The sequence below is a fragment of the Terribacillus saccharophilus genome (assembly GCF_002272745.1).
GTDB classification, from domain to species: Bacteria; Bacillota; Bacilli; order Bacillales; family Amphibacillaceae; genus Terribacillus; species Terribacillus saccharophilus_B.
This window is the reverse complement of the sequence record NZ_NPBD01000002.1, coordinates 57,672-115,342: the sequence shown is the minus strand read 5'-3', so window position 1 is coordinate 115,342 and position 57,671 is coordinate 57,672. Positions and strand designations below refer to the sequence as shown.

The 57,671-nt window shown below is 44.4% G+C and carries 57 protein-coding genes, 1 pseudogene, 1 riboswitch and 1 other annotated feature (2 of these 60 cut by a window edge); of the genes and pseudogenes, 4 read left to right on the top strand and 54 right to left on the bottom strand.

Going from position 1 to position 57,671, the window contains the following annotated elements:
* Window positions 1-242: pseudogene (locus CHH58_RS18865) on the bottom strand (phage infection protein); its annotated part reaches 292 nt to the left of the window's first position; the annotation flags it as partial.
* A gap of 24 nt (window positions 243-266) precedes the next feature.
* On the opposite strand from CHH58_RS18865, the gene CHH58_RS02415 reads away from it, so the two are divergent.
* The gene (locus CHH58_RS02415; RefSeq protein WP_249275012.1) at window positions 267-629 is read left to right on the top strand and encodes a TetR/AcrR family transcriptional regulator; all 363 of its coding nucleotides are present in this window, start codon (window positions 267-269) and stop codon (window positions 627-629) included.
* Window positions 630-1,071: 442 nt separating this feature from the next.
* Here CHH58_RS02415 and pyrE read toward each other — a convergent pair whose 3' ends face one another.
* The 44 genes from pyrE to CHH58_RS02195 all read right to left on the bottom strand — a co-directional run bounded on the left by pyrE (window position 1,072) and on the right by CHH58_RS02195 (window position 49,312).
* A complete protein-coding gene (pyrE, locus tag CHH58_RS02410; RefSeq protein WP_283162795.1) occupies window positions 1,072-1,683 on the bottom strand; it encodes an orotate phosphoribosyltransferase in 612 nt (203 codons plus the stop codon).
* Window positions 1,667-2,383 carry an orotidine-5'-phosphate decarboxylase gene (gene pyrF, locus CHH58_RS02405; RefSeq protein ID WP_095261972.1) on the bottom strand — a complete coding sequence of 239 codons (717 nt, stop codon included), beginning with the start codon at window positions 2,381-2,383 and terminating at the stop codon, window positions 1,667-1,669. The genes pyrE and pyrF overlap by 17 nt, the downstream gene beginning before the upstream one ends.
* Entirely contained in the window at window positions 2,355-3,290 is a 936-nt protein-coding gene (locus CHH58_RS02400; RefSeq protein WP_095261971.1) for a dihydroorotate dehydrogenase, read from the bottom strand. Before CHH58_RS02400 ends, pyrF begins: the two co-directional genes overlap by 29 nt.
* Entirely contained in the window at window positions 3,287-4,057 is a 771-nt protein-coding gene (locus tag CHH58_RS02395; RefSeq protein ID WP_283162794.1) for a dihydroorotate dehydrogenase electron transfer subunit, read from the bottom strand. The genes CHH58_RS02400 and CHH58_RS02395 overlap by 4 nt, the downstream gene beginning before the upstream one ends.
* Window positions 4,054-7,251 (bottom strand): carbamoyl-phosphate synthase large subunit, encoded by a 3,198-nt coding sequence (gene carB / locus CHH58_RS02390; RefSeq protein ID WP_095261969.1) that lies wholly within the window; start codon window positions 7,249-7,251, stop codon window positions 4,054-4,056. Before carB ends, CHH58_RS02395 begins: the two co-directional genes overlap by 4 nt.
* Window positions 7,244-8,344 carry a carbamoyl phosphate synthase small subunit gene (locus CHH58_RS02385; protein ID WP_095230951.1) on the bottom strand — a complete coding sequence of 367 codons (1,101 nt, stop codon included), beginning with the start codon at window positions 8,342-8,344 and terminating at the stop codon, window positions 7,244-7,246. Before CHH58_RS02385 ends, carB begins: the two co-directional genes overlap by 8 nt.
* The gene (locus CHH58_RS02380) at window positions 8,341-9,621 is read right to left on the bottom strand and encodes a dihydroorotase (protein ID WP_095261968.1); all 1,281 of its coding nucleotides are present in this window, start codon (window positions 9,619-9,621) and stop codon (window positions 8,341-8,343) included. The genes CHH58_RS02385 and CHH58_RS02380 overlap by 4 nt, the downstream gene beginning before the upstream one ends.
* A complete protein-coding gene (locus CHH58_RS02375; protein WP_095230953.1) occupies window positions 9,581-10,504 on the bottom strand; it encodes an aspartate carbamoyltransferase catalytic subunit in 924 nt (307 codons plus the stop codon). Before CHH58_RS02375 ends, CHH58_RS02380 begins: the two co-directional genes overlap by 41 nt.
* A 13-nt stretch (window positions 10,505-10,517) precedes the next feature.
* Window positions 10,518-11,888: a solute carrier family 23 protein gene (locus CHH58_RS02370; RefSeq protein ID WP_095261967.1), complete on the bottom strand. Its 1,371-nt coding sequence runs from the start codon at window positions 11,886-11,888 to the stop codon at window positions 10,518-10,520.
* 136 nt (window positions 11,889-12,024) lie between these two features.
* Window positions 12,025-12,570, bottom strand: a complete 546-nt coding sequence (gene pyrR / locus CHH58_RS02365; protein WP_095230955.1) for a bifunctional pyr operon transcriptional regulator/uracil phosphoribosyltransferase PyrR — start codon at window positions 12,568-12,570, stop codon at window positions 12,025-12,027.
* Window positions 12,571-12,741: 171 nt separating this feature from the next.
* Window positions 12,742-13,653, bottom strand: a complete 912-nt coding sequence (locus CHH58_RS02360; RefSeq protein ID WP_095232560.1) for an RluA family pseudouridine synthase — start codon at window positions 13,651-13,653, stop codon at window positions 12,742-12,744.
* On the bottom strand, window positions 13,650-14,114 hold the full coding sequence (gene lspA / locus CHH58_RS02355; RefSeq protein ID WP_095230957.1) for a signal peptidase II: 465 nt from the start codon (window positions 14,112-14,114) through the stop codon (window positions 13,650-13,652). Before lspA ends, CHH58_RS02360 begins: the two co-directional genes overlap by 4 nt.
* 112 nt (window positions 14,115-14,226) lie before the next feature.
* The gene (ileS, locus tag CHH58_RS02350) at window positions 14,227-16,980 is read right to left on the bottom strand and encodes an isoleucine--tRNA ligase (protein WP_095234576.1); all 2,754 of its coding nucleotides are present in this window, start codon (window positions 16,978-16,980) and stop codon (window positions 14,227-14,229) included.
* A gap of 62 nt (window positions 16,981-17,042) precedes the next feature.
* Window positions 17,043-17,263, bottom strand: a binding site (T-box leader).
* Window positions 17,264-17,332: 69 nt separating this feature from the next.
* Window positions 17,333-17,833, bottom strand: coding sequence for a DivIVA domain-containing protein (locus CHH58_RS02345; protein WP_095230959.1), 501 nt, complete (start codon window positions 17,831-17,833; stop codon window positions 17,333-17,335).
* 72 nt (window positions 17,834-17,905) lie between these two features.
* Window positions 17,906-18,679 carry an RNA-binding protein gene (locus CHH58_RS02340; protein ID WP_095261966.1) on the bottom strand — a complete coding sequence of 258 codons (774 nt, stop codon included), beginning with the start codon at window positions 18,677-18,679 and terminating at the stop codon, window positions 17,906-17,908.
* 18 nt (window positions 18,680-18,697) lie between these two features.
* On the bottom strand, window positions 18,698-18,958 hold the full coding sequence (locus CHH58_RS02335) for a YggT family protein (RefSeq protein WP_095261965.1): 261 nt from the start codon (window positions 18,956-18,958) through the stop codon (window positions 18,698-18,700).
* A gap of 6 nt (window positions 18,959-18,964) precedes the next feature.
* Window positions 18,965-19,411 (bottom strand): cell division protein SepF, encoded by a 447-nt coding sequence (locus tag CHH58_RS02330; RefSeq protein WP_095232557.1) that lies wholly within the window; start codon window positions 19,409-19,411, stop codon window positions 18,965-18,967.
* Window positions 19,412-19,425: 14 nt separating this feature from the next.
* Window positions 19,426-20,106 carry a YggS family pyridoxal phosphate-dependent enzyme gene (locus tag CHH58_RS02325; protein WP_095232556.1) on the bottom strand — a complete coding sequence of 227 codons (681 nt, stop codon included), beginning with the start codon at window positions 20,104-20,106 and terminating at the stop codon, window positions 19,426-19,428.
* A complete protein-coding gene (pgeF, locus tag CHH58_RS02320; protein WP_249275011.1) occupies window positions 20,103-20,915 on the bottom strand; it encodes a peptidoglycan editing factor PgeF in 813 nt (270 codons plus the stop codon). Before pgeF ends, CHH58_RS02325 begins: the two co-directional genes overlap by 4 nt.
* 61 nt (window positions 20,916-20,976) lie before the next feature.
* The gene (locus CHH58_RS02315; RefSeq protein ID WP_095230964.1) at window positions 20,977-21,240 is read right to left on the bottom strand and encodes a YlmC/YmxH family sporulation protein; all 264 of its coding nucleotides are present in this window, start codon (window positions 21,238-21,240) and stop codon (window positions 20,977-20,979) included.
* 216 nt (window positions 21,241-21,456) lie between these two features.
* Window positions 21,457-22,239: an RNA polymerase sporulation sigma factor SigG gene (sigG, locus tag CHH58_RS02310; protein WP_095223034.1), complete on the bottom strand. Its 783-nt coding sequence runs from the start codon at window positions 22,237-22,239 to the stop codon at window positions 21,457-21,459.
* A gap of 125 nt (window positions 22,240-22,364) precedes the next feature.
* A complete protein-coding gene (sigE, locus tag CHH58_RS02305; RefSeq protein ID WP_373554109.1) occupies window positions 22,365-23,084 on the bottom strand; it encodes an RNA polymerase sporulation sigma factor SigE in 720 nt (239 codons plus the stop codon).
* Between the two features lie 17 nt (window positions 23,085-23,101).
* A complete protein-coding gene (gene spoIIGA / locus CHH58_RS02300) occupies window positions 23,102-24,022 on the bottom strand; it encodes a sigma-E processing peptidase SpoIIGA (protein WP_095261964.1) in 921 nt (306 codons plus the stop codon).
* Between the two features lie 426 nt (window positions 24,023-24,448).
* Window positions 24,449-24,889: a cell wall-binding protein gene (locus tag CHH58_RS02295; protein WP_095261963.1), complete on the bottom strand. Its 441-nt coding sequence runs from the start codon at window positions 24,887-24,889 to the stop codon at window positions 24,449-24,451.
* A gap of 172 nt (window positions 24,890-25,061) precedes the next feature.
* Window positions 25,062-26,231, bottom strand: coding sequence for a cell division protein FtsZ (ftsZ, locus tag CHH58_RS02290; RefSeq protein WP_095230966.1), 1,170 nt, complete (start codon window positions 26,229-26,231; stop codon window positions 25,062-25,064).
* 58 nt (window positions 26,232-26,289) lie between these two features.
* Window positions 26,290-27,573 carry a cell division protein FtsA gene (gene ftsA, locus CHH58_RS02285; RefSeq protein ID WP_095230967.1) on the bottom strand — a complete coding sequence of 428 codons (1,284 nt, stop codon included), beginning with the start codon at window positions 27,571-27,573 and terminating at the stop codon, window positions 26,290-26,292.
* A gap of 232 nt (window positions 27,574-27,805) precedes the next feature.
* Window positions 27,806-28,588 carry a cell division protein FtsQ/DivIB gene (locus tag CHH58_RS02280; RefSeq protein WP_095234572.1) on the bottom strand — a complete coding sequence of 261 codons (783 nt, stop codon included), beginning with the start codon at window positions 28,586-28,588 and terminating at the stop codon, window positions 27,806-27,808.
* A gap of 357 nt (window positions 28,589-28,945) precedes the next feature.
* Window positions 28,946-30,133 carry an acyl-CoA dehydrogenase family protein gene (locus CHH58_RS02275; protein WP_170937498.1) on the bottom strand — a complete coding sequence of 396 codons (1,188 nt, stop codon included), beginning with the start codon at window positions 30,131-30,133 and terminating at the stop codon, window positions 28,946-28,948.
* A 4-nt stretch (window positions 30,134-30,137) separates the two neighbouring features.
* Window positions 30,138-31,529, bottom strand: coding sequence for an LLM class flavin-dependent oxidoreductase (locus tag CHH58_RS02270; RefSeq protein ID WP_095261961.1), 1,392 nt, complete (start codon window positions 31,527-31,529; stop codon window positions 30,138-30,140).
* 18 nt (window positions 31,530-31,547) lie between these two features.
* The gene (locus CHH58_RS02265; protein WP_095230971.1) at window positions 31,548-32,813 is read right to left on the bottom strand and encodes an MFS transporter; all 1,266 of its coding nucleotides are present in this window, start codon (window positions 32,811-32,813) and stop codon (window positions 31,548-31,550) included.
* A 12-nt stretch (window positions 32,814-32,825) separates the two neighbouring features.
* Complete coding sequence (gene ssuE, locus CHH58_RS02260) at window positions 32,826-33,377, bottom strand: NADPH-dependent FMN reductase (RefSeq protein ID WP_170937497.1); 552 nt, start codon at window positions 33,375-33,377, stop codon at window positions 32,826-32,828.
* Between the two features lie 90 nt (window positions 33,378-33,467).
* Window positions 33,468-33,574: riboswitch (SAM riboswitch) on the bottom strand.
* Between the two features lie 126 nt (window positions 33,575-33,700).
* On the bottom strand, window positions 33,701-34,804 hold the full coding sequence (gene spoVE, locus CHH58_RS02255; RefSeq protein ID WP_255220247.1) for a stage V sporulation protein E: 1,104 nt from the start codon (window positions 34,802-34,804) through the stop codon (window positions 33,701-33,703).
* Window positions 34,805-34,875: 71 nt separating this feature from the next.
* The gene (murD, locus tag CHH58_RS02250; RefSeq protein WP_095230974.1) at window positions 34,876-36,228 is read right to left on the bottom strand and encodes a UDP-N-acetylmuramoyl-L-alanine--D-glutamate ligase; all 1,353 of its coding nucleotides are present in this window, start codon (window positions 36,226-36,228) and stop codon (window positions 34,876-34,878) included.
* Entirely contained in the window at window positions 36,228-37,208 is a 981-nt protein-coding gene (mraY, locus tag CHH58_RS02245; protein WP_038559955.1) for a phospho-N-acetylmuramoyl-pentapeptide-transferase, read from the bottom strand. Before mraY ends, murD begins: the two co-directional genes overlap by 1 nt.
* A gap of 78 nt (window positions 37,209-37,286) precedes the next feature.
* Window positions 37,287-38,639: a UDP-N-acetylmuramoyl-tripeptide--D-alanyl-D-alanine ligase gene (locus CHH58_RS02240; protein WP_095230975.1), complete on the bottom strand. Its 1,353-nt coding sequence runs from the start codon at window positions 38,637-38,639 to the stop codon at window positions 37,287-37,289.
* 2 nt (window positions 38,640-38,641) lie between these two features.
* On the bottom strand, window positions 38,642-40,117 hold the full coding sequence (locus CHH58_RS02235) for a UDP-N-acetylmuramoyl-L-alanyl-D-glutamate--2,6-diaminopimelate ligase (RefSeq protein WP_249275010.1): 1,476 nt from the start codon (window positions 40,115-40,117) through the stop codon (window positions 38,642-38,644).
* 122 nt (window positions 40,118-40,239) lie between these two features.
* On the bottom strand, window positions 40,240-42,174 hold the full coding sequence (locus CHH58_RS02230) for a stage V sporulation protein D (protein ID WP_095230977.1): 1,935 nt from the start codon (window positions 42,172-42,174) through the stop codon (window positions 40,240-40,242).
* An 83-nt stretch (window positions 42,175-42,257) separates the two neighbouring features.
* Window positions 42,258-44,393, bottom strand: coding sequence for a penicillin-binding protein (locus CHH58_RS02225; RefSeq protein ID WP_095261959.1), 2,136 nt, complete (start codon window positions 44,391-44,393; stop codon window positions 42,258-42,260).
* 16 nt (window positions 44,394-44,409) lie between these two features.
* On the bottom strand, window positions 44,410-44,790 hold the full coding sequence (gene ftsL, locus CHH58_RS02220) for a cell division protein FtsL (protein WP_038559938.1): 381 nt from the start codon (window positions 44,788-44,790) through the stop codon (window positions 44,410-44,412).
* 18 nt (window positions 44,791-44,808) lie between these two features.
* Complete coding sequence (rsmH, locus tag CHH58_RS02215) at window positions 44,809-45,768, bottom strand: 16S rRNA (cytosine(1402)-N(4))-methyltransferase RsmH (RefSeq protein ID WP_038559935.1); 960 nt, start codon at window positions 45,766-45,768, stop codon at window positions 44,809-44,811.
* A 24-nt stretch (window positions 45,769-45,792) separates the two neighbouring features.
* A complete protein-coding gene (gene mraZ / locus CHH58_RS02210) occupies window positions 45,793-46,224 on the bottom strand; it encodes a division/cell wall cluster transcriptional repressor MraZ (protein ID WP_038559932.1) in 432 nt (143 codons plus the stop codon).
* A gap of 166 nt (window positions 46,225-46,390) precedes the next feature.
* Entirely contained in the window at window positions 46,391-48,016 is a 1,626-nt protein-coding gene (bshC, locus tag CHH58_RS02205) for a bacillithiol biosynthesis cysteine-adding enzyme BshC (protein WP_170937496.1), read from the bottom strand.
* 34 nt (window positions 48,017-48,050) lie between these two features.
* A complete protein-coding gene (locus CHH58_RS02200) occupies window positions 48,051-48,434 on the bottom strand; it encodes a DUF3397 domain-containing protein (RefSeq protein ID WP_095230980.1) in 384 nt (127 codons plus the stop codon).
* Window positions 48,431-49,312 (bottom strand): 2-dehydropantoate 2-reductase, encoded by an 882-nt coding sequence (locus CHH58_RS02195; protein ID WP_095232548.1) that lies wholly within the window; start codon window positions 49,310-49,312, stop codon window positions 48,431-48,433. The genes CHH58_RS02200 and CHH58_RS02195 overlap by 4 nt, the downstream gene beginning before the upstream one ends.
* Window positions 49,313-49,472: 160 nt before the next feature.
* Between CHH58_RS02195 and CHH58_RS02190 the strand changes: the two genes are divergently transcribed.
* Window positions 49,473-49,922 carry a GNAT family N-acetyltransferase gene (locus CHH58_RS02190; RefSeq protein WP_170937495.1) on the top strand — a complete coding sequence of 150 codons (450 nt, stop codon included), beginning with the start codon at window positions 49,473-49,475 and terminating at the stop codon, window positions 49,920-49,922.
* A gap of 21 nt (window positions 49,923-49,943) precedes the next feature.
* Here CHH58_RS02190 and CHH58_RS02185 read toward each other — a convergent pair whose 3' ends face one another.
* The 3 genes from CHH58_RS02185 to CHH58_RS02175 form a co-directional block, all read right to left on the bottom strand.
* Window positions 49,944-50,420, bottom strand: coding sequence for an RsfA family transcriptional regulator (locus CHH58_RS02185; protein WP_095230983.1), 477 nt, complete (start codon window positions 50,418-50,420; stop codon window positions 49,944-49,946).
* Between the two features lie 129 nt (window positions 50,421-50,549).
* Window positions 50,550-50,723, bottom strand: a complete 174-nt coding sequence (gene rpmF, locus CHH58_RS02180) for a 50S ribosomal protein L32 (protein WP_095230984.1) — start codon at window positions 50,721-50,723, stop codon at window positions 50,550-50,552.
* A 31-nt stretch (window positions 50,724-50,754) separates the two neighbouring features.
* Window positions 50,755-51,270 carry a YceD family protein gene (locus CHH58_RS02175; RefSeq protein ID WP_095217513.1) on the bottom strand — a complete coding sequence of 172 codons (516 nt, stop codon included), beginning with the start codon at window positions 51,268-51,270 and terminating at the stop codon, window positions 50,755-50,757.
* Window positions 51,271-51,733: 463 nt separating this feature from the next.
* On the opposite strand from CHH58_RS02175, the gene CHH58_RS02170 reads away from it, so the two are divergent.
* Window positions 51,734-52,921, top strand: coding sequence for a nucleotidyltransferase (locus CHH58_RS02170; protein WP_095234560.1), 1,188 nt, complete (start codon window positions 51,734-51,736; stop codon window positions 52,919-52,921).
* A 35-nt stretch (window positions 52,922-52,956) separates the two neighbouring features.
* On the opposite strand, the gene CHH58_RS02165 is transcribed toward CHH58_RS02170, so the two are convergent.
* A complete protein-coding gene (locus CHH58_RS02165; RefSeq protein ID WP_095234559.1) occupies window positions 52,957-53,979 on the bottom strand; it encodes a SepM family pheromone-processing serine protease in 1,023 nt (340 codons plus the stop codon).
* Window positions 53,980-54,159: 180 nt separating this feature from the next.
* Between CHH58_RS02165 and ylbJ the strand changes: the two genes are divergently transcribed.
* Window positions 54,160-55,344 carry a sporulation integral membrane protein YlbJ gene (ylbJ, locus tag CHH58_RS02160; RefSeq protein ID WP_095231043.1) on the top strand — a complete coding sequence of 395 codons (1,185 nt, stop codon included), beginning with the start codon at window positions 54,160-54,162 and terminating at the stop codon, window positions 55,342-55,344.
* Here ylbJ and coaD read toward each other — a convergent pair.
* The 5 genes from coaD to CHH58_RS02135 all read right to left on the bottom strand — a co-directional run.
* Window positions 55,341-55,817: a pantetheine-phosphate adenylyltransferase gene (gene coaD, locus CHH58_RS02155; RefSeq protein ID WP_095261957.1), complete on the bottom strand. Its 477-nt coding sequence runs from the start codon at window positions 55,815-55,817 to the stop codon at window positions 55,341-55,343. The genes ylbJ and coaD overlap by 4 nt on opposite strands.
* A complete protein-coding gene (gene rsmD, locus CHH58_RS02150) occupies window positions 55,814-56,398 on the bottom strand; it encodes a 16S rRNA (guanine(966)-N(2))-methyltransferase RsmD (RefSeq protein ID WP_255220245.1) in 585 nt (194 codons plus the stop codon). The genes coaD and rsmD overlap by 4 nt, the downstream gene beginning before the upstream one ends.
* Before the next feature lie 197 nt (window positions 56,399-56,595).
* Entirely contained in the window at window positions 56,596-56,871 is a 276-nt protein-coding gene (locus CHH58_RS02145) for a YlbG family protein (protein ID WP_095230989.1), read from the bottom strand.
* 102 nt (window positions 56,872-56,973) lie between these two features.
* Window positions 56,974-57,411, bottom strand: coding sequence for a YlbF family regulator (locus tag CHH58_RS02140; RefSeq protein WP_095230990.1), 438 nt, complete (start codon window positions 57,409-57,411; stop codon window positions 56,974-56,976).
* Between the two features lie 50 nt (window positions 57,412-57,461).
* Window positions 57,462-57,671: the 3' portion of a YlbE-like family protein gene (locus CHH58_RS02135; RefSeq protein WP_095230991.1), read on the bottom strand. The gene runs 24 nt beyond the window's last position; 210 of the gene's 234 nt are visible here — the last part of the coding sequence; the start codon falls outside the window, past its right edge; its stop codon occupies window positions 57,462-57,464.

Genomic DNA, 57,671 nt, shown 5'->3' with positions numbered 1-57,671 from the left:
AAGGTTGTGACGGAAAGGAATGTAGCTGTATCTATAAACTGTGCAATATGAAGTCCTATCACCTGATCTACCACCTAAGTCAAACCAAATCCTACCACAAGAGCTACGATTGCCCCTACAATTATTTGCCCTGTCTTTGCAGTAAGATTCTCTTTCTGGTTTCTAATTATCCTCTTATTAACAATGATAAAACTAATTACAGCACTAGCTAAACTCGCCATCCATAATGGCTGGAATAATGTGTTCTTCGTACTCGCAAGCTTATAATGGATGCATTTATTGAATTATCAATGAAAAAGGATTTTAAAGACATCACAATCAAAGATATAACTTCTGCCGCAACTGTGAATCGCGCAACCTTTTATTATCATTTCATTGACAAGTATGACCTCCTTGAAAAGGTTTTGAGTGAAAGTGTCATGAGAGAAGTAATCAAAGAAGTTAGTACACATGAGATAATTAACGAAGAGACATTAGAGACTATTTTTTTCTCAATTATTAGATCCCAGACATCTATAAGTAACCAATATCAGCGAAGTTACGAGGCGTTTACACCTCAAATTGAAACGATTTTTAAAGAGGAACTTCAAGTGTTTTTTTACAGAGATAGGGGGAAAACAGTGGTCTAATCAAAATAGTAATGTGGAAGCTATTGCAGTAATGTGAAGCTGGGCACTTTATGGTGATGCGATGCATTGGTTAGAAAATCAACACACACAACCCGAGGATTACGTAAAGCAAGTCGTGCATTTTATAAAAAATAGGTTAAAACCGGAGATAGATATTGGTAGCTCAAAAGAATAAAAAATGATGCATTAAAAACAACCACACTTATCTCAATTATAGTGTGGTTGTTTCATTTATTAAAACGATCATATCCAATTTGATGCTCTGTCAGAGAATATCCACAACTTCTTATTTTAGATCTAGGAAGATAATTTCTAATACGATCACCATAATACTTTCATACTCTTCCTCTTAAGTGTACTTTCCCAAACGATGTAAACTAGATTTTCCTGACAAGGTCAGTTTTCGAAAAACAATGACAAAAGGATGCATCTCTGCATCCTTTTACAATGTATTACGCCACTCCAGCAATTCCTGTTTTTCCTGAGAAGTTACTATCTCTTTTTCTGCCAGAATATCAGCTAGTTCATCAAAATTAGTCAGCGTCTCAAACGGAACACCAATAGCGGAAAAGTTATCATCTGCTTTTTTTAAATTGTAGCTGAAGATGGCCAACACTTTCGTCACAATCGCACCTGCTTCCTGCAGTGCTTGGACCGTGTTGATCACAGAGCCGCCAGTTGAAATAAGATCCTCGATGACGACGACATGTTTACCGTCTACGTCCGCTCCTTCGATTTGATTGCCTTTTCCGTGACCTTTTTTGCTGGATCGGACGTAGATCATCGGCAGATCTGCTTTATCAGCAAGCCACGCTGCATGCGGGATTCCGCCGGTTGCACATCCTGCTATGATATCCGTTTCCGGCAATTCTGCTAATCTCTCCTGAAACTGCCGAGCTATAGCTGTCCGTACTTCCGGGTGACCAAGTGTCAGCCGATTATCACAGTAAATTGGTGAGTGGATACCAGAAGCCCATACAAAGGATTTGGCTGGATCAATTTGGATCGCATCGATTGAAAGCAATGCTTCGGCTATATTAGTTGTAATTGTCATAATCATTCCACTCCTCGATTACTTGTTCGTATGCTTGTTTTGGATTGGATGCTGCTGTAACGCTTCTGCCAATCACGAGATAGTCTGCTTGCATTCTTCTAGCGCCAGCAGGTGTTGCGATGCGGTGCTGATCGTTTTGGTCGGATCCTGCAAGCCGTATTCCTGGTGTGACAGTCAGAAAATCCGGTCCGCAAGCTGCTTTAATACTAGCCGCCTCATGAGGAGAACACACCACCCCATCAGCACCTGCTGCTTTGGACATTTCCGCAAGATGCAAGGCATAAGCAGCTAGCTCCATCGGCTGTTTTAGATCAGTTTGAACCGTGTCTTCATCCATCGATGTCAGCATGGTGACAGCTATCAGTTTAGGAACAGTATTTGTGGCTCCCTGCAATAGGCCCTCTTTTGCCGCTTCCATCATTTTTGCTCCGCCTAACGCGTGAACATTAAGTATATCGACATCAAGTCCTGCTAAATTACGCATAGCGCTTTTTACGGTATTCGGGATGTCATGCAGCTTTAGATCGAGGAATATTGGATGGTTATTCTCTTTCAGCTGGTGAATGATAGGTGGACCTTCCCGATAGAAAAGCTCCATCCCGACTTTAACCGGAACCTCAGTAAGACTGTGCCGAACGAGGAAATGCAGCGCTTCTTCCCCGGTCGGGAAATCAAGCGCGAGATAGATTGGAGTCTGCATGTTCATGCCCCTTTCCGATTGCGTCCTCGACACTTGTGAAACCATATTTACTCAGAACATCAGGCAGATTCTGAATGATTTCAGGACAAACGAATGGATGCTGGAAATTAGCAGTACCTACTGCTACAGCTGATGCTCCGGCCAGAAGGAATTCCAATACATCCTCAGCGGTAGTGACGCCTCCCATTCCGATAATGGGCAAGCTGGTCATCTGGCGTATCTGGTAAACCATACGAATGGCTACCGGTTTTACAGCAGGACCTGACAAACCACCTATTTTGTTGGCAAGCAATGGCTTTCTTCCAGCTAAATTGATTTGCATACCTGTCAATGTATTGATTAAGGACAAGCCATCTGCCCCGCCTTCTTCAACTGCGCGAGCGATGACCGTAATGTCGGTGACGTTCGGTGAAAGCTTTACGTAGACTGGTACATTACTTACTTCTTTTACGGCTGCTGTAACCATTTTGGCAAGCTCTGGATCGGTACCGAATTGGACACCGCCTTCTTTCACATTCGGACAAGAGATGTTCAGCTCTATCGCTTTTATTACTGGGTGCTTACTTATTTTTCGTGCCACTTCTACATACTCTTCGACAGTGCTGCCTGCCACATTGGCGATAATCGGTGTGTCGAAACCAGCTAAGAACGGAAGCTCCTTTTCTACTATCTGATCCACTCCTGGGTTTTGTAAGCCGATCGCATTCAGCATACCGGCAGTTGTTTCTGCAACTCGCGGCGTTGCATTGCCGTAACGCGCGGAACCGGTTGCCGCTTTGATTGTAATTGCTCCGAGAAGGTTCAAGTCATATAGCTCTGCATATTCCTTACCAAAGCCGAAACAGCCGGAAGCTGGTAAAATAGGATTTTTCATATCCAAGCCCGGAAGATTGACGTTTAAGTTCATGCCAGCACAACCTCCTTCGACCGAAAGACAGGACCGTCTTTGCATATTTTCTTATAGCCACTTTCACTGTCAGGTGCGGGTACGACACACGCGAAGCAGGCGCCAATGCCGCAGCCCATCCGTTGTTCAATCGAGATGAAGCCTTCTTCATTTGCTAGTTGAGTAGAGACCGCTTTGAGCATACCGGTAGGACCACAGGTGAAAAACTGATCGAAATGAAACGCTTCTTTGTTGATAATATCTGTCACAAATCCTTTTTCTCCGGCGCTTCCGTCATCTGTTGCGAGATAATAATCTCCCAGGCTGCGAAATGCTTCTTCATAGAAAACTTGCTCTTTATTTTGGAATCCTGCTACCATCGTAACCTGGATGCCTTTTTCATACAGACGCTGTGCCAGATAATAAAGTGGAGGTACGCCAATTCCGCCACCAACGAGCAAGGCATGCTCCATTTGGAGTTCATCGACTGGATAACCTTGTCCGCACGGTCCAAGTGCATCAAGCTGATCCCCCGGCTCTGCTTTGGCCAGTGTGTTTGTTCCTTCTCCAAGCAGTTTGAAGATGATTGTGATTGTGGACTTCTGTTTATCTACACCAGCTATACTGATTGGACGACGCAGCATATGATTGCTGCCTTCTCCTACAAGCAAATGGAGGAATTGACCGGGCAGGATGTTCTCCTGCGCCATCTTTCCCTTGAAGGTCATTTCCACTGTATCCTTAGCAATCGTTTCCCTGCTGATAATCTCGAGATGTTCATGAATCAAGATGATATACCTCCTGCTACTACAGGCTTGGCAGTGAACGTCATAGATTCAATGATGGTTGCAATCGCTTTGGCTGTATCAAGACTAGTCAGACAAGCTATACCATGCTCGACCGCTTCTCGTCGGATAAGGAAGCCATCAGATCTTGGCTGTTTACCAGAAGTTAATGTGTTTACAACGAATTGTACTTCGCCATTTTCAATAATGCTGATGACATTCTGCTCAGAAGCACCGACTTTTCCTACTGTTGTAACCGGAAGCCCCGCTTCTTCAACTGCTGCACTCGTTCCTTCGGTAGCGTACAGCTGGAAGCCTAGCGCATAGAATAGTTTAGCGATTTCCAAAGCCTCTTGTTTATCCTTATCTGCTACAGTGAGCAGAATGGCGCCTTCCTGCGGTAAAGATAGACCAGAAGCAAGCAATCCTTTGTACAGAGCTTTTTCAAGAGTGCGATCATGTCCGATTGCTTCACCTGTCGATTTCATTTCCGGTCCGAGCAACGTATCGACACTGCGCAGCTTCTCAAAGCTGAATACAGGTACTTTCACATACACATCCTCTGGTTCCGGCAAAAGTCCGGAAACATAACCCATGTCAGCCAACTTTTCACCCAAGATTGCCTTTGTTGCAATATTAGCCATTGTTACGTGTGTAATTTTGGACAGAAATGGTATGGTGCGGCTGGCACGCGGATTCACTTCCAACACATATGCTTTATTTTTACGGATGACGAATTGGATGTTGATCAAACCTTTTACACCAAGAGCCTTTGAAATTTGCATTGTGGCATCGATGCACTGCTGGCGACACTCTTCAGTTATCGTCTGTGTTGGATAGACAGCGATCGAATCTCCGGAATGGACGCCGGCACGTTCGATATGCTCCATGATCCCTGGGATGATCGTCGTTTCTCCGTCACTGATGGCATCCACTTCAACCTCGATACCAGTCAAGTATTGATCAATCAGTACTGGGTGATCATGTCTGACATGCACACGTTTCTCCATATAATTCTGCAATTCCTCGTCATTGTAGACGATCTCCATATTGCTTCCGCCAATGACATAGGATGGACGAACAAGTACTGGGTATCCGATCTTTTCTGCGGCGGCTGCAGCATCTTCAATCTTAGTGATGGATGTTCCATCTGGCTTTGCAATCTTCAATTCATCAAGCAGTCTTTCGAATTTATCTCGGTCTTCAGCCGCATCAATTGCCTGCAGAGACGTTCCAAGCACCTTCACACCGCGGCGCTCCAACCCTTCTGCCAGGTTGATAGCTGTCTGACCGCCAAATTGCACGATTACACCAAGCGGATTTTCCAAGTTAACGACATGCATAACATCTTCTAGCGTAAGCGGCTCGAAATACAGCTTATCGGACACACTGAAATCTGTGGAAACTGTTTCTGGGTTGCTGTTGATGATGATTGCTTCATATCCTGCTTCCCGAATAGCCAGGACGCTGTGGACTGTTGCATAGTCGAATTCGATACCCTGTCCGATGCGGATCGGTCCGGAACCGAGTACGATCACTTTTTCTTTATCAGAAGCGACGGATTCATTTTCTTCTTCATAGGTGCTGTAGAAATAAGGTGTTTGCGATTCGAATTCCGCTGCACAGGTGTCTACCATTTTATATACAGGCTCAAGGTCATTTTCAGTACGGAACTCGTATACTTTGTCCTCCGTTGTATTCCACCAATGAGCTATTTCCCGGTCTGAGAATCCTTTTTGTTTTACTTCCTTTAATAATTCCAGCTCCCACGGCTGTTCTTGTAAGCTTGTTTCCATTTCAATCAATGCTTCAATTTTCCAAAGGAAGAAACGGTCGATCTTAGTTAGTACATGCAGCTGTTCAACCGTATATCCGCGGCGAAAAGCTTCAGCTAGAACGAACAGTCGCTCATCATCTGCTTTGATAAGTCGATGCTCCATCTCCTCATTGCTCATTGCATCAAGATTGATAGATGCAAGACCGTTTGCTTTGTTATCAAGGGATCGGACACCTTTCAGCAAAGCCTCTTCCACGTTTCGCCCGATTGCCATTACTTCTCCTGTAGCTTTCATTTGCGTACCTAGTTTACGGTTGCCGCTGACGAATTTATCAAATGGGAAGCGCGGTAGCTTGGCGACAACATAGTCTAGTGCTGGCTCAAAGTAAGCATACGTTGTTCCTGTTACCGGATTCTTGATTTCATCCAATGTTAATCCTACAGCAATTTTAGCGGCCATCTTGGCTATCGGATAACCTGTTGCCTTGGAAGCAAGTGCACTTGAACGACTGACCCGCGGGTTCACTTCAATGATGTAATAGTTGAAGCTGTGCGGATCCAAAGCCAGCTGCACATTACAGCCTCCTTCGATTTGCAGTGCTTTGATGATCTTTATCGAAGCGTTGCGCAGCAGCTGGTATTCCCTGTCACTCAGTGTCTGGGAAGGAGCTACAACAATGCTGTCACCTGTATGAATGCCGACCGGATCGACATTTTCCATATTACAAACGACGATTGCCTGATCATTTTTATCTCGCATTACTTCATATTCGATTTCTTTGAATCCGGCAATATTTCGTTCAATTAGACATTGTGTTACTGGAGAGAGCGCTAATCCATTTTTTGTGATCTGTTTCAATTCTTCTAGGTCGTAGCACATTCCTCCGCCTGTACCGCCAAGTGTGTAAGCTGGACGAACGATGAGCGGAAAGCCGATTTCTTCTGAAAAGGCCACTGCACCTTCTACTGTAGTAACAATCTCGCTCTCTGGAACTGGTTCTCCAAGACGGTTCATCAAATCACGGAATTGCTCTCTATCCTCTGCCTGCTGGATTGCTTCAAGGGATGTACCAAGCAGTTCAACACCGAATTCTTTCAAAATACCTGAGTTGTCTAGCGCAACAGCCAAGTTCAAACCAGTCTGTCCGCCAAGTGTCGGCAGCAAGGCATCCGGCTGTTCTTTACGGATTATTTTGCTCAGGAATTCCACTGTGAGCGGCTCCATGTAAACCGTATCCGCAACAGTGTGATCTGTCATGATAGTAGCAGGATTGGAGTTGGCAAGAATGACAGTATATCCTTCTTCACGCAATGCCTGGCATGCCTGTGTGCCGGAGTAGTCGAATTCTGCAGCTTGACCAATAACAATCGGTCCGGAACCGATGACAAGAATTTTTTGGATATCAGTACGTTTAGGCATAAGTTGCTTCCCCCTTGGATGTTTGTTTGCTTTGTGCTGTCATAGAAAGGAAGTTATCGAATAGATGGCGAGTATCCTCAGGACCAGGTGCCGCTTCCGGATGGTATTGCACACACATGACCGGATAATTTCGGTGTTTAAGTCCTTCTACTGTTCCGTCATTCAACGCCACTTGTGTCAGGATTAGCTCCGTTGAAGCCAATGATTCCTTTGTGACCGTATAGCCATGATTTTGTGAGGTGAGGTAGGTTTTTCCTGTCTCTAAGTCTTTGACAGGATGGTTGGAGCCCCGATGTCCGAACTTCAGTTTTTCTGTATTCGCACCGGCTGCCAATGCAATCAGCTGGTGACCGAGACAGATACCGAAAATAGGTACTTGGCTGATCAGCTCACGAATAGTCTGTATGGCAGGTTCCACGTCTTTCGGATCGCCAGGTCCATTCGTCAGCATAATACCATCAGGGTTTAAATGGAGGATTTGTTCGGCTGTATAATGCCAAGGTACAACTGTGATATGGCAATCGCGGGCTGCCAATTCACGAAGAATACCGTGCTTCATGCCAAAATCCATGACGACGATGCGTTTGCCGCGTCCTGGTACGACATAAGGTTTGGCCGTACTCATACGCTGTACTTGATCGTTTGGAAGTGTGATTGATTCCCAAGAAGCATGTTTTTCAAGTGTATCGACTGCTTCTGTCAATCTAGCTTTCATTGCACCTTGTTTCCGGATGATTTTTGTCAGTTTACGAGTATCAATACCTTCAATGCCAGGAATCTGGTGAAACTTAAGGAAAGCATCAATTGTGTGCTGCTTCCGGAAGTTTGAAGGTGCTGCAGCAGCTTCTTTCACAACTAGCGCCTGAATGGATGGCTGGATGCTCTCGAAGTCATCGCTGTTAATACCATAGTTGCCGATCAGCGGATATGTCAGTGTAACAATCTGACCGCAGTAGGAAGGGTCGGATATAATCTCTTGATAGCCTGTCATTCCTGTATTGAAGACGATTTCTCCAGTTGTTGCGCTATCGCTACCGAACGCTGTGCCAGTAAATACTGTACCGTCTTCTAGGATAAGTTGTCGTTTCTTCATTTTACCGCTTCCTTTCTGTAGACGATTTCTCCGCCAAAGATTGTCATTGTCGGCTCTCCTTTATAGCGCCAGCCGATAAATGGTGTGTTTGTTCCTTTTGATTGGAATTGAGCCGGATTTACTTCTCCATCAGCTTCGAGGTCCAATACAGCTAAGTCTGCTGCTGCACCGATTTCGAAACGGCCGAATGGAAGTCCAAATGCCTGTGATGGTTTGATCGTAAGCCAATCAATTAACTGATTGAGCGTAAAGATATTTGTCTCAACAAAGTGCGTGTATAGCAGGCTGAAAGCAGTTTCTGAGCCAACGATACCGAATGATGCATCCAGCATGCTGACATTCTTCTCTTCTGCTGTGTGCGGTGCATGATCTGTCGCGATCATATCAATCGTGCCATCAAGCAGTCCCTCGATCAGCGCCTGACGATCAGATTCAGACCTGAGCGGCGGATTCATCTTGAAGTTTCCATCATCTGTTTTGATATCTTCATCAATTAGAAGCAAGTGATGCGGTGTCACTTCGGCAGTCACGCGGATACCAGCGCGTTTTGCATCTCGAATTACCCGGACTGATTCTTTTGTGCTCACATGGCAGATGTGATAATGACAACCAGCAGCTTCGGCCAGCAAAATATCACGGGCGATATGTACTGACTCGGAAACGCTGTTGATACCCGGCAACCCAAGTCGCTTGCTAGCTGTACCTTCGTGCATGACTCCCCCTGGAACGAGACTGTCATCTTCGCAGTGTGCAACGACAGGAATTCCAAGCCTTGCAGCTCGCTGCATCGTCTCCAGCATCATTCCGGCTGACTGGATGCCAAGGCCATCATCGGTAAAGGCAAAAGCTTCTTTCATATTTTCCATATCGACGATCTCACGGCCTAACTGCTGTTTCGTGATTGCGGCATATTGCAGTACGCGGATTACGCCGCTTTCTTCATTTCGAGCCATAATGGATGCAAGCGTTTCTGGACAATCTGGTGCAGGTCTGAGGTTAGGCATGGCAGCTACTGTCGTAAATCCGCCTCGAGCAGCTGCTTTGGTACCTGTTTCAATCGTTTCCTTCTTTTCTGCTCCTGGTTCACGCAAATGTACATGGACATCCACAAAACCAGCTGTTACAAGCTGACCTTCCATATCCTCAACATGATCTTTTGCTGTAATTTCGATTTGATTAGCAATATCTGTGATAATGCCATCCTCGATTTTCACCATTACTTCTTCCAGTTTCTGATCAGCTGTTAACTGCTTCGCGTTTGTTAAGATTGTAGCCATGCTTGATTCCCCATCCTTCCAATAGTGTAATGATAACTGCCATTCGTGCTGCTACGCCGTTTTCCATCTGACGGAATATCCTCGAGCGTGGAGCTTCAACGAGACTGTCATCTATTTCGATACCCCGATTGACTGGTGCCGGGTGCATTATGATCGCATGATGTTGCATTCTTTGTTCCCTTGCTTTAGTAAGTCCGTATTTTTCCAGATAACCTGCCGAGCCGCCTTTTGTTTCATGGCGTTCAAACTGGATACGAAGCAACATCATGACATCACATTGTTCCACCGCGTCATCCATACTCAACACTGGGATTCCAAGTGTCTCATCCATCCATTCCGGGTTGCCTGCTGCAAAGACCTGCGCCCCCAATTTGCGCAGTGCCATTGCATTGCTTCTAGCAACTCGGCTGTGACGGATATCCCCGGCAATTACGATTTTCAGTCCTTCGAAACGTCCATACTCCTGGTAAATCGTCATTAAATCAAGCAAGCATTGCGTCGGGTGCTCTCCTTTTCCGTCTCCGGCATTAATAACCGGAATAGCCAGCTTTTCAGCAAGCATTGCAGCTGTATGTTCCTCTGGATGACGGATAACAAGGACCGAAGCGCCGATCGATTGAAGGGTCTTTGCGGTGTCATAAACGGTCTCGCCTTTTGTCACACTGGATGCCTCTGCGGCGAAGTCCAGTACTTCCAAGCCGAGTTTCCGTTCAGCTACTGTAAAGCTCATCTTCGTCCGTGTGCTCGGCTCGAAGAAAAGATTGGCTGCGAACAGCTGCTCCCTGTATCCTGATACCCCCTGTACCTGTATGTCTGTAGCGAGCTGTACGAGCTGTAGCAGTTCCCCTGCGGTAAGATGCTTCATCGATACGAAATGCTTCATGTCCTTCTCCTCCTTATTTGGATGCTGCTTGTTTCTGATCCTCGACTGTGAACAGACTGCCGTTTCCAAGGCCGGATTCTTTGCCCGGCAATACAAGGTTCATGACGACACCAACTAGTGCTGCTAATGCCATGCTGTTGATCTCCAAGTCTAAATCGGCAATCTGGAAGCGAAGGAAAGCTCCGCCAATTCCAATGACCAAGATGATCGAGCTGATGATTAAGTTACGTTTGTCCCCAAGATCAAGCTGGCTGTCGATCATCGTTCGAAGACCGCTTGCAGCGATTATCCCAAAGAGCATGATGCTCACCCCACCCATGACTGCGGATGGTACTGAGCTGATCAAAGCAGTGATCAACCCGGTAAAACCGAACAGAATAGCAAGTACTGCTGTACCTCCGATGACGAATACACTGAACACTCTTGTGATCGCCAACACCCCAATGTTTTCCCCGTATGTCGTGTTCGGCGGTCCGCCAAGCACGGATGCAATTATTGTCGCGACTCCATCACCTGCCAAAGAAGTGTGCAAACCCGGCTTGACGAGCATGTTTTGATCGACGATTTTGGATAGTGCCAGCTGATGTCCGATATGTTCGGATACGGTTACGACAGCGATAGGCACCATCGTGAAGAATAGTTGCCAGCTGAATACATCAGCGACGTTGTAATCGACAAACGGGATGGTAAAGTTCGGTACAGTGAAGATTCCGCTAAAGAAAGCACCGATAGAATCTGCTGTAACGATTTGGTTCCAAGCTGCCTGTACGCCGCTTGTGTCAACGATTCCTTGTGTGAGGGCGAAGACATACCCACCGATGATTCCGATCAAGACAGGAATCAAACCAAGGAAGCTTTTCAGGAAGATGGACGCTGCTACTGTTATTGCTAATGTGACCAGTGCGATTGTGAAGTATTTTGTGCTGTATTCCCCTGTATCAGGTGCATTCATTGCCATATCCACCGCAGTAGGTGCCAGTGCCAGACCGATAACGATGATGACTGGTCCTACAACTATCGGCGGAAGCAGTTTGATGATACTTTTCAAACCGCCGAGACGGATGGCGATTGCAACTACGCCGTAAGCAAGACCTGCGAAAAAGCTGCCGATCATGGCGCCACCGATTCCGGCAGTTTCAATCGCCTGTGTGATCGGATAGATGAAGGCGAAGCTCGATCCTAGATAAGCTGGTACTGTCCCTCTTGTAATCAGAATGAATGCGAGTGTGCCGACGCCACTTGATACAAGTGTCACTGCCGGATCAAGCCCGGTCAGTGCCGGCACCAGGATAGTGGCACCGAACATTGCGAATAAATGCTGTAAGCTGAATATGATCCATTGATTCCATTTTGGTATGTCGTGTATGTTTAGTGCTGGCTTCATCTGTTTCTCTCCTCTTTTCCCCTATAAAAAAAGCCTCTTCGCGATTATGGTCGCAAAGAGGCACACGTCTGCCACTTCCGTGACGACGTTGTTGCTTGCGACCTTGTAAGCCTCTCTGGACTTCCATTAAAGGTCCTTATTCATTTTCGTAAATATCGACGCTCTCGTAATCATCTGTCTCTTCCAACTCGACGACGATGACTTCTGATTGCGAGGTCGGGATGTTCTTCCCGATATAATCGGCCCGAATCGGTAGTTCCCGATGTCCTCGATCGATTAAAACTGCTAGTTGAATCTGCGCTGGACGTCCCGCGTCCATGATCGCATCCATTGCAGCTCTCACAGTTCTTCCTGTGTATAATACATCATCAATCAAGATGACATTCTTATTCGTTAAATCAGTCCCAAGCTTTACTGGCTGCACCATCGGCTCCTGATTATCAGAGGCATGTGCCAAATCGTCTCGGTATAACGTGATGTCCACTTCTTCAAGCGGTACCGTCACTTGTTCAATTCCTTCTATCTTCTGCTGCAGGCGTTTCGCGATGGGAACACCTCTGGTCTGGATACCGACAAGCACCAAATCTTCCGGTCCTTTATTGCGTTCTAGGATTTCATGTGCAATCCGTGTAAGCGCACGTCCAATTGCAGCCTGATCCAGCAGGGTTGCTTTCTTATTCATTATCTTCCCACCTTCCTTTGAAGCTATGAAAAAACCCCTTATCACCATGAGGCAATAAGGGGCTTGGATACATACGTATCCCGTTCATCTCCGCTTCCTTATCAGCCTCTCTGGACTGTCTTAAAGGTTCTTATTCAACTTCATTCAGTATCGCATGTAGGGGAATGACTGTCAAGCATTGAACTTCAACTTGTCCAATTCATCTTGGAACACAGTTGGAACCGGTGCTTCGAAATGCATCCATTCACCTGAGATCGGATGGTTGAACCCAAGAACCGCAGCGTGCAGCGCTTGTCCATCGATATCCAGCGTTCTACGCGGACCGTATTTTGGATCTCCAGCAAGCGGGTAGCCAATATATTGCATATGCACACGAATCTGATGTGTTCTGCCTGTCTCAAGCTTACACTCAAGATACGTAAATTCTTCAAAGCGCTCCAGCACTTCGAAATGTGTCACAGCAGGCTTTCCGTTTTCAACGACTGCCATTTTCTGACGATCATTTTTATCACGTCCAATTGGTGCTTCAATTGTACCAAACTCATGGTCAATTACACCATGGACAATTGCCCGGTATTTCCGTTCAATGTCATGTTCCTTCAGCATATCCGTCAATTTTTGGTGTGCTTTATCATGCTTAGCGACTACTAGAAGGCCGCTTGTATCCTTATCGATACGATGAACAATCCCTGGGCGCATTGTTCCATTGATGCCAGAAAGATCTTTTAGATGGTAAAGCAGCGCGTGAACCATCGTACCAGACTGATGACCGTTGGATGGATGTACTACCATTCCGCGTGGTTTGTTCACAACTGCAATATCAGCATCTTCATAGATAATCTCAAGCGGTATATTCTCCGCTTCAATTTTCATTTCCTCAGGTTCCGGAATCGACCACTCGATCGCGTCCCCTTCTTGCACAGTATACTTATTTTTAACCTTGGTGCCGTTCACAGTAACTAAATCATCTTTGATCCAGCTCTGAGCCTGACTCCTAGAAACATCCTCCTGGATATCAGATAACAGCTTATCGATGCGCAAGCCTGCTTGCTCGGCTGCGACTGTATGTTCCAACTTACTCATGCTTCTTTTCTTCCTTTCTTTCGCTCATCTAGCAGCATTGCAATAATGATGAGGATTACACCTACAACCAGACAGGAATCCGCCACGTTGAAGATTGGATAATGATAGTCACCGAATCGTGTATCGACGAAATCGACGACTTCCTTGCGAAACAGACGATCGATGAAGTTACCGATAGCTCCGCCAAGTACAAGCGAAAGTCCGGTACTAAACAATTTGCTTTCTTTTCTATATTTCACAATATAGTAGCTGACTATGACAATAACAATCGCTGTTACAAGATAAAAGAACCAAAAATGACCTTCCAATATCCCCCACGCTGCCCCTCGGTTCCGATGGGAAGACAGGTATAGGAAATTATCGATGACCGGAATTGACTCTCCTTCTGTCATATTTTTCACTACTGCCAATTTCGTTAGCTGATCAATGATGATCAGAATAATCGCGATGACAAAATACATGGACTCCATTTCCTCCGTTCAATACAATCTATCTTGCATTTTACCATAGATACGATGAAAAAGATTGTCCAGATAAAAAGAAAGCTCCGCCTAAAAGCGAAGCTTTCTCTTCTTACGCGTGATAGTGTGCTTCCACGATACTTGCACAGCGTGAACATAGTTCAGGATGCTTTTCATCCTGCCCAACTGTGTCAGAAGCAACCCAACAGCGTTCACATCGGTCAGCCGGATGTTTTTCAACTCGGACAGCCACATGCTCATAATCAGCGGCATCTGAATCTGAATCCACCACGTTAGCTTCAGATACGATTAGCAATTGATGCAAATTATCAATTCCTTGAAGCAGCTGTTTCGTTTCATCATCTTTGGCAACGATTGTTAGTTTGGATTCTAATGATTTACCGATGACTTTTTCACTGCGGGCAATTTCCAATGCTTTCAAGACATCATCACGTACTTTGATGAAATGATCCCATTTTGTTAACAGTTCATCATGATCTGCAATTGCTGCAGCTTCTGGGAAGTCTGACAGCTGTATGCTCTCTGCTTTCTCACCAGGGATGTGACTCCATGCTTCCTCAGTTGTATGAGCAAGAATAGGTGCAAGCATTTGCAGAAGCGCTTTTACGATTTCGTAATATGCAGTCTGAATGCTGCGGCGTGCTGGATGATCAGCAGCTTCGATATAAAGGATATCTTTACCGAAATCAAGGTAGAACGCACTAAGTTCTACAGAACAGAAGCTTAGGATTGCAGAATATACATCCGCAAATTCATATTTGTCATAGCTTGCGCGTACGTGCTTAGTCAAATCAGAAAGCTTCGCAAGCATATAACGATCCACTTCCACCATATCAGCATGCGCTACGCTGTCCTTAGCAGGATCAAAATCATGCAAGTTGGCAAGCAAGAAGCGGAATGTATTCCGGAGTTTGCGGTAGCCCTCAGATGTCTGCTTGATGATCTCATCAGAGATGCGGACATCGGATTGATAATCAACGGAAGCAACCCATAGACGGAGGATATCCGCACCATATTGCTTCATGATTTTCGCGGGTACAACAATGTTACCCAGCGATTTACTCATTTTCTTGCCTTTACCGTCCAATGCAAATCCGTGGCTAAGAACTGCTTTGTACGGTGCTTTACCTGTTACAGCAACAGAAGTCGTCAAGGAAGAGTTGAACCAGCCGCGATATTGGTCGGAGCCTTCCAAGTAAAGGTCAGCTGGACGCTGCAATTCCGGACGGTTTACTAATACACCCTGGTGAGAGGAGCCAGAATCAAACCATACGTCCATGATATCTGTTTCTTTCGTGAAGATGCCGTTCGGGCTATGCTCGGAAGTAAACCCTTCTGGCAATAGATCTTTCGCTTCTCTTTCGAACCAGATATTAGAACCATGCTCAAGGAACAGGTCGGAAACATGCTGGATCGTTTCTTCTGTGATGATTGGTTCGCCATTTTCGCCGTAGAATACAGGAATCGGAACACCCCATGCACGCTGACGGGAAATACACCAGTCTTCGCGATCACGGAACATGTTATAGAGACGTGTTTCGCCCCATTTCGGGAACCATTCCACTTCCTTAATCTGTTCGATGATTTGCTCGCGGAATGCTTTGATGGAAGCGAACCATTGAGCAGTTGCACGATAGATGACCGGTTTCTTCGTACGCCAGTCATGCGGGTAAGAATGCGTGAAGAACTCAAGTTTTAGTAATGCGCCTTTTTCTTCAAGCAGTTCTGTGATCTCTTTGTTTGCCGTATCATAGAATACACCTTCAAAACCTGGAGCTTCATTTGTGAATACACCTTTATCATCTAATGGGCTGATGATTGGCAGCTTATATTTCTGGCTGGCGAAGAAATCTTCCTCCCCGTGTCCAGGTGCTGTGTGTACGCAGCCTGTACCGCTGTCTGTCGTAACATGTTCGCCTAGGATGATCAAAGATTCACGGTCATAGAAAGGATGCTGTGTTGTTACATACTCCGCTTCTTTTCCTTTGAATGTTTTCAGTACTTCCGGACTGCTCCATTCAAGTGTTTCTGTAACGTTGCTCAGCAAATCTTCTGCTACGACATATTTTTCGCTGCCCACTTGCGCTACCACATATGTCACTTCTGGATGAAGCGAGATCGCGACGTTAGCAGGCAATGTCCAAGGAGTTGTTGTCCAGATGATGAATTTCTCGTCACCTTGGAACAGGTTTTTACCGTCTTTTACTTGGAAAGCTACATAAATTGATGCAGAGCGTTTGTCTTGGTACTCGATTTCCGCTTCTGCCAAAGCAGATTCAGAAGATGGAGACCAGTATACTGGCTTCATACCTTTGTAGATGTAGCCGCGTTCTGCCATTTCACCGAACACTTTAATCTGTGCTGCTTCATAATCCTTTGTCAATGTGATATAAGGATTATCCCAATCACCGCGAACACCTAGCTGCTTAAACTGCGTGCGCTGATTGTTGATTTGCTGCATCGCATATTCCGCGCAAAGACGGCGGAATTCTGCAACCGTCATTTTCTTGCGGTCAACCTTCTTCTTCGTAAGCGCTTGTTCAATCGGTAGTCCGTGTGTATCCCAGCCCGGAACATATGGTGCATGGAAGCCAGACATTGATTTATAGCGAACGATAAAGTCCTTCAGTACTTTGTTAAGCGCATGGCCCATATGAAGGTCACCATTGGCATATGGAGGTCCGTCATGCAAGACGAAGAGCGGACGCCCTTCCGTTCTTTCCTGCACTTTTTTGTAGATGTTTTGTTCTTCCCATTCCTGCTGCATTTTTGGTTCTTTGTTCGGCAGGTTGCCGCGCATCGGGAAAGCCGTTTCCGGCATCAGCAATGTTTCTTTGTAATCCAATGTTTTTTCCTCCTTATGATGACCGATAATTTTGGGCAAAAAAAGGAGTCCCTCATCATCCCAGAAGGGACGAGAGAGACTCGCGGTACCACCCTTATAGACAGACTAATATCGTCTATCCACTCGAATTCGTAACGTGAATGAGACGTCCATTTCTACTGCTTGCGGTTCGAATGGAAACTAGCGGGTGATGTTCGAAAGAGATACCGTACCAGGCTCTCACCTTCCCTGGCTCGCTTTGAAAGCGGTATGGACTCCCTACTGTCCCGATCACAGTCTTTATATCATGGTCATGTTGTTTGCTAATAATAGTAAAATTATATGTAAGTTTGCGAAAAACGTCAAGCTCGCATTAATCTGCCGGTTCTTCCTCAGGTTCGTAAGCAACTTCTGTTGCAAACAATCCGTCCCAGTCATCTGTTTCAATCATCTCAAGCTGTGCTTCTACAAGCATCTTCAAACGAGTACGGAAGACTTTAGCCTGTTTCTTCAAATCCTCTACTTCTAAAGCAATCTGACGAGACTTTGTAAGGGACTCATTGATGATGCGGTCTGCATTTTTTTCTGCTTCCTTAATGATCAGCTTGGACTCTTTCATTGCATTGCCTTTCACTTCTTCAGCAGTCTCCTGCGCCACAAGGATTGACTTATTTAGTGTCGTTTCAATATTGTTGAAATGACCAAGTCGTTCTTCGAGCTGCTGCATGCGCTCTTCCAAATCCTTCTTCTCACGGATGATAATCTCATAATCCTTGATTACCCTGTCGAGGAAGTCGTTTACATCATCTTCATCATAACCGCGGAATCCGCGGGCGAACTCCTTATTGTGAATATCCAAAGGTGTTAATGGCACGACGGCCACCTCCTGTTAAAGAATCTAAAATAGCTGTTATTCGACAAAGATAGCATAAAATAACCGTTACGGCTACTTTAATTTTTCCAATGTAATTCGCTGCTTGTCCTTCTTTGTTGTACCTTTTACTTCTGCAAGCTTGCCTCTGCCCATACCTCGCAGGGACAGGAGATCTCCCTCAGCCAGCTGAAAGCTGACATCCTCGACTGTCTTGAAATTTACTTTGACAAGACCTTTTTGAATACGCTCAGCTGCCTGCTGGCGTGACATATGATAGAGCTCCTTTATGATAGCATCCAGCCTAAGAGAGGAAACAGTTGTTTCGCTAGTAACCCATTCCACCTCTTCAGGCCTGAACCGTTTTGGATCCACTGATTCCCATGATACCTTGGCTCTTTTGACTTCAACTAAATTCGCACGTATGTATGTAGCAATGTCTGATGTAGTGAAAAGTTGGATTACGCCTTCGCCCACACTGATATCACCCATTTTTTTACGATCAATCCCAAGGGAAAGGAAGGATCCCATTACATCACGGTGTTCAAGTGTGACAAACTTATCGGGATAAGTAGCCTCGAGCAGCTCGATACTAAAATCCTCAAGTGTTACTGTATCATAAAGCGGTGCAATGATTCCCCGCTTTCTTTCCGCTTTCTCCGTTCCGCCTGACAGTGCCCACTGCAGTTCAGTTTGACCGCCTAACAGCTGCCTGAAGATAAGCTGTTCCCGGGGATCCAGGAAATCGGTCACCCGGGGCTGGTATTGACGTTCCACTTGTTCCATCCAGGAAAGTATCTGGTCGATAAAAGGACGTTCCTCTTCCCGGTAATGCTGATAGATACTCACGTTACGTTGTACTCCTCATCAATAGAAAATCATATAGTAAATGGTTCTTACTCCACTTTCCGCTAAGCGCAAAACAATGATCCCAACGATCGGAGACAAATCAATCATTCCTAGCGGTGGAATGAACCGTCGAAATACATCTAAATATGGTTCACAGATCCGACCTAGCATTTCGCCGAAAGCGGACTGCCTGGCTCCCGGGAACCATGACATGAGGATATAGATGATCAACGCAAAGGAATATACTGTGAAAGCTGTACTAATTATGTTCAAAAGCATTTGCTTCTACCACCTCTTATTATAGTCATCCTGCTCCTCTATCATATCGGATATACTGCCGGCAAGTTCAATATTGTCCGGAGCACACAGGAAGGTTTGACTGCCCAGTTTCTGGATATCTCCATTGAGGGCGTAGACTGTACCGCTAAGAAAATCGACGATCCGTTTTGCCTGATGATGGTCTACACGCTGCAAATTGAGCACGACTGCTCTTCTGTTCACAACATGATCGGCTATTTCCTGCGCTTCGTTATATGTCCTCGGCTCACAAAGAACTACTTTAGAGGAGGATTGTACACTTTTCAGGCTGACAACGTTCTGATTTTGGTTACGCTCTCTCCCGCTCTGTGGATACGGCTCGATTTCCTCTTGTTCGTTCGGCTGTTCTTCGACGTATTCATATTCTTCATCATCTACAGTAAAGAAATTTCTCATCTTATTTTTGAAACTCATTTTCTTCACCTCGCTTATTTATATGGACCTACAAGAGCAGAACCGACCCGGACATGAGTTGCTCCTTCTTCTATCGCGATTGTGTAATCATTACTCATTCCCATGGATAAGAATGTACAAGGTGCATGCAGCATACCTGCAGCTTTCACTTCATCTCGAAGCTGCCTCAAGCCGCTGAACACACTGCGAAGTACATCTTCCTTCTCTGTATTCGGTGCCATTGTCATCAAGCCGACAACTTCAATTGCTGGAAATTCTGCAAGCTTCTGGATAAAGACAAGTGTTTCATCAGGTGATACACCTGACTTGGTAGCTTCTCCGCTCACATTAATTTGGACAAAGCATTTGACTTTCTTTGTTGCACGCTTTTGAATTTCCTTAGCAAGTGACAATCTGTCTAATGCATGCAGATAGTCCACCTGATTGATGACATCTTTTACTTTCCTTGTTTGCAGACTGCCGATGAAATGCCATACAGCTTTTTCTCCAATAACTGCCTGCTTCTCAAGAAAACCCTCGATCCGATTCTCGCCCAAATCGACAATACCAGCATCGACAGCTTCTTCTGTTCGTTCAATTGTAACATATTTCGTAACGGCAAGGAGTGTTATATCCTCGGAATTTCGGCCGGTTTTGGCCGCTGCCGAATTAATATCCTGCTGGATTTGTTTCAAATTCTCTTGTACTGTATTCATGTTTGCTCCTCTTTCATCCCGATAAAACCGATCATCCTGCCGGTTTTTCCTTGATCTTCCCGATGCGAATAAAATTCTGGGGAATCGTATGTACAATATGCTGCTGTAAGTATGTTTTCTTCCAGAATGCCTGCATGCAGCAGGTACAGTCGATTAAGCATCTGCAGATCAAGATAGTATCGGTCAGATCCGCTTGGTGCTAGCACTTTAGCCCGGAATTCCTCGGGTATCTGCTGTACAATATGATCGTCCACTTCATATCTGTTCTTCGATATACATGGTCCGATCATCGCTTGTATACTTTCCTTGTTTGCTCCATTTGTACAAAGAGCTTCAACCATTTCCCCTGCCATATTTGAGACAGTTCCGCGCCAGCCAGCGTGTGCCATTCCAATCCACTCACTTGTGCTATCGAAAAAATAAAGAGGTACGCAGTCAGCAAAGAAAGCAGCTAGAAGCATACCTTTTTCATTGGTGATAAGGCCATCCACCGATGGGAGGCTGTCAGTTAATTCCCGACTTCCGCGACCAGCTTCACTTCTTGTAGCGACTGCAATTTCTGTCCCATGGACTTGTTCTCCTAATACCCATGTCTCGAGAGGAAATTGAATAGCTTCGGCAAGTAGCTGACGGTTCCGGACGACATCTTCTGGCTTATCGCCAACATGCAGCCCCATATTCAAACTATCATAAGGTGCTTTGCTCACACCATTGTATTTTGTTGTAATACCGCTGACGATGTTAGTAGGAACTGACCATCCGCCAAGCTCCATATACATCCCCTTTAGGTTGGAAGCTGTTTCTTTCATATGGTACTCACTCCTCTGATTGCTTTTATAGTACCATATTTCTGCTGTATTCTGTACAAGATTACTTGCTCGCCATTTCCGTAACAGGTGCTTGCTCAGGACTTTTGATTAAGATGACATCTGTACCAATCGTGATGATCTGATTCCATGGAACGACTAATTCTTCTTCCTTTCCGAAAAGTCCCATCATCTTCCCGCGAAGTGTCACGACAATTGCTGATATATGACCATTTTGTTCATTGATCTCCAAATCAGACACATTCCCTACTTTTTTCCCATTCTCCATCAAAACAATATCCTTCATTTGCAATTCGGTTAGAGTCATCAATACTTGGCCCCTTTGCTTTTTTCTTTTAGTCTATGCGGCCAAGCTTATGAATTAGCATATAAATATAAAAGAGATTGAGACAAGAGAATTTTAGCTAAACAAAAATCCGAACAATGCAAATTTCTCAATGAATTTGCACCGTTCGGATTTTTATTCAGATTACGTGTATTAAACCCGCTCCAGCAGAATACTTCGCTTTCCGCGGGCACTGCCTCACTCGAACATTTGTTTATTCATCTCTTCAATTGCTGCTTTTTCCAAACGAGATACTTGTGCTTGAGATATACCGATTTCATCTGCGACTTCCATCTGTGTCTTGCCTTGGAAGAAACGCTTATTCAGTATCATTTTCTCCCTTTCATTCAGACGATGCATTCCCTCTTTTAACGAAAGGTTATCCAGCCAGTTAGCATCATTTTCCGACTCGCTGCGAAGCTGATCCAAAACGAATATCGGGTCACCACCATCGTTATATATCGGCTCGAACAAGGAAACCGGATCTTGTATGGCATCCATTGCAAATGTTATATCAGAAGGCTGCACGCCAAGCTCGGCAGCGATCTCTGCTGTTGTTGGATCTTTAGAAGTTTTCGCGATCAGCTGCTCACGTACTTGCAAAGCTTTGTATGCCGTATCACGCAAGGAACGTGACACACGAATCGGATTGTTGTCTCTTAAGTAGCGGCGAATTTCTCCAATGATCATCGGCACTGCGTATGTAGAAAAACGCACATTATGCTTCAAATCGAAATTATCAATGGATTTCATTAGTCCAATACAGCCTACTTGAAAAAGATCGTCGACATATTCACCTCGGTTATTGAAGCGCTGAATAACACTGAGCACCAGGCGGAGATTTCCATTGACGAGTTCTTCACGGGCTGAAATGTCGTCTTCTTGCTGCATGCGGATGAATAGCTTTTTCATTTCCTCATTTTTGAGTACTGGCAGTTTTGAAGTATCTACTCCACATATTTCTACTTTCTGTCTCGACATGTTACTTGACCTCCCGAATGAAGATACGATGCAAGCACAGTATCTCCCCGTGGGAATTTTTTTATGCAAAGACAAAAAGTGCCTGACATTGTCCGACATAGGACAAATACAGGCACCAGTAAGGCTTAGATCATTTTATTAAATTCTTTTTGCAGTCGGCGGATAATTTTTTTCTCCAGACGCGAAATGTAGGATTGAGAGATACCAAGCATATCAGCCACATCTTTTTGCGTTTTTTCTTCCTGACCTATAAGTCCAAAGCGCAGTTCCATGATTTGCTTTTCTCTGTCATTAAGCTGTTCCAATGCTCTTTTTAATAAATTCTTATCTACATTTTTCTCGATATCCTTCGTAATGATATCGTCATCTGTTCCGAGAACATCTGATAAAAGCAATTCATTGCCATCCCAATCAATATTGAGCGGTTCATCAAAACTTATTTCTGATTTTAGTTTGCTATTCCGACGTAAATACATGAGGATTTCATTTTCGATACAGCGGGAAGCATAAGTTGCAAGCTTGATTTTCTTCTCTGGATTGAAAGTATTCACTGCTTTAATCAAACCGATTGTCCCAATACTAATCAAATCTTCAATATTGATACCTGTGTTTTCGAACTTCCGCGCTATATACACCACTAGGCGAAGATTGCGCTCTATGAGCATCGCCCTTGCTGATTTATCGCCTGTCGGCAGAAGCTGGAGCAATTTGAACTCCTCTTCCTTCGATAAAGGCGGAGGCAGAGCCTCGCTGCCGCCGATATAGTAGATTTCCTTTCGCTTAATCTTTAGTTTCACAAGAATTTTGTACCACCATATTTTTATCTTCCATGCTTTCATTCCCATGTTTATCTCCCTTCTCCTTAGCCCGCTTGCGTGCTGGCATCGTGTATAAGTGACGGATGAAGCAGACAGTGATAACGGCGATCTGCGGTAAGATTGCCGAATTGAATTCCAATCCAGACCCGGTCTGTTTCGATCGGGTTTTGATCCATTTCAATCAGGATGCTATCCGGCTTTAAAACCAACATAAGTGCGCCTTCTCCATTCACACCCTGATACGGAACAACAGAAAATTCATATGGCCAATCCTCCGACAGTAAACCCAAATCCAAATTGTCGTTTGCTTGAGCTAACAGATGCCAATCTTCTTCATTGAACCAGTTTCGTAAAAAAAGTTGATCACAGATTACGACAGGCCGCTTCGTCAACGGATCAGACAGATGATTCCCGCTATCGATGAAGCCGTCTGTTTTATGTGCAATGCCATTGATGCTCACTTGAACGGTGTGAAGCTGATCGTAACGGAATTGTTCAAAGCGCTGCTTGTCCATTCTGCTTTTAGTAAAGTACAAAGCAATTGGAAACATGATAGCTACGAAAAGCCAGCTGACGTGATCACCATATCCTGTGCTTACAGTCAAAAAAGAAGCAGGAGTGAATGCAGCTTGAGTCTGCAGCATATAATGGATGGCGAATAGACTGCCGCCTGCTGCAAAGGTAATAAAATAAAAAAGCAGCAGCATCTTAAGAAAACGGGTGACAGACCGGAATCCGAAAGCAATCCAGATGATTAGCATGGAAAAAAGTAATTTACCTGCTGGGTGGGCCAGAAAGCTATCCGGAAAATAGACTGTTACTGGAACAATGAGTGAAGCAACAACGGCGCCTGCAAATATACGAAGCTTGGGTACTTGCAACCTTGCAATTGCTTGCGTGCATAATAGCAGCAGCCAGTCCAAGAAAAGATTGAGTGTCCAGACTGCATCCAGATAGATTGTCACGTCAGCTCTTCCCTTCTTCTTTAATAGATGAAGCTAGTATAACGGAGAGCCGATTCAGATGCTGTCAGTTTATGCACCCAGCACCGCACTATTTTTATGTATTTTCCGCCTAATTTGTCTAACATTTCTTGGCATAAAAAAAAGGATAGCATCATAGGATGCTATCCTTTTTTTTGAAATTTCCTAGAACTCACTTATAAAAAATCAAACAAGGAGATGGTCTTTTTTTCAAAGAGGATTAAGCCACTGTTCATAATTAGAATACAAGGTTGTATTTAAGACAACAGCTCATTATAATGCCGGTTCATTCTTTTTGATCTCAATTCCCTTCTCATTAAGTAATTGTCTGCTAACAAAAACACTCCCCTTTAGATATTTGCATCTAGAGGAGAGTAACCTTAAAATGTATCTTTATTAATTATCTTCTTAATGGCCGTATATTTTAATTTTCTTAGACCAAATATTCGAATAAGCACCTTTGTTATTATATAAACTAGCTACAACAGTTGTAGTTGTTGTTTTCTTCACATGTTTAAGATTAAATGATTTCCATGGACTTGAATTAGAGAAATAACCACTCTGAGAACTACCATAACCCATTGAAACTGAATTCCCTACAGAAAGAATCATATCATAATCTATTCTACCACATTTACCATTTTGCTCTAATTTAGCATCAACAGTAGTCGCTCTAGTTGTGTATGTTTGTGCATCAGTTATCAATCTAACTTTGCAACTACTACTAAACCCACCACCTGGACTTTGCCAACTTGTATAAGTAGCAGCCTCAACCTTGCCTCCCGGAGCTATGAATATCATAAAACTCGCAATAAGAATTGGTAATAAAAACAGATGCCTTTTTTTCATAAATTTTTCCTCCTTTATATAATACTTAGATATTATATAAAAATAAGGATAATTTGTAAATGAAGATTTAGCATATAGGTAAAATTTGGAGATTAAAAAAAGATTGTAGAAAACGTATAGTTTTCTACAATCTTTTTTTTAATCTGTTTGAATACTATCTTGCTAGAAATTATTATTTTCTGCGGTTGCGATTGCGAAGGAATGTCGGGATATCCAATGTATCCTCTTCCTGCTTACGCGGCTGTTGCTGCTGCGGAGATGGTGTTTCTCGGCGCAGTTCTTCCCGCTCTCTTCTTCTTTCCGAAGTTGCCGGCTGTTGCGTGCTTTGTGTTTCCTTCTCTGCCGGACGTGCTTTCGGACGAGGAGCATTCATAGCTTGCTGGATTTGAGCTTCATCGAAACCTGTCGCAATGACAGTCACAACGATTTCATCTTTCAAATCTTCATTGATAACAGAACCGAAGATTACGTTCACTTCCTGGTCAGCTGCACTCGTTACGATATCAGCTGCTTCCTGTACTTCATACAGGCTTAGGTTCGTACCGCCGGAGATATTCATAAGAACACCGTGTGCTCCATCAATAGAAGTCTCTAGCAACGGAGAGCTGATAGCTTTCTTCGCAGCCTCAGTCGCGCGGTTTTCACCAGTTGCAATACCGATACCCATAAGTGCTGATCCTTTATCTGCCATGATCGTCTTCACGTCAGCAAAATCGACGTTGATCAAACCAGGTACGGCAATTAATTCGGAAATACCTTGTACACCTTGACGAAGGACATTATCCGCTTCACGGAATGCCTCAAGCATCGGCGTGTTTTTATCGACAATTTCAAGTAAGCGGTCATTCGGGATGACGATAAGTGTATCTACGCTGCCCTTAAGAGCATCTGTTCCAGCTAAAGCCTGTGTCTGACGCTTACGTCCCTCGAATGAGAAAGGACGTGTAACGATTCCGACTGTCAGTGCGCCAAGCTCTTTGGCTATCTGTGCGATAACTGGTGCAGCACCTGTACCAGTTCCGCCGCCCATGCCGGCTGTAACGAATACCATGTCGGCTCCTTGAAGAACTTCCTGGATTTGTTCTTTGCTTTCTTCTGCTGCTTTGCGACCTACTTCCGGGTTGGCACCAGCACCAAGACCGCGAGTCAGCTTCGCACCAATTTGCATTTTGACATCTGCTTTAGATAGATTCAATGCCTGTGAGTCAGTGTTCACTGCAATAAAGTCTACGCCTTGGACGCCATGTTCGATCATTCGGTTGACGGCGTTGCTTCCGCCACCGCCGACGCCGATGACTTTTATTGTCGCTAATGTTTCCATATTTGTGTCAAACTCTAACATCTTAACGTCCTCCTATTTACAAACCGTCGTCTCCATCAATTGGTCTGACGTGTCTGTCTTAATCGAAAAAGTACTTGAACAGGTTAGCAATACCTGATTCTTTCTTTTTTTCTTCGCCTTTTTTCTTTTCTGATTTAGCAGGTTTCGCCGGTCTTCTTTCCGGCTCATCGAAGTCTCCCTCTGTTACAGCAGAGAAGATCTCCTTCCCTTGTATTCTCGCATTCCGATAGGCAAATTGCAAGATTCCCACGGCGCTTGTAAACTGCGGTTCCCGCACTCCTAGATAATCCGGGATCGCAAGTCTTACATTCGCTTGGAAGCAGTCCTGTGCCAGTTCAAGCATACCTGGCATCATGGATGTTCCTCCGGTGAGGACATAGCCGCCCGGGAGTTCCTGGAAGCCCATACGCTTGATTTCGCTATCAGCGTATGCAAATATCTCCTCAACGCGGGCTTCTACGATATCCGCGACATCAAGCTGGGAAAAGTTTTGTTTTTTGTTGCTGCCGATAATCGAAGCTTCGAATGTCTCTTCCTCTCTGGCATCATCGTAGAAAGCATGTCCATATCCAATTTTGATTTCTTCCGCTTGTTCAGAGGAAGTCTTCAGCCCGATAGATATATCCTTGCTAATATTCTCGCCGCCAAGAGGAACGACGCTAGTTGCCATTAGCTGGTCATTGCCGAACACAGAGACAGTCGTATTGCCTCCGCCGATGTCGATTAAACCGACACCAAGGTTCTTTTCATCCTCCGAAAGGGCGACAGCCCCTGCAGCCAATGGCTGCAGACATATATCCATCACTTCTAAGTTGGCTTTCTCGACGCATTTCAATAGATTATGTAAGACTGTTCGGGAACAGGTAATAATTGTCCCTTCCATTTCTAATCGTACACCGATCATGCCACGCGGGTCATTGATACCGTCCAATCCATCTACGATGAACTGTTTTGGAACCACATCGACTATCTCACGTTCTGGCGGAATGGACACAACCTGTGCCGCGTCAAGTACACGTGCAATATCCTCATTGTCTATCTCTCTGGTTTCACTGGATACAGCCACCACACCATGACATGGATGCAGTTGAATCTGATTACCATTGACACCGACGACTACACGTTCGATTTGCATACCGACCATCCGCTCTGCTTGTTCAACAGCAGTACGAATCGATTGGACTGTTTGATCGATATCGACGATGGCGCCTTTTTTCAGGCCTTTAGATTTTGCCGTACCGACACCGATTATGTTAAGGGAATCCTGAAATACTTCCCCGATAACCACTTTAATATTTGATGTTCCTACATCTAAGCTGACTAAAATTTCACTGTTGTTCACGTAAGGCACCTCCTAATCCTAGAGACATGTCGCCCAGCATTGTTTTACATTTTCGTTTCATAAATTAACATTTGTATTGAGACACGCATAATTATAACAAATTTCACGAGGAATTTTGCCTAAAAAGCGACATTCTGTAAGAATTTAGCCTAATATACTCGTATTTGATTCGACTATACCGCATATAGCCCGTTTATTCTACATAAACTGACAAAATACCATGAATTTCTGCTTATTGACCTTCTTCTTGCTCGCTATCTTCTTTCTCCTTCTCGGCAGGCTCGAAATAGGTGCCCACTCCCATATGAAGTACACCATCGACTTCTGGATCAAGCTGCGCCGCAATACTAGGATACGCCTCCATGTTTGTGGCGAAAGTGCGGATCGTTCCTTGCACTTCCCTGCCGTCGTTCATGAATAGCTGAATGACGAATTGATTGTCTTCTGTCGGCTTGTAATGTATCTCAGATATGAGACCGGTTATAGAAGCTGGCAGCTGGCCAAGCTCTTCTGCCATCTCTTTAAGATACTTATCATCAGAAAAACCATAGAGTGTCGGGGCATCCGAATTTGGCTGATCCCATTTCTTCTCAGAGATACTGCCATTGGTAAGCAGCGCGCGATAACTGTCATCCTGCTGCAGATACCCTACTCTCCCAAGCTCCGTCACTTTGATCGTGACAGTGGCAGGAAAGCCTCGGCTTATTGATACCTTTTCGACTTCTTCATTTTCTTCTATCCGTTTGATTGACTCATCCTTATCAATTCGCCACATATTATCTGAAGTAGTCAGTCCGCTGCTTTGAATAATAGTTTCTTTAGGCAGAAATTCATTTCCTTCCACTTCAAGACGGTGAATATTGCTTAGTGGCGATTGCAGATACACAATGATGAAAATTAGTACGAAGAAAATAGATAAGTAGAATATAAGTCGTCTATTCGCCTTTTTCTTTCTCGCTTGTTTTAATTTCGGGATACGGTCTTCGATGGAAACAATTTTCTTTTTTTCGCTCATTTCCTCTTCTTCCTATGCTGTACAGTCGAAAAACTGCTTGTATTGTAATTATCAAATTATAACACATTCATTTAGCGGAAAGAGTCAGTAACCAACAAATTGTAAATAATCCGCCTTTTAAAAAGGTTTCTTTACCTAATTATATAAGAAGCTGCCATTCTCCTTCTTCAATGGGACAAGAAATGAAAACTTCTATACATCTTCCTTTGCCCTCATTCTCTCCCATTCTACCATTACATTCGTTTTAGCACCCTTTGTTTTGTCGGTCAAGCCTCGTTTTTATAACGGTAAAATTATCCACTTCCATATTTATAAAAAGTATTCAGCTTAATCATGGTACAGAAAAAGAAACCCCTATTAAGAGGTTTCTTTCCACAAATCATCTGAAATCCCGATAAGCTGCTTTGCAAGAATTTCACGTGCAAGATTGTTGGAAGGCCCCATTACAATACCCGCTCTGGCATCACGGTAAAACCTTTCCAGCTTTCCAATTTTATAACCGTAGCCTCCGGTAATGTCCATGGCTATTTGGGCAATCTTATTTACTGTATCTGAAGCATGGATTTTAAACGACAGCAAATCCTGCTGGGTAGACGAACTGAGCTTTCCAGATTCATTGTGAAGCTCATGATCAATCTCGGCACGAAGCTGATTCAACCAGGCAGTAAGACCTTTATGGTGAATCACTGCTTTGGCAAGCAGACTGCGGATAACCTGATAGTCACCAAGACTCTTGTCAACATCACGGTGATGATTTCGTTTTGCGTAATCCGTAACTGTATCAATTATACCACCTGCAAGCCCTGTCCAGACAGACCCAAGTCCAAGCAGGTAAGCGATACTTGTTTCCACAATCGTACGGCCAGCCCCTTCACTTCCTAGCAGATTTTCCTTTGTTACTTGTACGTTATTAAGCGTAAGCGACGAGCTATGATTCCCTCTTACTCCGAGTGCATCCCAGTTTCCAAAGCTTAAGCCCGGGTTCGTTCCTTCAATGATAAAATAACTTAAATCATCTGATGTATCGGCGTGTGGTGAACCAGTTTGGACAATATAGAAATCGGCAAATCCACTGCTTGTTGTAAAAGATTTTTCCAAATTCAGCTCGTAGCCATCCGATGTGTGTTTTGCTCGGCTCGTATTAATCCAGTATCTTCCTCCAGAGGTTCTTTCACTTGTAGAGGTTGTGCCAAATCGCCCCTCTTGTACAGGTTTCAGCCACTTGTCATGCTGCTCCTCTGTACCAAACCTGTAGATTGCATCAGCCGCTTCCACATGCATTGTGTAAACAAGACCAGTGGAGGGACAGTGTGCTGCTATTTTTTCTGCTACAATCAAAAATGCTTTGTATCCTGCATGAAGGCCGCCTAAATGTTCCGGCAACAAAATTCCGTTCAATCCTTTTGCTGCAAGTGCCTGCAAATTTGCTTTAGGAAAGACTTTCTCTCGATCAAGCATATCTGCAGATGGGGCAATTGTCTGGTATACTACGTCATCAATCAGTGAATGGATGGACTCTAGTTTGGTTTCTATTTTATTTATCATGATATTACACCGTTTGCTTCCCATGTTCCTGAACTGTTTTTCCGATTTGGCGAGCAGGATGATGATCTGGCAGTCTGCTATTTCCACTCAAATTCTCGCGCAAAGTAGCTCCTTCGTAATTGCTTCGGATCCGGCCTCGCTCCTGCAGAATCGGCACCACATGATCAGCAAGATCTTTAAATGTTCCTGGAGTTACGGCGTAGGCTATATTAAATCCATCAACTCCAGTCTGTTCCACCCAATCTTCCATTGCATCAGCTACTTGTTCTGGTGTTCCGGCGACTACAGGACCAATTCCTCCGATACCTACGAATTCAGCCACTTCGCGGACAGTCCATTTTTTATTCGGATCAATCTTCGTGAACGTTTCGACCGCTGAATGGATTGCTTCATTTTCAACAAAACGAAGCTCTTCTTCCGGATCATATTCTGAAAAATCGATGCCAGTCCAGCCACCTAATAGAACCAGACCTCCTTCATAGCTCGCATGACTGCGATATTGTGCGAGTTTTTTCTGTGCTGCTTCCTCTGTCTCTGCCACAATCGGAGTAAAGAGGCTCATCACTTTTATCTCTTCTGGATTACGCCCTTGACGTTTCGTTTCCTCACGCAATTTGTCTACATAACTCTTTGTCACAGCAACAGTCGGTGTACTGATAAAGACACATTCTGCATGCTTAGCGGCGAATGCTCTTCCTCTTGACGATGAGCCCGCTTGGAAAAGCACCGGCGTGCGCTGCGGAGAAGGTTCGGACAGATGCGCCCCCGGTACGGTGTAGTAAGTTCCCTGATGATGGATATCATGTACTTTTTCTGGATCAGTGTACACTTTTCGTTTCGTGTCACGAACTACTGCATCGTCTTCCCAGCTGCCTTCCCAAAGCTTATAGCACACTTCTACGTATTCCTCTGCAATATTATAGCGTTCATCATGTTTAATCTGCGTATCCAAACCCAGGTTTTTAGCTGCACTTTCTAAATAGGAGGTAACAATATTCCAGCCGACGCGGCCTTTAGTTAAATGATCCAGTGTAGATACGCGGCGTGCAAAGCTGTAAGGATGCTCATACGTAACAGATGCAGTGATTCCGAAACCTAGATGCTTGGTGACCTGAGCCATTGCCGGCACAACAAGCAGCGGATCATTTACTGGCACCTGAGCTGCTTGACGGACCGCTCCTTCCCTTGAGTTCTGGTATACATCGTATGTTCCAAGTACATCAGCCAAAAATAAAGTATCAAACTGGCCACGCTCCAATACTTGAGCTAGTTCTGTCCAGTAGTCCAAGTCCTTATAACGATGTGCTTGATCGTCAGGATGTGTCCATAACCCCGGTGATTGATGTCCAACACAATTCATATCAAATGCATTCAAATAGATTCGTTTATTTGTCATTTGGAAGACCTCCTTTAGTTATCTGACAGCAAACTCTTCTGTTGCATGTATTTGTGCCTTTGAAGCAGGTGCTAGAAATGGTGTTAATAGAAAACTAAGTGCATAAAGAATGGCGAATCCCCATACCACACCAATAATCCCTAAGTAATTGTTCAGTACACCGACAAGCACTGGTCCTAGGAACTGACTTGCTCCTGCTCCTAAATTAAGTACCGAGATTGCCGCACCGCGGTTAGCCGGAGCAAGTGTCGGCAATATTGCAGACAGCGGAACGAATGCTGCAATCGCCGCACCGAAAAGTATGGCATTCAAGATAAGCAGTGGAATGCTTGCTCCGAATGCTACCGGGATGTAGTAGTAAAGCAAAGAACAAACAGCTGCACCCACACAGCCAAACCAGCGGACTACCTTTACCCAGCCAATTCGATCACCTATCATTCCAAATAACACTCCAGCTGCCATATTACTGACTGACTGTATTGCCCAAAGCTGAAGCCATTGACTAGTTGAAATATCTAACAAACTAGTAAAAAAACCTGGCATGACAACAACAAATCCATACCATCCTGATGTGTTTATCGTCCGAAGCAGGCCGCCAGCAGCAACACGAGGGTTTTCCCAAAGAATCGTAATTCCTTTTAGCGCTTCTGCCCATTTATTATTAGAGTTCTGACCCTGGATCTTGACTCCTTGACGATCTTTGTCATCCACCAATGCAACACCTAGTATCCCTCCTAGGATAATCCAGATAAGTGAGCTCCAAAGCGTTGCCATTTCTCCAATAAACGGAAGCAGAATACTTGGATAATACGAGCCAAGAAAACCGATACCCCCAGCAAACATAAAGAAGAACCATCCCATTGCCGTCGCAAGCTTATGTTTTTCCGTACGGTAGGCAATCCACACAATAAAAGCAAAAGCAAACAGCGGGTAGCCAAAGCCGCGCAGGCCGTACATGAGCACCATCATTGAAAAACTCTCCAAGTGAAGACCAAGATAAAGAAATCCTATCTCAAAAACAACCCATGTGACGACCCCAATCAGCATCGTTTTTCGAGGTCCGATGACTTCCCCAAGCACACCGGCGAGCCAAGAAGCAAAAGTAAGTACGATACCGTAAGCACTAAACATAATTGCTGACTGATTGGTAGTGAATCCTATGTCGACAACATATTTAGAAAGAAATGCCTGTTCAATACCATCTCCTGTCATGAACAACAAAATTGCAAGTAACCCGCCAATGACCTGAATCGGAATACCAAACAATGTTTTCTTAGCCTCCATTACTTACCTCCTTTACTTCACTACACTGGCTGCATGATTTCGGCGAATCGCCTCAACAAGCTGATTTGTTTGTGTTTGTATTCTTACACCAGTTTCTTTGTCTGAAACTGGATGTTCTGGGTTCTCCTTGTTGATATGATGGTCGCATAAATACACTCCCTGCAAGGACTCTCCCTTAAGATTGGCAATTAGCGGCTTTAATGTATAATCTATCGCAAGCAAATGTGCCGGACTGCCGCCTGTCATAATGGGCAGTACTGTCGTATTTTTAAACGCGTCCTGAGGCAATAAATCAAGTAAAGATTTTAATACACCGGAATAGGCTGCTTTGTATACGGGAGAAGCAATAATTAACCCTTTGGCATTACTGACAGCCTGCCCCGCTGCCACAATTGCAGGACTGTTAAATCTTGCATAGACCAGATCCTCCGGAGCAAAATCGGTAACACTTATTTCCTTAACGGTAAAGCCTTTCTCTTCAGCCAATTTACCCGCATAGTTCGCTGCCAGCTTTGATCTTGAATGCTTGGATGGACTTCCTGATAGAATAATAATGTCTGTCAATTTGTCATTTCTCCTTTTTTGTGTAATAGAGTGACTAAACGAAAAAACTCTCTTTTCCGAAGAAAAGAGAGTTTGAAATAATCGCCCGCACTCTTATCTCCCAAGATTTTAATCTTGCTGGATTTAGCACCTTTCTGACATCGTCAGAGGTTGCTGAAGCTTCATCGGGCCAGTCCCTCGGCTTCTCTGGATAAGAACTGTATGAAATTGTCTTTAATGATACGTGCGCCATATAAAAAAGTCAATATTAATTGTCTAAAAATTTTTAATATAGTGCTTATTTGATTTCACTTTCTGCAGGGTAAGTTCTAATTCTTATGTTTTCAGAGTTTGCTGTATCTGCTTACATTGAGCAGTATGCCGACTGAGCTCAGCGTAAGTGTAAGCGAAGATCCACCGTAGCTTAAAAACGGCAGTGTAATACCAGTAACTGGAATCAAGCCTATAACAACACTGATATTAATCATGCATTGGATAGCGATCATACCAGTGATACCTAATGCCAGCAAACTGCTGAAGCCATCAGGCGCCCGAAGCGCGACTTGTATGCCTCGCCACAGAAACAGCAAGAAGAGAAGCATAACGCCTGCGCCGCCGATGAACCCGAGCTCCTCTGCTAGAATGGCAAAGATGAAATCCGTCTGCGGCTCTGGCAAGTAGAAGAATTTTTGCAGACTGTTGCCTAAGCCCATCCCCATTAACCCGCCAGGTCCGATCGCATATAGGGATTGGATGATCTGGAATCCTTCCCCTAACGGATCTTCCCACGGGTCCAGAAAAGCTGTAATACGCTGAATACGATATGGCGCAGACAAGATGAGCGCTGCGAAAGCACCCAGTCCTAAAATTCCCAGACCGACGAAGTGTGAGATTCTGGCTCCGCTCACTAAAATCATCACCATACAAGTAAGTACAAGTACCACACCAGTTCCAAGATCAGGCTGGAGCATGATCATACCGAAAGCTGTAAACACGAGCAAGAGCGAGGGCAGGAATCCTTGTCTCAAGGAAGTTATATATTTCTGCTTAGCCGAAAGATAGACAGCTAAATAGATAATCAAGCCCAGCTTCGTAAATTCAGAAGGCTGGATACTGAAGGCCCCTACCCCGATCCAGCTCCTTGCACCACCGCGGACCAATCCGACACCGGGAATCAAGACGGCAATGAGCAAAACAAAGCAAATCAAAAGTAAAACCTTCGCATATTTCCGCCAAATCTCATAATGCAACCTGGAGATGACCAGCATAGCTCCTAAACCAACACCGGCGAACAATAGCTGCCGCTTGGCAAAAAAGAAGCTATCATCAAATTTATATTCCGCCCATACAGCAGAAGCACTATACACCATGATGATACCGATCGTCAGCAGGCCTCCGATGGAGAAGAGCAATAGCCAGTCCGTCTTCGGAAGATTAGATTTACGCAAAGAAAAACCCCATTTCCTTAGATTGGAATTGGGGGTCCGCATGCAGCGAAGCGGCTGAGCAGGACAAGCCCCTACTCTAAGGTATGCACCGCTTCAACAAACATGTCTCCTCTTTCTTCAAATGTACGGTACTGATCCCAGCTTGCACATGCTGGAGACAGCATAATCACATCGCCGCTTTCAGAGATGCGATAAGCAATTTCAGCTGCCTCTTTGACATCCTTCGCATGTTCGATAAGCTCGATCCCAGCCATATAAGCAGTCTCTCGCAATTTTTCAGCTGTTTCACCAAAGACGATCAATGCTTTCACATGTTCCATAAATGGAACAAGTGTCTCAAACGTATTACCGCGATCTAAACCGCCTGCAAGCAGGATGATCGGCTGATCGAACGATGATAATGCTTTGGAAGTTGCCAATATATTAGTAGCTTTTGAATCGTTATAGAACGCCCGGCCATTAATGTGCTTGATATACTGCAGCCGATGCTCAACGCCTGAAAAAGTCTTCAATACTTGCTGAATACCTTCATTAGTTGCTCCGGCTAGCTTAGCAGCAGCGACAGCAGCAAGTATATTCTCCAGCTGGTGGCCTCCGACAAGCAAGATGTCTTTCAATGCAGCTATCGGTTCATCTTTGAAATATACATGTGTATCATCATACCATGCACCGTCTTCCAGCTTTCTTGAACCAGAAAAAGGAACAAGTGTTGCTTTTGCTGCTTTGACAATGTCACGAAGCCGCTCATCTTCCGCATTATAAACAAGATAGTCGCCTGCATCTTGATTACGGAAAATATTCGCTTTTGCTTGTTCATAGTTTTCAAGAGAATGGTGATAATCCAAATGTGCTTCAAAAATGTTAAGCATAACGCTTATGTTCGGACGGAACTGATCAATACCTTGGAGCTGGAAAGATGAAAGCTCCAAAACAAGCCGGTCATCTTCTGTTGTCCTGTCGGCAACTTCGGATGCGGCTGTACCGATATTCCCCGCTACGTAGGTACTTACTTGACTTTCTTTTAGCATCTCATAAGCAAGCGTTGTCGTCGTAGTCTTACCATTTGATCCGGTAATACCGATCAAAGTGCCTTTATGAAGCAAGCCAGCAAGTTCGACTTCTGTCAGCACTGGAATATTTCTTTCCATTGCTGTTTGTACAATCACATTTTCATAACGAATACCTGGGTTCTTGATCAAGACATCTATTTCTTCCAAGAGTTCTACTTCTTGCACACCAAGCTTCACTTGAGCGCCTTTTTTCTCTAAGATTTGGACCAGTTCTTCTTGATTGGATGCATTCAGGTCGCTAACCCGAACATTGCGTCCGTGGGCAAGCAATGTGCTGGCAGCAGCAAATCCACTCTTGGCCAAACCTAGTACAAGTACGTTCTGATATGGGAATTTGGTTTCAAAATCACTCATCATAATCCCACCTTCATGTAAACACCGATGACAGCGAATAATAGTCCTACAGCCCAGAATGTCGTTACAACACGCCATTCCGACCAACCGGACAATTCATAGTGATGGTGAAGCGGGCTCATTTTGAATACCCGTTTTCCGGTCGTTTTGAAGGAAATGACCTGGATCATTACTGAGAGTGTCTCGATAACGAAAACACCGCCGATGACAATCAGCAAAATTTCCATTTTAGTAAGGATGGCCACTGCTGCAATTGCGCCGCCAAGTCCCAATGATCCTGTGTCTCCCATAAATACCTTTGCAGGATGCGCATTGAATACAAGGAATCCTAGCAAAGCTCCGACTACCGCCAATGAGAATACTGTAATTTGTGTCTGTTGTACGTCATAGTACGCTACCACAGCAAAAGCTCCGAATGCAATCGCAGCAGTACCTGCCAAGAGACCATCCAGTCCATCTGTCAAATTGACAGCATTGGATGCCCCGACAAGCATAACAAGAATCAAGAAGAAATAACCCCATCCGAGGTCCCACTGAATCGATGTTCCCGGAATCTGTATGTATGTACCGAAATCATTGTATCGAAGCAGTGCATAAAAAACGATTGCAATAATGATCTGGCCAATCATTTTCTGCTTGGACGTTAATCCAAGGTTACGTTTCATTGCCACTTTAATGTAGTCATCCAGGAATCCAAGCAAGCCGTATCCGATTAATACGAATAATAGCAGCCACGTTTCCAAGCTAATATGGATATTGCCTATTGCATGCATGATCCATGTAGATACGACAATGCTGATCATGATCATCACGCCGCCCATCGTCGGTGTACCCGACTTTTTCATATGGGATTTTGGTCCTTCCTCACGAATACTCTGACCGAATTTCAACCTGCGCAGAAATGGTATGATTATTGGAGAAATAAGGACGGTGACGATGAATGCTACTGCAATTGTCACAAGTAATAATGCCACGTTCATTGATGTTTTCCTCCTTTAAAAAGCACCCGTCCAGTGTATTACTGGCGCCAGTGGCGCCATGTTTCTAATTACCAGCTATTAATTCTCTTCCATAACAGCGATTGTGTCAAGTATGGATTCAAGCTTCATGCCGCGTGATGCTTTCAGCAGAACAATTGTATCCTGTTGCAGCAATGGCAGCACTGCCTCAGCCAAGGATTCCTTGTCGCGGAAGTGAACGGCTGTGATTGGTGTGTCTTTTAATGCATCGGTAATTTCATCTGCATCCTCACCAATCGTAAATACATGCGTAGTATCCGCGGTGATAGCTTCTGCAATGTCCCGATGATAGCGTTTGGATTCGGCCCCTATTTCATAGATATCACCAAGCACGAGAATACGTCTGGCAAACGGCAAGCCCTGTACTGTTCCAATGGCTGCTTTCATCGAAGTTGGAGAAGCGTTATATGCATCATTGATAATTTTACTTCCATTCTTCCCGGCAAGCTGTTCCATACGCATTCCTGTCATTGACGGAGTATGCAATGCATGCTGGATTAGCTGCTGGTTGACACCCAGCTCTTTTCCGAGCACGATTGCATAGCCTGCATTCCGTACATTATGCGCACCTAGCAAAGAAAATGTGTAATTTTCACCGTTCACTGAAAAAGCAGTAGCTGCATCAAGTGTCTGCTCAATCTTGAGCTGCTGTTTATTATACTCTTCAAAGCCACACGTGATCGTTGTCTCTTTATTGTGATGGAACCCAAGTAGAGGCTCATCTCCATCAATAATCAACACGCCATCTTGAGCTAAGCCAGCTGTAATCTCACTCTTTGCCTTGGCAATGCCTTCTCTTGAACCGAGGAATTCGATATGCGACTCCCCGATATTTGTAATGATTGCATAGTCCGGCTGCGCAATGTGCGACAATAGCTCGATTTCACCGAAGTTACTCATACCCATTTCTAAAACAAGCACTTCACAGGAAGGTTGCATAGATAATACAGTGAGCGGCAAACCGATATGATTATTTAGATTGCCTTTGGTCGCCAGCACTTCATATTTCTCTTTCAAAACGCTAGTAACTAGATCTTTTGTAGTCGTTTTACCGTTCGAACCGGTGATGCCGACAACAATCGGATCAATTGCTTCGCGATGCACTTTAGCTAGTCTTTGTAATGCTTCCAGCGTATCATCAACCAGGAAAAGCACAATACTCGAAGCAGCTTCCGGAATCGGTAATGATCTGTCCCACAAGGAAGCAACTGCCCCCTGTGATACTGCCTGCTCAATGAAAGCATGTGCATCAAATCGTTCTCCCCTAATTGGGACAAATAAACTGTCTGGCGCTTCTTTTCTGCTATCGGTATTCACTTCTGCAATGATGAATTCCTGCTGCTTCGTTGCATCTGGGAACACATCATATAGGAAATCACTTGAAAATAGCATGGTCATTCTCCTAATCCCGCTCTTTTGATGGCTTCTGCTGCAACAAGACGATCATCGAAATCAAGTACTTGATTTCCTACGATTTGATATGTCTCATGCCCTTTACCCGCTATCAAGACGATATCATCATCTCCAGCGATTTCGATGGCACGCTGAATTGCATCCGCTCGGTCTGGGACGATTACATACTGATCGGATTCCAATCCTTGGACCATGTCCACAAGAATATCTTGCGGATCCTCAGAACGCGGATTATCTGCAGTGAAGATAGATGTATCAGAATACTGGACAGCTTTTCCTGCCATAAGCGGGCGTTTTGTCTTATCGCGGTCACCGCCACAACCTACTACAGTTATTATACTGCCCTTCACGAATGATTTTATCGTCGTTAGGACATTCTCCAACGAATCTGGTGTATGTGCATAGTCTACAATTACTCCAAATGACTGTCCAGCCATGACAGGCTCAAACCGGCCCGCTACGCCAGTCGTCTCCTGCAATGTGCTGCAAATGGTCTCAAACGGAATACCGCTGCACATAGCCGCTCCTACGGCAGCAAGCATATTATAAACATTAAATTTACCCATCAGTTTGCTTGTAATTCTCGCTTCGCCCTTCGGTGTTTGAAGCAAGAAAGTAGTACCATTGGAAGCCAGCTGAATATCCTTGGCCATAATGTCTGCTTTCTTATCAATCCCGTACGTGCAAATTGGTTGTGCAGTTGATTTAGTCAATGCTTCTGCATAACGATCATCTGTATTGATTACTGCGTATTTCGGATGTTCTGAGTCAAAGGTATTACCTAGCTGAGAGAATAAAAGGCTTTTTGCATGGAAATAATCCTCAAAGCTTTCATGATAATCAAGATGATCCTGAGAGAGATTCGTGAATACAGCGATATCAAAATCGGTGCCATGCACTCTTCCCATGTCCAAAGCGTGAGAAGATACTTCAATGACAGCTGTATCGACTCCTTGATCAACCATCTTCCGGAATCCTTTTTGAAGGAACAGCGCATCCGGTGTCGTATTCTTCACTGGAAACGTCTCGTCCTTGATCTTCATTTGAATCGTACCAATCACACCAGTAGCTTCCTCGTTAGCACGGAATATACTTTCCAGTAAATATGTCATGCTCGTCTTGCCATTGGTACCAGTGATACCGATTACCCGCATATCTTTCGAAGGATGAGCATAGAAAGCATTCGCTAATGGAGCCATAGCGCGAAGTGTGTCTTTTACTAGTATAACTGGAATGGATACATCCAGCGGACGTTCGGCCAAAATGGCCGCCGCCCCTTGCTCCTCGGCCTGTCTGGCAAACGTATGTCCGTCGACTACAGCTCCGTCTATGCATATGAATAGATTGCCAGATTTAATTTCCCGGGAATCGATTGTTATACCGGTAATATCGATTTGATCATGAGCCGCCTGCTGTTCATAGAAAGGCAGTGCGGATAAAAGTACTGCTAGTTTCAAAGTTGCCACGTCCTTCATTTATCCTTACAAAATGCAAAGTTATATTTATTTTGATTGATTGAGGCGTAAAAACCTTTCCCCATTATACCAGAATTTATGTCCGCAGGAATGGTTCATCCGATTTATTCAGGCGGGTTTTCGGATAAATACAGCCTGATAGTCGATCCTGCCTCCATCTTTGTGCCAACTTTTGGTTCCTGATCGATAATATACTCGCCACTTCCGCTCAATTCCAGATTCAGCGTTGTATAATATTCTGTCAGTTCTCGCTTTTTCATACCGACAAAATCAGGTGCTTCTGCCGGCGGTTCTTCCGGCCAACTGTACGATTTCTCTAAACCGTCCGTCTGCGGTTTTACTCCCATCGAACGAAGACTGTCCTCAAGAATAGTACCTACAATCGGTGCAACAACCTTACCACCGAACTGAATCGTGTTTTTCGGGTTATCGATTGCAACATAGACGACGATTTCCGGGTCATTTGCAGGTGCAAATCCCACAAAGGAAAGAATATAATTATTGTCCATATATGTTCCGTTTGCTCCCACTTTCTGGGCTGTTCCCGTTTTGCCGCCAATTCGAAATCCTTCGCGATAGGCTCCTCGACCTGTACCTTTTGCTACAACGTTTTCTAGTGCATGACGGACTTGTTCGGATGTATCCTCTGACACTACCCGTCGTTTCATGACTGTCTCGGTGGCTGTCTCCGCATCACCGGTAACTGGATCCTTCCACGACTTTGCGATGTGCGGCTTATACAAATAACCTCCATTTATAGCAGCTGATACACCCATCACTTGCTGAATAGGCGTCACGGAAACACCTTGTCCGAAAGCGGTGGTAGCTGTCTCTACCTGCCCGATCTTTGTGGGGTCGAATAAAATACCTTTTCCTTCCCCTTGCAAATCGATACCAGTTTTCTCACCGAAGCCAAAATCCTTAATATATGAGAATAGGCGATCCGTTCCGAGTTTCTGTCCTAGTGACACAAATCCCGGGTTACAGGAATTCTGTACAACTTCTAAATATGTTTGATCACCATGTCCGCCGCGTTTCCAGCAATGCAGTGTGGCACCATCCACTTTTATTGCACCACTATCATGAAAATGATCGTTCTCAAGGTCAACCACCTTCTCTTCCAATGCGGCAGCGAGTGTGATGATCTTGAAAGTACTACCTGGCTCATAGGAACTCCAAATCGGCAAGTTCCGGTTATACGTATCAGGATCGGCTTCATTGTAATTTTCCGGTTCAAATGACGGTCTCGAGGACATTCCCAGGATTTCACCTGAATCTGGATCTACGGCCAATGCTATCGCACCGTCCGGATTGTATTTTGCTTCTGCATTATCCAGTTCCCGCTCAATAATTGTCTGGATATCAGAATCAATCGTCAACTGAAGGTCCAGACCATCCGACGGTGGCGAATAGACATCAGCCATATCTTCCAAACGATGTCCTTTTGCATCAGAGAAAAACGACAGGCTCCCCGATTCTCCGCTCAGTTCTTCATCGTAGTATGCCTCCAGACCCATTAATCCCTGGTTGTCTATACCACTGAAGCCAAGTACATGAGACAGATAATCACCATTTGGATAGTGCCGTTTCGAATCTTTGGCAATATAGACGCCTTCCATGTTCAGCGCCTGAATTGCTTCTGCTTGCTCCTCAGAAATTTTTCGTCCTTCAGGGTGAATCCTTTCGATAGATGCTTTCTTCGTCACATGCTGCAACGCCTTGTCCTTTTCCATCCCAAGAATTTCTGCTAGCTTCTCTGCTGTATTGTCAGGATCCTTGATCTGACGTGGTACGACCATGACAGTCGGTGCAGACACATTCTCTGCCAGCACATCCCCATTACGGTCGAGTATCTTCCCTCTTTCAGGCTCAAATGTGATATTTCTGCTCCAGGAATCCTCAGCCTTGTCCACCAAGTCCTTACCTAAGACGAACTGGACGTATGCTAATCGGATTCCGATAACCAGGAACACGATAAAAGCCAAAACAAAAACAGTGACCAACCGCTTGCGCATCGTAACATTGGATACTCTCTTCAAACAAATCTCTCCCTCGTATACAAAGGTAGGCTTGTATCCATGTTATGACGGTTGGCAAGCGGATAGACCACTGTCCGGTTTTCTTACGTCGAGAATTCGACAGCAAGATAGTCGTTCTTATTCAGTTTCGTTCCTTTTTTGATACTTTGTGTCTTGGCATAGCCGCTATTGATTGTTTCAACATCCAGCTGGAGCAGTTCTCCCAATTCAAGCACTTCACGCATGGACCACCCATTAATATCAGGCATCGTTGGTTCATCCGTTACGATGACTGCACGTTCACCCTCAAGAACGGTTTGACCGCTTTCAACACTCGTTGTGGAGACTTTATCTCCTTCACCGACAACAACTACATCCATGCCAGTATCTTCTAAGGCTTTCTTCGTTGCACGAGTAGACATACCTTCAATATCTGGAACTCGTTTTTCAGAAACTTCATTTTTTTCGTCGGCTTGATCCGGACTGATATCCATGTAATGCAGCGCGTTTTCCATTACATTTTTGAAGATGAAGGAAACAGGTTCGCTGCCTGTCTCTGTAGCGCTTAATTCAGGCTGCTGCACAGAAACATACATAATTAATTCCGGATCGTCAGCGGGTGCCATGCCAAGGAAGGAGAATAGATAGTTCTCTTTCCCAGTCATATATTTGCCGGTTTCCGAATTTGGAATCTGGGCTGTACCCGTCTTTCCAGCCACACTATAATCATCCAATTTATATGGTTTACCTGTACCATGTTTAGATGTTACGACAGACTCAAGAATCTTCAAAGTCTCATCAGCTGTTTCTTTCGAAATCGGTTCCGCTTGAACTTCTGCTTTCTTCTGCTCAACTACTTTCTTCGTATCAGGATCAAAAATTTTATCAATGATATGAGGTGTCGCCATTTTACCATCATTGGCAATAGCACTTGCAGCAGTAATCATTTGGATTGGCGTAGCAGTAGATCCTTGCCCAAAAGATGTACTGATTTTCTCCGCCTCATAATTGTACAGAATTGTTCCAGCTATTTCTCCTGGCAAATCTATACCAGTCTTTTGGTCGAAATGAAATTTCTTCAAATATTCCAAGAAGGTATCTTCACCAATCTTATTCGCAACAATATTTGAAACCGCAACGTTTGAGGACCTTTGAATCCCCTCTAAGTAGCTAATTTCACCCCAACCAGTATCCCAGTCACTGAACTTCGTCTCATCATCAACTTTATATACTCCGGATTTATATTTTTCATCCGGATTCCACTTTCCCTCTTCTATAGCCGCCGCAACAGTAAACATCTTCATAGTCGATCCTGGTTCCATCGGATTGGAAATGGCGTCGTTGTACCAGTTTTCCACATTTTCCGGATTATTTGGATCATAGCTTGGACGGTTGCTCATCGCTACAATTTCACCTGTTTTTGGATTCATGACGACTGCACTGATTTTCTTTGGATTCCACTTTTTATCCACTTGAGTGAGTGTATCCTCCAGTAATGTCTGGATCTTCTGATCAATCGTAAGATATACATTATCACCGTCATTAGCTGCGGTAACTTCCTCATTTGGATTCAAAAGCTTAAAACCATAACCATCCCGCTCATATGAAATATTACCGTTTTTACCTGCAAGTTGATCATTGAGCTGTTGTTCAATACCTGTCATACCAGTGATTAATCCGTCTTTCCGCTGTGCTAAACCAATTACTTGTGAAGCAAAAGTACCATTTGGATAGAAGCGCTTTGCTTCTTCTGTGAATTGAATCCCCGGCAATTCAAGTTCTTCGATTTCCTTCTTTTGATCTTGCGATAATCCTTTTCCTGCGGATCCGAACTCCACTTGCCATAGACCTTCATCAATGCCTTTTTGAAGACGTTCTTTTAAGTCTGAAGGATCAGCTTCAATGATACTCGCTATTTCTTCTGCTGTCTTATCCACATCTGTCACATGGATCGGGTGATCCTTATCCGCGGAATACTTTTCACTAACAATCGCATAAATAGAATAAGTTGGCTGATCATAAGCCAACTCCATTCCATTGCGATCCAGTATCTTCCCTCTCGTTGCTTCGAGCGTATACGAGTCGGTCCGCTTACTTTCCGCGAATTCTTTTAAATTGACTCCGGCAACTTCACCGGATGCCTGGATGAACAAGAAACGTCCAGCTAAGACAAGAAAGAGCAAGGCAAAGGCAGATAACAGAAACATCGCCATTCTTTGTGTCGTCTTGTTCTTTTTCATATTGACAGTACCTTTCTTATTCAGAGACTTTGTTTGCTTCTTTTACTTTTGCACTTTGTACCTTCAAACCTGCATCACGCGCGATATCAATGATGCGCTCCGGCTTGCTTAATTCTTTCACTTCATAAGTCAGATCTTTATTGGCAACCTGCTGGTGGCTGATTTCGGAATCCAGTGCTTCCAAGTCACGGTTGACGTTATACGTGGAAGCTGCGAAGGTGACGAAATAAGCTGCTGCAGCCAAGATAACTAAGCTGAAAACGGCATATAGAACCTTCTCTCCCGGCGTAATCCACGTTTTCTTATTAACTTTTACTTTTACCTGTCGTTTAGGCTGCTGCTGCGGTCTTTGTGCCGGACTGCTCTGCTGCCAGCTTCTTGCACGTTCTGCGCTCAAGCTTATTCCTCCCCTGTATTAGAATTCGAATTTAGGACTCCACGGTTTTATTTTCTCTGCTACGCGGAGTTTTGCGGAACGGGATCTTCTGTTATCTTCCAGTTCCTCTTCACTTGCCAATATCGGCTTTCTCGTAATAAGAGCAAACGGCGCCTTACTATCTTCCGGCAAAATCGGGATATTGCGCGGAACCGGCAGCGGTGTACTCCATGATTTAAATGCCTGCTTACACATTCTGTCTTCCAGCGAGTGGAAGGTAATGACTGAAACTCTTCCTCCGACTGCAACTATCTCTGCTGTCTGCTGCAGCGCGTCCCGGAAAGCTTGTAATTCATCATTCACCGCAATCCGGATTGCCTGGAAAATCCGTTTGGCCGGATGGCCGCCTTTTCTTCTTGCTGGTGCAGGAATCGCTTCCTTGATCACTTCCACAAGTTCAAATGTTGTTTCAATCGGTTTCATTTCTCGTCTTTTCTCTATTTTTCTTGCAACTTGCTTGGAAAAATTCTCTTCTCCATATTGGAAGAAAATCCTCACAAGTTGCTCGTAAGACCACGTATTAACCACCTCGTAGGCAGAAAGCGCCTGATGCTGGTTCATGCGCATATCAAGCGGCGCATCGTGCTGATAGCTGAATCCTCTTTCTGCCTGATCTAGCTGCGGTGAGGATACACCGAGGTCGAATACAACTCCATCGACTTCCGTGACGCCTCTTTCCTCTAATTCGCTTTTCAGATCTCGGAAATTTGCCTGGATATATTCGATTCGATCGCCATACTCCGCTAATCTTGCAGCTGTGGCCTCGATCGCTTGCTTGTCCTGGTCAAACGCATACAGTTTACCTTTATCAGATAACTGCTTCAAAATCACTTCGGAGTGACCGCCTCCACCAAGGGTGCAATCCACATATGTACCTTCTGGCTTCACAGCTAGTCCTTCAATTGTCTCTCTGTTCAGCACACTATAATGTTCAAACAAGCTCTTACATCCTTTCGACTGCCATCAAATATCGAAATCAAGCATATTTTCAGCGATTTCAGCAAAAGATTCCTCAGATTCATCAAAATAGGAATTCCATTCGCTCTCCGCCCAGAATTCGATCCGGCCAGACACACCAATAATGGCAACGTCTTTTTCCAGCTTCGCATATTTCCGGAGCGGTGCAGGGATATTGATTCTCCCTTGCTTATCAAGTTCACATTCGACTGCTCCTGAAAAGAAGAAGCGAGTGAATGCACGGGCATCCTTCTTGGTCAATGGCAGCTTTTTTAGTTTTTCTTCTAGGAGTCTCCATTCCTCCATAGGGTATCCAAACAGACATTGGTCCAATCCCCGGGTCAGTACAAAACGTTCCCCCAAGTCTTCTCGGAACTTGGCAGGTACGATAATACGTCCTTTTGTATCGACCGTGTGCTGAAATTCCCCCATGAACATAGACTCCGCCCCCACTTTCCATTTTCATAGTACCACATCGCCCCACATTTCACCACCTCAATATTCACACTTTTTATTAGCATTTTCTCCCTTGCCTAGCGCTTTTTCGGAGTTTTGTGCACAAAAAAACGTGCATGGTCGTCGACCATGCACGTTTTCTGTTTCATTATAACGTTACGATATGGTGGGGGGTGGTGAAATCATAGCTTTTCTGCGCTAATTCGTGCCAAATCTCCACTCCATGCGTATTCCATATTGAAAATATACTCCATGTCCGCTCCTGCAGTCCATTTTCTGGGTGAAGCGTACATTGGATATGGTCAAAGTGGGATAATGCCACACTATGCTGTTCTTTTATTCTGGCTTCCATTCGCTTGACCAGAAAATCAATATCCTCCTCTAAATGACGAAGGTTCTTTTCTGCCAGGCTGCCAAGATCATCAGCTATAGATGCGGCACTATGCCGCAATGGTGCGTGTAAATCAGCCATGGCTCGTTTCACTTGCTCGGATACAACTGCAATTGGAGGCTGCTGCTGTGCAGCAAGATAATGGATCTTTTCCGTTTCGACACCGGAAGCAATAGCTTTTTCAGGGCTAAGACGATAACGGCCGAGCAGCTTTTCTGTTTTGCTGTCCAGCATCGTGAAGGACAGACGCGGCATGACAGGCGGCATATTAAAGCCAACCGCCTGGAAGCCTGGTTTAAGATTCGCCCAATAAGCGATTTCTCCAGGGCCGGCAATGAAACCAAGCACCGGCAGGAGATAGTCCTGCATGAGCGGACGCGTAACGACATTATTGCTGAGTCTTTCCGGCGCTGTTTCCGCTATAAGTAACAGTTCTTCTTCTGTAAAGACTGCTTCATCAGCCTTGCCTCGCCACTTGCCTTCGCTGTCACGCATAAGCAGTGTTCTTTCACCGTCAATATAACAGAACAGGTTAGCATCTTCAGATTCTGCGCCTAACACATCTGCGTAGCCCATCTGCTGAAGTTCCTGAGACGCTCCATAAACGCCTTGACTTATCTCCTGTTGCTTGCTAATCAACTCCCGGAAAAATGGGCGTTCTATTTGCCGCAGTTCCGGATCACCGGAATCCAAAAGTACCAAACCTGTATTTTTATATAGAAAATGTATGAATTTCGCGAAGAAATCAACGAAAGTCTCCGATTGGTCCATTATATTACTGACCGTGGAGTGAATATCCTTTGTGTATGCTGTCTCTGGCAGAGCAGCTATTACTTCCTTCAAGAAATCGTGCATCAATCCGTTGTCTAGCACTATATCAGAAGCTGCTATTTTTTCAGACTGATGCTGTTTCCATTTGAATTTCTTCAGTTTGTTACGATTTGGAAGGAAGATATGATTAATCTCCTCGACGTCATGATCCTCACCTGCTATCCAGAAAACTGGTATGACCGTTGTGCCCAGTATTTTACTTTGCTCGGAAGCAAGGGAAATGATGGAGGTGATTTTATGCAGTGTCAATAAAGGACCAGTAAAAAGGCCTGCCTGCTGACCGCCGACAACAGCCACTGTTTTAGAATCAGCTAATTTATCGATATTATGGATCGTTGCTTGATCCGCTCCCCACTCTCTATTACATTTGTGAAGAAGTTCAACTAGTGCCTCTCTCGGGAATTCACGAGCTTCAAGCTCCTCCAGTCTAGTCGCATAGCTTTCTTGTCGGAATGGAGAAAAATCGAATTTCCCCATAATAGAAGGAAGCTCTGCCCGATAATCGGTCACCAATTTGTTCGGACTTTCCAGTCTCATTGGTTGTATTACCATATTAAGTACTCCTTTATATAACGTCTGATATGTATTACTGTCTGATAAATGTAACGATAACACCTGCCACAAGCAGCAGGATGTAAAGCGGACCGAACAAAAGGAAGCAGATACGCAGGAAGATGCGCCACACATGCTTAAAGACGATCTCACCGCGGTACTTGTAATGCATAAGCACCACCATAATGAACAATACCGCAAGGAATCCTATCATATAACCGATCACTGTATGCTGTAAAATGATTTGCAACATAATCATAACAGAAAAGATATAGAATACGGCAGTAGTTTGCACGCTATGGAGAAAAGCATTCCGTCTTTTATGGATGATCCGTCTGGCGATCAAATAATAAATCCAAGTAGCAAGCGGCGGTACGGTGATTGCTGCCGCTAAAAGGTAAGCGAATAAGTGCGTCATTGATTAGTCCTCTCCTGCTGTTTCGTAAGTCCAAGTATACTATAGTAGACAAAATCCGTATAAGGAACGGCTTGTTTTGCATGATTTCGGACGTATCCGGATATAGATTCGATCTCAGTCATTCTGCCAGCTTGTATATCTCTGTGCATAGAGGACAGATTAGCTTTCGTAGCATATATGATTCGGCGAACATTTGCCCATTGCTGTTCTTCCTCTAAACCTAGCGCATCTGCAGCTTCTTTGCATAACGCCTCTGCTATCTTCTCAAAGGCAGGGTGTTCCAGCAGCTCACCATTCTCCACCTGATAAATTGCAGTTAAAGGGTTGATCACAGCATTCGCAATCAGTTTTGTGCCTAACATTACATGCCAATCCTGCTCAAATAAAAACGGGAAATCGGATTTATGCAGCTGATTCACAAGTACTTCAGCGTAATTGTCAGTCAGATCTGCAAGGCGAATTGCTGCTTCTCCTGTATGCTCTACGGTATGAGAGTCTATCCTTAGAGCTCCATGTTCGACAGACCCTACGATAATAGGATAATCGAAATCTTCTTCCTGCAAAAAGTCCGTATGATTCATACCGTTTTGGAGGAAAACGACTGCAGCTTTAGCATGCAGCTTCAACTTTTCCCAAATTGGCGGCAAATTGTATTGTTTTACACAGACAATCCATACATCCGCTTTTCCTAAAGCCTGCCAATCCGTAGAAGGCAATGTCTCCACCGCTATCACTTCATTCCCGATATGAAGACCTTTCACTGCAATCTTTTCGGACTGTTCTCGCGTTCTTGTTAAAAGCCGCACTTCATGAAACCTGCCGAGCTTGGCGGCTGTAAGTAACCCGATCGCTCCTCCGCCGATCACATTGATTTTCATGTCCGTTCCCCCATTCGTACTATACCTAATTGTTTATTTTAGCAAAAGAACAGACCGTATGGATATAAGAAATATAACGCTTGAATTTGTAAACGTTTTCATATATATTGAAAGCATAAGGCACACAGTGAAATTTTTTAATACGGAGAGGGGAATCTGTATGACATTTGCTAAAGTGGAAAAATTGCCAGTGAATTATAAAACAGCTGAGGATTTCGAACGTTTTGCTGCACAGGGGAACGCAGAGCTTTCGATGTTGGATGAGTTCCGGCTCAGCCTCATCGAAAGTGACGACGATACGCTTTTCTACGGAATTTACATGGATAAAGAGCTTGCAGCGAGAATGGCGCTCACCTTTGTGAACGAACAACGTGACAATACATTCTATCCGCCAAAGGGATATGTGGAAATCTCCAAACTGGAAGTGCTGCCTGCATACCAAGGAAATAGACTTGGTTCATCTCTTGTTGAATTTGTGCAGTCCTTTGCCAAACCAGTTCGTACAAAAGCAAGGGTAAATTCAGAAGCATTCTGGACCAGACTGAATTTTAAGGACAGCAGTAAAAAGGAAGATAACTTGTCCGTTATGACATGGCAGCCGTCAAAATGAAAAAAGCCCAACTGGGCTTTTTTATTTTGTCTCAGCTTCCTCGATTACCCAACGGCATAGCTTCTCCATTTCTATGCATGCATCCTGATACCGTTTTATCTGATCTTTCAGCTTTGCATTTTCTGCTTCTAGTTTACGGAGTTCTTCTTGCGGTTCCTTTCTAGGCTCCTGGAAGTTCTGTTTCACTTTCTCAAGCAGATCAATTGCAGCTTCCAGACTGATGGATTCTTTATCCTCTTTCTTTGGTGTAGCTTCTTTTACTGAAACCGGAAGCTGTTGTTTCCGCTGTTGCTTCGCGATTTCGATATCCGTTTGATAATATTGTCGGAGCGACGCATTCCAACGGAACCCACAAGCTGCCGCTGTACGGTTGAGCTTAACTGCGACATCACGAAAGGCATCCAGCTGCGTCTTCCCTTCCTGTATAAAATCCAGTACAGTATTTGCCAGTAAAACATCCTCTTTATCCGACCATGCATCTTGTCTCGTACTCTTCAAAACGCTTCCCCCCTCTTCTATTCTGCTATCAATGTATGCGAGAGGGAAAAATGCTAGACTAGAAAACGGACGATAGAATATAAAAAAACACCTATCGGCAATATTGCCGACAGATGTCGTCTTTCTTTCTTACGCTTCAACCACTGCTTTTCCATCGTAATGTCCGCAAGATCTGCAAACGTGGTGTGGTTTTGAAAGTTCTCCACAGTTAGAGCATTCTACCATTCCAGGTACATGCAATTTTTTGTGTGTACGGCGTTGGTTTTTTACTTTTTTAGAAGTTCTTCTTTTAGGTACTGCCACGGTCCTACACCTCCTTCAATCGTTACAATGCTTATTCGTCGTCCTTTTTCAAGAGAGCTTGCAGTTTCTCGAGCCTCGGGTCGATCTTGTCCTGCTGTGCTTTCTCACTGGCAAGCTGCCAGCCTTCTCCTTCTTTCGCGGCATTATCCAATGCCTGCGGATCGTCGGAGAAAACACGGAAAGGAACATCCAATAGGATATTTTCCTCTATATACGGTTTCAAGTCAAGCAGTTCTCCCTCAACAGGATGAATCTCTGACTCGTCATCCGCGCTTGCATATGGAGACAAAGTAAACAGTTCAGTCGTTTCAACATGGAATTCATACGGTACATCTACCAGGGTACGCGCACACGGAAGAATCATCTTACCATCTATTGCGAACTTGACAGTTATATCGTTTCCATACGATGTCGCCTGACCGCTGACCTTCACTGGATCAATCCGACGAATATCATTTTTGCCCTGGATGTCTGACACATCCACTTGCTCTGTAAATTCGAAAGGTTCAAGACCTTTAGCTTTAAGCTTTTGAACCGGAATTTTCACGTTAATTCACCTCATGGCAACAAAAGTAATTGTAAAAAAAAACAGAAGCTTTGTCAATATATTTTCTTTACACCAAGGCAATAATTAGCCTATATTCTTACTAAAGAACATTATTTCTATTATAACACGTAAGAAAAGCGGAGAAAACCGTTTAGGAGCGGAGAAGGAAACGAGAAAGCCCGGAAGGAGGCGTCCTTCCTTCTGTAGGGATTTATCGATTCCGGCGCAGCTCCTGGTTTTCGCAGCTAGACACCCTAAGAAAAGCGGAAGAAACCGTTTAGAAACGGAGGGATAAGTGAGGGAGCCCGGAGTGGGTGACCTTCCCACAAAGGGATTCATCTCTTATACCGCAGTTTCTGGTTTCTGTAGCTAGACACCACACGAAAAGCGGAAGAAACCGTTTAAACTGAAGCTAACGAGTAAGCCCGTGACAGGACTAAAAAATACAGAAAGGAGTTTTCTTATGAAGGCAAACGGCCTCATCGTCGAATACAACCCTTTACATAACGGTCATGTTTATCATATACAGCAGGCACAAAAATTAACCGGCAGCGATTGTACAATTGCTGTAATGAGCGGTAATTTCACACAGCGAGGTGAACCGGCCATTTTGGATAAGTTCAGTCGTACAAGAGCGGCACTTTCTGCCGGTGTCGATCTCGTTGTCGAATTGCCCTTCCTTTATGCAGTGCAGCATGCTGATTTGTTTGCCAAAGGAGCAGTATCTATCCTTGATGCACTGAAAGTAGAGCATCTTGTCTTCGGTTCTGAAAACGGAACTATCGAATCGTTCCATCAGGCACAAAAAGAACGTAATAAGAATCAGGCAGCATTTGAGAGTATTTTGAAACAACAGCTGGATAAAGGCTTATCATATTCTGAAGCGAATGGTACAGCGTATGAATTAGCCGGAATCAGCTCCACACTCGATCTTAGGAGCCCCAATAATATTTTAGGATTTGCATATCTTCAGGCAGCAGAAGCGCTTAACACGACAATGCAGGTAGATACAATCCGCCGTATACAAGCAGATTATCATGATCAGTCTATTACCGGTCCGATTGCAAGTGCCACGTCAATCCGCTCTGCTTGGCAAGACGAGAAGACACAAGAAGTAAAAGCAGCAGTGCCAATAAAGACGTTTGAATTATTGGAAACGGAAGAACTACACAGCTGGGAAGCCTATTTCCCGCTTTTACGCTATCTTATCTTAACTCGCCCGGCTGAAACACTATGCCAAATTCATGGAATGGATGAGGGATTGGAATACCGCTTCAAGAAATATATTAACCAGTCGCTGAATTTCCAACAGTTTTTATCTCTGATTAAAACGAAACGCTATACATGGACAAGGCTGCAGCGCGTTTGTGTTCACATATTATCTAATACTCAAAAGCACATAATTAACGAACATCTAAATGGAGCAGCATGCCCTTATATCCGTATTCTCGGCATGACTAAAACTGGACAGGCATTTCTCTCTTCAAGGAAAAAGCAGCTTGACGTTCCCCTATATACTCAATTGAAGGACGGCATGCATCCAGTTGCTGATTTAGAACTGCAAGCAGCAGATGCCTATTACAGTATTTTACCTCCCGAAATTGCTGCCGCTTCACGCAGACAAGAGATATCCCCACCTATATTCGTATAATAAAAAGGATGCATCAAAGCGATGCATCCTTTTTATTATTTTGCAGGCATTTCTTCTAAGTATTTTTTCGCATCATCAAAGGTATTGACTGGTACAACCTTCATAGCTGTATCGATATCTTCTGCTGTTTGTTTCGCAACCTGATAATTTGAATCTTCGGCATCTTGTTCATTTGGAGCAAAGAAGACATCGCAGCCTTCTTTATCCGCTGCTACAACCTTCTTGTCGATTCCACCGATACGGCCGACATTTCCTTCATAATCTACTTCGCCGGTTCCGCAAATCTGAAAGCCTTTCGTCATATCTTCCTCTTCCAGCTGATCATAAATTTCCAAGCTGAACATAAGTCCCGCACTCGGTCCGCCGATTTGTCCGCTTGAGAAGGTCACTTCAGGATCTTCCGTGACATCACGATCGGTTACGAGCGTAATTCCAATACCAGGTATCTGGGTATCTGGCAGTGCTTGAAGCTTTAATTTCTTCTCCAGTTGTTTGTCATCTCGTTCTATTTTCAAGGTTATGGTATCACCCACATGTTTGGACGTGACATAACTTGTCAGATCTGTTGCTTCCTTTACTCGCTGGTCATCTACAGCCGTGATGTGATCGCCTTGCTTGAGCTGGCCATCAGCTGGCAAATCTTTAACGACTGACACAACATATACACCTTTGTAATCGATTTGCAGTTCTGCACCCGCCGCCTCATAGGCAACGACGGTAGAAGCTTCTTGAGAGCTCTCCATCTGCATTAACTGTGCTTGTGTGTATTCTTCCTCAGAAACACCCTCCGGTATAACATCTTCAAGTTTTTCGATTTGATGATATGGCAGTATTTTAGCCATTACATATTGAAATGGCGTTGCTTGTCCGCCCCGTACAGTGACGAGGTGCATATCACCTTCGCTTTTCTCACTGCCATCTACAGAAACTATTGGATCAAGAGCATCTGCTGCACCCGGCTTGTATACATAATATGGCATTCTGTAAATTCCGGAAAAACAGAAGACGATGATCAGCAGCAGAATAACGAACAAGATATAACGTGTATTCTGTTTCATCAACAAGTTCCCCTTCTGTGCCCGCTTTCTCTACTTATTCAGAAGAAGAAGCATATTTCCCTTTTGAGCACGCGTATAGTTAAGATAGCCTGTACAAACTGGCTGAATTTAAGTTTAGTTTACTACTTCGAATTCAAGAAGTACAGCTGTCACAAATCGGAGGGATTTTCTGTGCAAAAAATGAAATCAGTTCTGCTGGCTGGGTCTGCACTGCTGCTGGCCGTAAGTTTGATTATGTATCCGGACCCATCATTACAGGCCAGTATACGTGGATTGAATATGTGGTGGGAAGTCGTTTTTCCATCCCTCCTGCCTTTCTTCATTACTGCAGAACTGCTAATTGCGTTTGGAATGGTCCGTTTTATAGGGGTTTTCTGCGAGCCGATTATGCGCCCATTGTTCAATGTTCCGGGTGTTGGGAGTTTTGTGCTAGCAATGGGAATGGCCAGCGGATATCCATCAGGTGCTAAATTGACAAGCCGGCTGCGTCAAGAAAAACAGCTGACAAAGATTGAAGCCGAGCGTCTTGTTTCTTTTACGAATGCTAGCAACCCTCTTTTTATAGTTGGAGTAATTGCCGTAAGCTTTTTTGGGGAAGCAGAGCTTGGCATCCTATTAGCTGCAGCGCATTATGGAGGTAATATACTTGTAGGTATTTGCATGCGTTTCTACGGCCGGTCCGAACCCCGCTCGTCTTACGTTAGGGAAAAGGGACTGATCAAACGTGCCTTTCGGGAATTACATGAAACACGTATGGCTGATAAAAGACCATTCGGAAAGATTTTTGGAGATGCCGTCGTAAATTCTATTCAGACATTACTTATGATTGGCGGATTCATTATCATGTTTTCCGTTTTTAATAAGCTATTATTCATCTTAGGCATCACGGATTCCCTGGCATATGGTTTAAAGCTGCTAACCAGTATTTTTGGTATTCCTGCTGAATTAGTTGTCCCAATGTTCTCCGGATTATTCGAAATAACAATGGGGGGCCAAATGATTGCTCAAGCATCAGGATCCAACTTTTTCTTCCCTATCATTATCGTCAGCTTCATTCTTGCATTCAATGGTTTTTCTGTCCAAGCCCAAGTAGCAAGTATTCTCGCTGAAACAGATATCCGATTTGCTCCGTACTTTTTTGCCCGCCTGCTTCATGGGTTCATTGCTGCTGGATTAGCAGCTATTCTTTATGGACCGCTTTACACAAAGCATCAGGAAACAAGCATTCTCACCTTCTTACAAGAAAAAACAGCTCCCGATACTTCCATGGAGCTGCTTCGTTTTCTTTCGTCTTTCGGTCCTGCATTCACGCTCATAATGCTTGCAGTCGGTACATTAATCCTGCTGAAACGCCGATTAAACTAGAATTTCTGCTTGATGGCTTCTTGTACCGGAGGCGGTACTAGCTTACTTATGTCAGCTCTAAAGCTTGCTGCCTCCTTCACGATACTGGAACTCAGGAAATTATAAGCTGAATCTGCTGTTATGAAGATAGTTTCTATTCCTGGATCTATATGCCTATTAATACCGCTAATCTGCATCTCATTTTCAAAATCACTCACAGCCCGCAGTCCGCGAACCAGAACTTTCGCATCATGTTTTCTGGCAAAATCGACGGTGAGACCTTCCGATTTAACAACGGATACGTTTGAAATATGTCTTACCGATTGCCGCAAAAGCTCCATTCGCTCTTCTTCGTTGAACAGTGGCTTTTTCTTACTGTTCACAGCTACAGCAACAATTACTTTATCAAATATTGCTGCGGCTCTCTGGATAATGTCTACGTGGCCATTTGTGACTGGGTCGAACGAACCTGGATACATAGCAATCGTCATCACTCATCCTCCCGAGCAGCTTGATAGATGGTAATAGCGGTAGTATTTCCATAAACATCTTGTTTTACAGCTTGCAGTCCAGCGATAAACTCTGGTAGTTCCTTCTTCGCATCGTGCTCACAAACAATTCGTCCATTCGCTCCCAGTATACCTGCTTCACTGATTTGCTCCAGAAGACCTTCGTATGACATCTTATGATACGGCGGATCCAGAAAAATAAGATCAAACTGTTTCTCCCTTTTTACGACTGCCTTCAGCGCACGCAGCGCATCATTCCGGTATACTTCCGAAGAGTCTGTCAGCCTCAAGGTTGTCAGGTTCTGTTTGATTGTCTCGACAGCTTTCCCTTGCTTATCTACAAAGATACAGTGTGTCATTCCTCTACTCAAAGCTTCTATCCCAAGTCCGCCGCTTCCTGCGAAGAGATCCAGGCATTCTCCGCCTTCAAAAAAAGGTCCTAGCACCGAGAACAAGCTCTCCTTCACTTTATCCGTCGTCGGTCTTGTCAATTGGTTCGGGACAGCCTTTAACGCCCTGCCTTTATGCTCTCCTGCAATCACTCGCATTACATTCCACTCCTTCAAAAAAACGATGTATATTCCCACCTAAGCCGGTCCATACTGTACTATTGAAGCGGCTATCACGCTAATAGCTGCTTCATGAACACGGAGAAGACTTACGTTTCCCCATAAGCTCTTCCTCCGGTTTCTCCTCTCCCTTTGCCTGTTTGTTTTCATTGGAAACAAAAGGCGCCTGCAGGGCTCTTCCCTGCAGGCTTTTTTTATATCCCAATCTTATAATCGTATTCTTTCGCTTTATCCTGTTTCGCATTCTCGAAATCGGTACGGATGAAGGGACGGTATGATAACGCCGTCTTAGAGACGAATGGCAGTCTATTCAATACTGCTTCCCTCTCTTCTGCTTCTTCCAGGTTTACGTATATCATCGCATATTTAAGCTTCTTGGATACGAAAACCAGGTGCCCGTGCCGCTTCAGCTGCTTGATATTCTTCATATGCTGGAACCATACGACGATTCCTTGCCGTTTTGTCAACATAAATGATGTTCCTCGCTTTACAGCTTTTTTCTTAGTGTAGCAAAGCCTGACCCCTTGGGGCAACACAAAAAAACCGGCAAGCCTAAGCTTACCGGAATATTGTCAGGAAGCACACCCGCAGGCGCCGCCGCTTCCACAGCCGCAGCCAGAGTCCTTCAAAGCCGCACCAGACCGCGGAGCTTTGACATTCTCGCTCACAGTTGAGGCGAGTTTGGCACTTATATCATCAAGCAGTTTTTGCAGATTACGCTCTGCTATTTTAAATGCCGCAACGTTGGCATCCATATCCATCTCACGCTTCTTGCTGCGGATTTCCTTCATGATGAAGCTGTAATCAGGGTGGTATCTGCCGAATCGCTGCACTTCTTCATACTGTTCCTTTATAGCCGTGAATGCGTCGATTTTCGCTTTCGTATCGCTATTCTGGTAGAGTGCGGATTGCGCGGAGCTATATGCCGCCATCACTTCCGAATCACGGATCATTACACCCAATTGCTCGGACTTCTCCAGAAGCTCAACGAATTCCATAGTTGCAAACATAGAACCACCTCCCCTATTATCATACCAAATAATAGGGAAATGAAAAGTGTTTAATCTCGCATTGCTCTTGCCATCTGAATCAGCATGTTCACCATGCTCAGTTGATCCCCAAACTGTCCAATACGCTGCGGAACAGTTTTACCGTAAAAATAATTCGCCTGCTTTTCCAATTCAGTGAATGTGCTCGGGTCACGCGCAAGTGTGCGGTACCATACCGGGTGAAGTCTGACAAAACGGAGCAGTTCTTCCCTGTGCTGCAG

Coding starts and splice junctions, on each gene's coding strand:
- CHH58_RS02415 (WP_249275012.1), top strand. CDS start 267: ATGGATGCATTTATTGAATTATCAATGAAAAAGGATTTTAAAGACATC.
- pyrE (WP_283162795.1), bottom strand. CDS start 1,683: ATGACAATTACAACTAATATAGCCGAAGCATTGCTTTCAATCGATGCG.
- pyrF (WP_095261972.1), bottom strand. CDS start 2,383: ATGCAGACTCCAATCTATCTCGCGCTTGATTTCCCGACCGGGGAAGAA.
- CHH58_RS02400 (WP_095261971.1), bottom strand. CDS start 3,290: ATGAACTTAAACGTCAATCTTCCGGGCTTGGATATGAAAAATCCTATT.
- carB (WP_095261969.1), bottom strand. CDS start 7,251: ATGCCTAAACGTACTGATATCCAAAAAATTCTTGTCATCGGTTCCGGA.
- CHH58_RS02385 (WP_095230951.1), bottom strand. CDS start 8,344: ATGAAGAAACGACAACTTATCCTAGAAGACGGTACAGTATTTACTGGC.
- CHH58_RS02380 (WP_095261968.1), bottom strand. CDS start 9,621: ATGGCTACAATCTTAACAAACGCGAAGCAGTTAACAGCTGATCAGAAA.
- CHH58_RS02375 (WP_095230953.1), bottom strand. CDS start 10,504: ATGAAGCATTTCGTATCGATGAAGCATCTTACCGCAGGGGAACTGCTA.
- CHH58_RS02370 (WP_095261967.1), bottom strand. CDS start 11,888: ATGAAGCCAGCACTAAACATACACGACATACCAAAATGGAATCAATGG.
- pyrR (WP_095230955.1), bottom strand. CDS start 12,570: ATGAATAAGAAAGCAACCCTGCTGGATCAGGCTGCAATTGGACGTGCG.
- CHH58_RS02360 (WP_095232560.1), bottom strand. CDS start 13,653: ATGAGTAAGTTGGAACATACAGTCGCAGCCGAGCAAGCAGGCTTGCGC.
- lspA (WP_095230957.1), bottom strand. CDS start 14,114: ATGTATTTTGTCATCGCGATTATTCTGATCATCATTGATCAGCTAACG.
- CHH58_RS02335 (WP_095261965.1), bottom strand. CDS start 18,958: ATGCTTTTGAACATAATTAGTACAGCTTTCACAGTATATTCCTTTGCG.
- CHH58_RS02330 (WP_095232557.1), bottom strand. CDS start 19,411: ATGAGTTTCAAAAATAAGATGAGAAATTTCTTTACTGTAGATGATGAA.
- CHH58_RS02325 (WP_095232556.1), bottom strand. CDS start 20,106: ATGAATACAGTACAAGAGAATTTGAAACAAATCCAGCAGGATATTAAT.
- pgeF (WP_249275011.1), bottom strand. CDS start 20,915: ATGAAAGAAACAGCTTCCAACCTAAAGGGGATGTATATGGAGCTTGGC.
- CHH58_RS02315 (WP_095230964.1), bottom strand. CDS start 21,240: ATGACTCTAACCGAATTGCAAATGAAGGATATTGTTTTGATGGAGAAT.
- sigG (WP_095223034.1), bottom strand. CDS start 22,239: ATGTCGAGACAGAAAGTAGAAATATGTGGAGTAGATACTTCAAAACTG.
- sigE (WP_373554109.1), bottom strand. CDS start 23,084: ATGGGAATGAAAGCATGGAAGATAAAAATATGGTGGTACAAAATTCTT.
- CHH58_RS02295 (WP_095261963.1), bottom strand. CDS start 24,889: ATGAAAAAAAGGCATCTGTTTTTATTACCAATTCTTATTGCGAGTTTT.
- ftsZ (WP_095230966.1), bottom strand. CDS start 26,231: ATGTTAGAGTTTGACACAAATATGGAAACATTAGCGACAATAAAAGTC.
- CHH58_RS02280 (WP_095234572.1), bottom strand. CDS start 28,588: ATGAGCGAAAAAAAGAAAATTGTTTCCATCGAAGACCGTATCCCGAAA.
- CHH58_RS02275 (WP_170937498.1), bottom strand. CDS start 30,133: ATGATAAATAAAATAGAAACCAAACTAGAGTCCATCCATTCACTGATT.
- CHH58_RS02270 (WP_095261961.1), bottom strand. CDS start 31,529: ATGACAAATAAACGAATCTATTTGAATGCATTTGATATGAATTGTGTT.
- CHH58_RS02265 (WP_095230971.1), bottom strand. CDS start 32,813: ATGGAGGCTAAGAAAACATTGTTTGGTATTCCGATTCAGGTCATTGGC.
- murD (WP_095230974.1), bottom strand. CDS start 36,228: ATGAGTGATTTTGAAACCAAATTCCCATATCAGAACGTACTTGTACTA.
- mraY (WP_038559955.1), bottom strand. CDS start 37,208: ATGAACGTGGCATTATTACTTGTGACAATTGCAGTAGCATTCATCGTC.
- CHH58_RS02240 (WP_095230975.1), bottom strand. CDS start 38,639: ATGCTATTTTCAAGTGATTTCCTATATGATGTGTTCCCAGATGCAACG.
- CHH58_RS02225 (WP_095261959.1), bottom strand. CDS start 44,393: ATGAAAAAGAACAAGACGACACAAAGAATGGCGATGTTTCTGTTATCT.
- mraZ (WP_038559932.1), bottom strand. CDS start 46,224: ATGTTCATGGGGGAATTTCAGCACACGGTCGATACAAAAGGACGTATT.
- bshC (WP_170937496.1), bottom strand. CDS start 48,016: ATGGTAATACAACCAATGAGACTGGAAAGTCCGAACAAATTGGTGACC.
- CHH58_RS02200 (WP_095230980.1), bottom strand. CDS start 48,434: ATGACGCACTTATTCGCTTACCTTTTAGCGGCAGCAATCACCGTACCG.
- CHH58_RS02195 (WP_095232548.1), bottom strand. CDS start 49,312: ATGAAAATCAATGTGATCGGCGGAGGAGCGATCGGGTTACTTACAGCC.
- CHH58_RS02190 (WP_170937495.1), top strand. CDS start 49,473: ATGACATTTGCTAAAGTGGAAAAATTGCCAGTGAATTATAAAACAGCT.
- CHH58_RS02170 (WP_095234560.1), top strand. CDS start 51,734: ATGAAGGCAAACGGCCTCATCGTCGAATACAACCCTTTACATAACGGT.
- CHH58_RS02165 (WP_095234559.1), bottom strand. CDS start 53,979: ATGAAACAGAATACACGTTATATCTTGTTCGTTATTCTGCTGCTGATC.
- ylbJ (WP_095231043.1), top strand. CDS start 54,160: ATGAAATCAGTTCTGCTGGCTGGGTCTGCACTGCTGCTGGCCGTAAGT.
- CHH58_RS02145 (WP_095230989.1), bottom strand. CDS start 56,871: ATGTTGACAAAACGGCAAGGAATCGTCGTATGGTTCCAGCATATGAAG.
- CHH58_RS02140 (WP_095230990.1), bottom strand. CDS start 57,411: ATGTTTGCAACTATGGAATTCGTTGAGCTTCTGGAGAAGTCCGAGCAA.